At 59.4% G+C, this 57,671-nt stretch carries 47 protein-coding genes and 1 tRNA gene; 33 read left to right on the top strand and 15 right to left on the bottom strand.

The window, feature by feature from the left end; all coding sequences use genetic code 11:
- The first annotated feature begins 68 nt into the window (after window positions 1-68).
- From ADB02_RS05845 to ADB02_RS05835, 3 genes are all read left to right on the top strand, one after another.
- Window positions 69-452, top strand: a complete 384-nt coding sequence (locus ADB02_RS05845) for a hypothetical protein (RefSeq protein ID WP_042388759.1) — start codon at window positions 69-71, stop codon at window positions 450-452.
- Between the two features lie 255 nt (window positions 453-707).
- The gene (gdhA, locus tag ADB02_RS05840; protein WP_016422934.1) at window positions 708-2,051 is read left to right on the top strand and encodes an NADP-specific glutamate dehydrogenase; all 1,344 of its coding nucleotides are present in this window, start codon (window positions 708-710) and stop codon (window positions 2,049-2,051) included.
- Between the two features lie 85 nt (window positions 2,052-2,136).
- Complete coding sequence (locus tag ADB02_RS05835) at window positions 2,137-2,898, top strand: sulfite exporter TauE/SafE family protein (RefSeq protein WP_042388756.1); 762 nt, start codon at window positions 2,137-2,139, stop codon at window positions 2,896-2,898.
- An 8-nt stretch (window positions 2,899-2,906) separates the two neighbouring features.
- Here the strand turns inward: ADB02_RS05835 and ehuA are convergent, their stop codons facing one another.
- The 4 genes from ehuA to ADB02_RS05815 form a co-directional block, all read right to left on the bottom strand.
- Window positions 2,907-3,680: an ectoine/hydroxyectoine ABC transporter ATP-binding protein EhuA gene (ehuA, locus tag ADB02_RS05830; RefSeq protein ID WP_016422932.1), complete on the bottom strand. Its 774-nt coding sequence runs from the start codon at window positions 3,678-3,680 to the stop codon at window positions 2,907-2,909.
- On the bottom strand, window positions 3,681-4,598 hold the full coding sequence (locus ADB02_RS05825) for an amino acid ABC transporter permease (protein WP_370550222.1): 918 nt from the start codon (window positions 4,596-4,598) through the stop codon (window positions 3,681-3,683).
- A gap of 63 nt (window positions 4,599-4,661) precedes the next feature.
- Entirely contained in the window at window positions 4,662-5,555 is an 894-nt protein-coding gene (locus ADB02_RS05820) for an ABC transporter substrate-binding protein (RefSeq protein WP_049190016.1), read from the bottom strand.
- Window positions 5,556-5,681: 126 nt separating this feature from the next.
- Window positions 5,682-7,001, bottom strand: a complete 1,320-nt coding sequence (locus ADB02_RS05815; RefSeq protein WP_049190014.1) for an NAD(P)-dependent malic enzyme — start codon at window positions 6,999-7,001, stop codon at window positions 5,682-5,684.
- Window positions 7,002-7,758: 757 nt separating this feature from the next.
- Here ADB02_RS05815 and ADB02_RS05810 point away from each other — a divergent pair.
- Complete coding sequence (locus ADB02_RS05810; RefSeq protein ID WP_080969583.1) at window positions 7,759-8,517, top strand: Ltp family lipoprotein; 759 nt, start codon at window positions 7,759-7,761, stop codon at window positions 8,515-8,517.
- Window positions 8,518-8,665: 148 nt separating this feature from the next.
- Window positions 8,666-8,875 carry a hypothetical protein gene (locus ADB02_RS05805; RefSeq protein ID WP_049190013.1) on the top strand — a complete coding sequence of 70 codons (210 nt, stop codon included), beginning with the start codon at window positions 8,666-8,668 and terminating at the stop codon, window positions 8,873-8,875.
- Window positions 8,876-9,241: 366 nt separating this feature from the next.
- Here the strand turns inward: ADB02_RS05805 and ADB02_RS05800 are convergent.
- The 3 genes from ADB02_RS05800 to ADB02_RS05790 form a co-directional block, all read right to left on the bottom strand.
- Window positions 9,242-9,315: transfer RNA gene (locus ADB02_RS05800), tRNA-Leu, on the bottom strand.
- A gap of 50 nt (window positions 9,316-9,365) precedes the next feature.
- Complete coding sequence (locus ADB02_RS05795) at window positions 9,366-10,343, bottom strand: DUF368 domain-containing protein (RefSeq protein WP_049190011.1); 978 nt, start codon at window positions 10,341-10,343, stop codon at window positions 9,366-9,368.
- A 208-nt stretch (window positions 10,344-10,551) separates the two neighbouring features.
- Window positions 10,552-11,142 (bottom strand): TetR/AcrR family transcriptional regulator, encoded by a 591-nt coding sequence (locus ADB02_RS05790; protein WP_049190009.1) that lies wholly within the window; start codon window positions 11,140-11,142, stop codon window positions 10,552-10,554.
- Window positions 11,143-11,601: 459 nt separating this feature from the next.
- Here ADB02_RS05790 and polA point away from each other — a divergent pair, with 459 nt between their 5' ends.
- From polA to coaE, 4 genes are all read left to right on the top strand, one after another.
- Complete coding sequence (gene polA / locus ADB02_RS05785) at window positions 11,602-14,232, top strand: DNA polymerase I (RefSeq protein WP_049190008.1); 2,631 nt, start codon at window positions 11,602-11,604, stop codon at window positions 14,230-14,232.
- Window positions 14,233-14,514: 282 nt separating this feature from the next.
- Window positions 14,515-15,978, top strand: coding sequence for a 30S ribosomal protein S1 (rpsA, locus tag ADB02_RS05780; protein WP_005510285.1), 1,464 nt, complete (start codon window positions 14,515-14,517; stop codon window positions 15,976-15,978).
- 378 nt (window positions 15,979-16,356) lie between these two features.
- Window positions 16,357-17,466: a glutathione S-transferase family protein gene (locus ADB02_RS05775; RefSeq protein ID WP_371259423.1), complete on the top strand. Its 1,110-nt coding sequence runs from the start codon at window positions 16,357-16,359 to the stop codon at window positions 17,464-17,466.
- Between the two features lie 33 nt (window positions 17,467-17,499).
- Entirely contained in the window at window positions 17,500-18,141 is a 642-nt protein-coding gene (gene coaE / locus ADB02_RS05770; protein ID WP_049190004.1) for a dephospho-CoA kinase, read from the top strand.
- Here coaE and ADB02_RS05765 read toward each other — a convergent pair.
- From ADB02_RS05765 to ADB02_RS05755, 3 genes are all read right to left on the bottom strand, one after another.
- Window positions 18,074-19,288, bottom strand: a complete 1,215-nt coding sequence (locus ADB02_RS05765) for an aminotransferase class I/II-fold pyridoxal phosphate-dependent enzyme (protein WP_049190002.1) — start codon at window positions 19,286-19,288, stop codon at window positions 18,074-18,076. The genes coaE and ADB02_RS05765 overlap by 68 nt on opposite strands.
- A 104-nt stretch (window positions 19,289-19,392) precedes the next feature.
- Window positions 19,393-20,082 carry a hypothetical protein gene (locus ADB02_RS05760; protein ID WP_241482415.1) on the bottom strand — a complete coding sequence of 230 codons (690 nt, stop codon included), beginning with the start codon at window positions 20,080-20,082 and terminating at the stop codon, window positions 19,393-19,395.
- Between the two features lie 94 nt (window positions 20,083-20,176).
- The gene (locus ADB02_RS05755; RefSeq protein ID WP_049189999.1) at window positions 20,177-21,061 is read right to left on the bottom strand and encodes a type IV toxin-antitoxin system AbiEi family antitoxin domain-containing protein; all 885 of its coding nucleotides are present in this window, start codon (window positions 21,059-21,061) and stop codon (window positions 20,177-20,179) included.
- A gap of 398 nt (window positions 21,062-21,459) precedes the next feature.
- Here ADB02_RS05755 and uvrB point away from each other — a divergent pair, with 398 nt between their 5' ends.
- Both uvrB and ADB02_RS05745 read left to right on the top strand, forming a co-directional pair.
- Window positions 21,460-23,592, top strand: a complete 2,133-nt coding sequence (gene uvrB / locus ADB02_RS05750) for an excinuclease ABC subunit UvrB (protein WP_016422912.1) — start codon at window positions 21,460-21,462, stop codon at window positions 23,590-23,592.
- 132 nt (window positions 23,593-23,724) lie between these two features.
- Window positions 23,725-24,165, top strand: coding sequence for a universal stress protein (locus tag ADB02_RS05745; protein ID WP_005511992.1), 441 nt, complete (start codon window positions 23,725-23,727; stop codon window positions 24,163-24,165).
- 68 nt (window positions 24,166-24,233) lie between these two features.
- On the opposite strand, the gene ADB02_RS05740 is transcribed toward ADB02_RS05745, so the two are convergent.
- The 4 genes from ADB02_RS05740 to ADB02_RS05725 form a co-directional block, all read right to left on the bottom strand.
- Window positions 24,234-25,328: a DNA glycosylase AlkZ-like family protein gene (locus ADB02_RS05740; protein ID WP_065421720.1), complete on the bottom strand. Its 1,095-nt coding sequence runs from the start codon at window positions 25,326-25,328 to the stop codon at window positions 24,234-24,236.
- 34 nt (window positions 25,329-25,362) lie between these two features.
- Complete coding sequence (locus ADB02_RS05735; RefSeq protein ID WP_053087280.1) at window positions 25,363-27,864, bottom strand: HelD family protein; 2,502 nt, start codon at window positions 27,862-27,864, stop codon at window positions 25,363-25,365.
- Window positions 27,865-27,997: 133 nt separating this feature from the next.
- On the bottom strand, window positions 27,998-28,867 hold the full coding sequence (locus tag ADB02_RS05730) for a DoxX family protein (RefSeq protein ID WP_016422909.1): 870 nt from the start codon (window positions 28,865-28,867) through the stop codon (window positions 27,998-28,000).
- Between the two features lie 189 nt (window positions 28,868-29,056).
- Window positions 29,057-29,764 carry an MBL fold metallo-hydrolase gene (locus ADB02_RS05725; protein ID WP_049189995.1) on the bottom strand — a complete coding sequence of 236 codons (708 nt, stop codon included), beginning with the start codon at window positions 29,762-29,764 and terminating at the stop codon, window positions 29,057-29,059.
- A 139-nt stretch (window positions 29,765-29,903) separates the two neighbouring features.
- Between ADB02_RS05725 and uvrA the strand changes: the two genes are divergently transcribed.
- Entirely contained in the window at window positions 29,904-32,756 is a 2,853-nt protein-coding gene (gene uvrA / locus ADB02_RS05720) for an excinuclease ABC subunit UvrA (protein ID WP_016422907.1), read from the top strand.
- A gap of 1 nt (window position 32,757) precedes the next feature.
- Here uvrA and ADB02_RS05715 read toward each other — a convergent pair whose 3' ends face one another.
- Window positions 32,758-35,211, bottom strand: a complete 2,454-nt coding sequence (locus tag ADB02_RS05715) for a DUF2339 domain-containing protein (protein ID WP_049189993.1) — start codon at window positions 35,209-35,211, stop codon at window positions 32,758-32,760.
- Between the two features lie 412 nt (window positions 35,212-35,623).
- Between ADB02_RS05715 and infC the strand changes: the two genes are divergently transcribed.
- From infC to tyrS, 21 genes are all read left to right on the top strand, one after another.
- The gene (infC, locus tag ADB02_RS05710) at window positions 35,624-36,175 is read left to right on the top strand and encodes a translation initiation factor IF-3 (protein ID WP_172954614.1); all 552 of its coding nucleotides are present in this window, start codon (window positions 35,624-35,626) and stop codon (window positions 36,173-36,175) included.
- 76 nt (window positions 36,176-36,251) lie between these two features.
- Window positions 36,252-36,446: a 50S ribosomal protein L35 gene (gene rpmI / locus ADB02_RS05705; RefSeq protein ID WP_005511726.1), complete on the top strand. Its 195-nt coding sequence runs from the start codon at window positions 36,252-36,254 to the stop codon at window positions 36,444-36,446.
- Window positions 36,447-36,523: 77 nt separating this feature from the next.
- On the top strand, window positions 36,524-36,907 hold the full coding sequence (rplT, locus tag ADB02_RS05700; protein WP_016422904.1) for a 50S ribosomal protein L20: 384 nt from the start codon (window positions 36,524-36,526) through the stop codon (window positions 36,905-36,907).
- A gap of 184 nt (window positions 36,908-37,091) precedes the next feature.
- Window positions 37,092-37,922 (top strand): TrmH family RNA methyltransferase, encoded by an 831-nt coding sequence (locus tag ADB02_RS05695; protein WP_049189992.1) that lies wholly within the window; start codon window positions 37,092-37,094, stop codon window positions 37,920-37,922.
- Between the two features lie 98 nt (window positions 37,923-38,020).
- Window positions 38,021-39,070 carry a phenylalanine--tRNA ligase subunit alpha gene (gene pheS / locus ADB02_RS05690; protein ID WP_016422902.1) on the top strand — a complete coding sequence of 350 codons (1,050 nt, stop codon included), beginning with the start codon at window positions 38,021-38,023 and terminating at the stop codon, window positions 39,068-39,070.
- A 33-nt stretch (window positions 39,071-39,103) separates the two neighbouring features.
- Complete coding sequence (gene pheT, locus ADB02_RS05685; protein WP_049189990.1) at window positions 39,104-41,596, top strand: phenylalanine--tRNA ligase subunit beta; 2,493 nt, start codon at window positions 39,104-39,106, stop codon at window positions 41,594-41,596.
- A gap of 27 nt (window positions 41,597-41,623) precedes the next feature.
- Window positions 41,624-42,460, top strand: a complete 837-nt coding sequence (locus ADB02_RS05680; protein WP_049189989.1) for a trypsin-like serine protease — start codon at window positions 41,624-41,626, stop codon at window positions 42,458-42,460.
- 180 nt (window positions 42,461-42,640) lie between these two features.
- Window positions 42,641-43,681: an N-acetyl-gamma-glutamyl-phosphate reductase gene (argC, locus tag ADB02_RS05675; RefSeq protein WP_172620236.1), complete on the top strand. Its 1,041-nt coding sequence runs from the start codon at window positions 42,641-42,643 to the stop codon at window positions 43,679-43,681.
- The gene (argJ, locus tag ADB02_RS05670) at window positions 43,678-44,886 is read left to right on the top strand and encodes a bifunctional glutamate N-acetyltransferase/amino-acid acetyltransferase ArgJ (protein WP_016422898.1); all 1,209 of its coding nucleotides are present in this window, start codon (window positions 43,678-43,680) and stop codon (window positions 44,884-44,886) included. The genes argC and argJ overlap by 4 nt, the downstream gene beginning before the upstream one ends.
- 21 nt (window positions 44,887-44,907) lie before the next feature.
- On the top strand, window positions 44,908-45,801 hold the full coding sequence (gene argB / locus ADB02_RS05665) for an acetylglutamate kinase (RefSeq protein ID WP_016422897.1): 894 nt from the start codon (window positions 44,908-44,910) through the stop codon (window positions 45,799-45,801).
- Window positions 45,802-45,859: 58 nt separating this feature from the next.
- Window positions 45,860-47,065 carry an acetylornithine transaminase gene (locus ADB02_RS11505; protein ID WP_049170375.1) on the top strand — a complete coding sequence of 402 codons (1,206 nt, stop codon included), beginning with the start codon at window positions 45,860-45,862 and terminating at the stop codon, window positions 47,063-47,065.
- Window positions 47,066-47,071: 6 nt separating this feature from the next.
- Entirely contained in the window at window positions 47,072-48,013 is a 942-nt protein-coding gene (gene argF, locus ADB02_RS11500) for an ornithine carbamoyltransferase (protein ID WP_049189988.1), read from the top strand.
- A gap of 4 nt (window positions 48,014-48,017) precedes the next feature.
- Window positions 48,018-48,500, top strand: coding sequence for an arginine repressor (locus ADB02_RS05650; protein WP_005511719.1), 483 nt, complete (start codon window positions 48,018-48,020; stop codon window positions 48,498-48,500).
- Between the two features lie 49 nt (window positions 48,501-48,549).
- Window positions 48,550-49,749, top strand: a complete 1,200-nt coding sequence (locus ADB02_RS05645; RefSeq protein WP_016422894.1) for an argininosuccinate synthase — start codon at window positions 48,550-48,552, stop codon at window positions 49,747-49,749.
- A gap of 45 nt (window positions 49,750-49,794) precedes the next feature.
- Window positions 49,795-51,234, top strand: coding sequence for an argininosuccinate lyase (argH, locus tag ADB02_RS05640; protein WP_049170381.1), 1,440 nt, complete (start codon window positions 49,795-49,797; stop codon window positions 51,232-51,234).
- 524 nt (window positions 51,235-51,758) lie between these two features.
- Window positions 51,759-52,910, top strand: coding sequence for a hypothetical protein (locus tag ADB02_RS05635; RefSeq protein ID WP_049189986.1), 1,152 nt, complete (start codon window positions 51,759-51,761; stop codon window positions 52,908-52,910).
- 6 nt (window positions 52,911-52,916) lie between these two features.
- Window positions 52,917-54,548: a VWA domain-containing protein gene (locus ADB02_RS05630; RefSeq protein ID WP_049189985.1), complete on the top strand. Its 1,632-nt coding sequence runs from the start codon at window positions 52,917-52,919 to the stop codon at window positions 54,546-54,548.
- On the top strand, window positions 54,535-55,182 hold the full coding sequence (locus ADB02_RS05625; protein ID WP_049189983.1) for a hypothetical protein: 648 nt from the start codon (window positions 54,535-54,537) through the stop codon (window positions 55,180-55,182). The genes ADB02_RS05630 and ADB02_RS05625 overlap by 14 nt, the downstream gene beginning before the upstream one ends.
- Entirely contained in the window at window positions 55,172-55,345 is a 174-nt protein-coding gene (locus ADB02_RS05620; protein ID WP_016422889.1) for a Trm112 family protein, read from the top strand. Before ADB02_RS05625 ends, ADB02_RS05620 begins: the two co-directional genes overlap by 11 nt.
- The gene (locus tag ADB02_RS05615; protein WP_049189982.1) at window positions 55,346-55,996 is read left to right on the top strand and encodes a DNA-3-methyladenine glycosylase; all 651 of its coding nucleotides are present in this window, start codon (window positions 55,346-55,348) and stop codon (window positions 55,994-55,996) included.
- Window positions 55,997-56,044: 48 nt separating this feature from the next.
- The gene (gene tyrS, locus ADB02_RS05610; protein ID WP_150961322.1) at window positions 56,045-57,313 is read left to right on the top strand and encodes a tyrosine--tRNA ligase; all 1,269 of its coding nucleotides are present in this window, start codon (window positions 56,045-56,047) and stop codon (window positions 57,311-57,313) included.
- Window positions 57,314-57,671: the final 358 nt, after the last annotated feature.

The following is a 57,671-nucleotide window of genomic DNA, read 5'->3' as shown; positions in this document are numbered from 1 at the left end:
TAGGGGGACAGGGCTTGACGACGGTTAGCTATTGTCTGGCCGTCTCGCGTGGCTTAGCCTGTGAAGTTATGTCGAAGATTGTTTTTCACTGCCTGGTGAAGCCGACCGAATCGGAGGCGCTGGCCGAGGCATTTCGTACCAAGTTGAGTGAGTTTGACCGCGCCGGGCGAATTAGTGACGTGGATGTTTCGGTGGCGTCGGCGGACACTGACGCGCAGTTGGTGGAGCAGTGGGAGCGTGAGAACCCGAAGGAGCCGTTGGGGGATAGGAAGGTATTCCGTTATCTCTTGAGCTTCGATCAGCACGGCGGTTCTCTCAATGAACTCGCTATGGACCTCTCTGAGCTACTGACTCCGCGTGCAGAATTGCCCCCGGACCCAGTGCTGCGTGAGTTCGACGAAATGCTCGAATCTGTTGCGACGTATCCCTGGAATGTTGCCGTATTTAGGTAATATCCTACCTAATTCGTGAAAAGTGTAAGCCTCCACAGAGTCAGTGATTGGCTTGGCCAACGGGTGTAGCGCAAATCGCTACGAGTTTTCCCAGCAATATGCCGTTGTATAATTATGTCCGCTTCAATATCTACAGTTGCCCAGTCCTTGTGCACACAACCTGTGCCACCGAGTTACGGCAACCGGAAAGTGGTTTACAACCGCTGACGGTTTGTTCTTCGTGGGCGCCATAATGGTTTCGCAGAGAGGTTTATTTTGAATATCGAGCAGAAGGTTTCGGGACTCTATGACCAGATTCTCACCCGAAACGCCGGTGAGCCGGAGTTCCACCAGGCAGTGGCAGAAGTTCTGGAGTCGCTGAAGGTCGTCCTGGAAAAGGACCCACACTACGGTGACTACGGCTTGGTTCAGCGTCTGTGTGAGCCGGAGCGTCAGATCATTTTCCGCGTGCCGTGGGTCGATGACCAGGGGAAGGTCCAGGTCAACCGTGGCTTCCGTGTTCAATTCAACTCTGTGCTGGGCCCGTACAAGGGTGGTCTGCGCTTCCACCCGAGCGTGAACCTCGGCATCATTAAGTTCCTGGGCTTCGAGCAGATCTTCAAGAACTCCCTGACCGGCCTGCCGATCGGTGGCGGCAAGGGTGGCTCCGACTTTGATCCGAAGGGCAAGTCCGAGCTAGAAATCATGCGCTTCTGCCAGTCGTTCATGACTGAGCTGCACCGCCACATCGGTGAGTACCGTGACGTCCCGGCCGGTGACATCGGCGTCGGCGGCCGCGAGATTGGCTACCTGTTCGGTCAGTACCGCCGTATGGCCAACCAGCACGAGTCCGGCGTTCTCACCGGTAAGGGCCTGACCTGGGGCGGTTCCCTGGTTCGTACCGAGGCCACCGGTTACGGCTGTGTCTACTTCACTGAAGAGATGATGAAGGCCAACGGTGCTGACATCAACGGTGCCAAGGTCATCGTTTCCGGTTCCGGTAACGTCGCCATCTACGCCATTAAGAAGGCTCAGGAGCTCGGCGCTACCGTCGTCGGTTTCTCTGACTCTTCCGGTTACGTCTCCACCCCGAACGGTGTCGACGTCGAGCTGCTGAAGGAAATCAAGGAAGTTCGTCGTGCTCGCGTCTCCGAGTACGTCGCTGAGGCTGAGGGCGCTGAGTTCCACGAGGGTGGCAACATCTGGGAGCTCAAGGCTGATGTCGCACTGCCGTGTGCAACTCAGAATGAGCTCAATGGCGAGTCCGCCAAGCTGCTGGTCGACAACGGCTGCCGCTTCGTTGCTGAGGGCGCAAACATGCCGTCCACCCCGGAGGCTATCGAGGTCTTCAAGGCCAACGGTGTCCACTTTGCGCCGGGCAAGGCTGCCAATGCCGGTGGTGTTGCTACCTCCGCTCTGGAGATGCAGCAGAACGCTACCCGCGATTCCTGGTCCTTCTCCTACACCGATGAGCGCCTGAAGCGCATCATGACCAACATCTTCAAGAACTGCGAAACCACCGCCGCTGAGTACGATCACGAGGGTAACTACGTGCTCGGTGCCAACATCGCAGGCTTCAAGAAGGTCGCTAACGCAATGCTGGCTCAGGGCGTCATCTAGTCTGCTAACGTTTCCGCTTTACGACGGATCCTCGGCGACCCCGCCCGTCGAAAAGCCAAAAAGCCCACGCTGTAAACTCCCTCCTATGGAGTTATCAGTGTGGGCTTTTGTCTTTATCGTGGCAACGATTTTCATCGGGGCTCTGATGCAGCGAATAGCCGGTATGGGACTCGGACTGTTGGGAGGTCCGGTCCTCTCACTGGTTGCAGGTCCCGTAGCAGGAATTTTGATTATTAACGTGCTCGCATCGGTCAATGCGATCATGCAGACCATCTCGGTGCGAGAGAACGTCGATTGGAAGAAGTTCTGGCTGATTGGCCCGGTGATGGCCTTAGGTGCGCTGCCAGGCGCCTGGGTGGTTCACAACACGCCCAGCGGGCCACTCCAGGTTCTGGTCGGCGGGCTCGTGCTACTCGCGCTGCTAGTGACATCCTTTATGCCTCAGCGCATGCGTGTCGACGGCCCACAATACGCCGTTGCCTCAGGCGTGGCCGGCGGTTTTATGAATACCCTGGCCGGCATTGCGGGCCCAGCCATTACCGTTTACGCACAGGCTTCCCGTTGGCCAGCGCAGACATTTGCAGCCACCCTGCAACCGCTCTTCTTTGTTTCCGGCGCGTTGTCCTTGCTGTTCAAGGAAATCAGCGGTGACGTATCTGTCTTCGCCACCACACCGGTTATCCTCTGGCCGCTGTGTTTGGTTGCCATGATTGTGGGTATATTTTTGGGCACTCGCGTTTCCCGACGAGTGCCCATTGTGCAAGCCCGAAAGCTCGCGGTCATTCTGGCGACTACCGGCGCGGCAGTCACTATGTTTCGCGGAATCTCCGCAACTTTTGGCGCTTAGGCTTGCTGTTACTTCAACAGCGAAGACAGGAAGTTGCGGGTGCGCTCGTGCTGCGGATTACCCAGCACCTCATCCGGGGTGCCCTTTTCCACGACCACGCCGTCAGCCATAAACACGACCTGGTCGGCGACTTCACGGGCAAAGCCCATCTCGTGCGTCACGACGACCATGGTCATGCCCTTATCGGCCAGACCACGCATGACGTTGAGAACCTCACCGACGAGCTCGGGGTCAAGAGCGGAAGTCGGCTCATCGAAGAGCATTAGCTTCGGCTCCATGGCCAGGGCTCGAGCAATGGCAACACGCTGTTGCTGACCGCCCGAGAGCTGAACAGGGTAGGCATCGGCCTTGTGCGCCAGACCAACAGTCTCCAGCAGCTCCATGGCACGCTTTTCAGCCTGCTCCTGAGAGACACCCTTTACCAGCACCGGTGCCTCGGTGATATTTCCCAGCACCGTGCGGTGCGGGAACAGATTGAAGTTCTGGAAAACCATACCGATATCGCGACGCTGACGGGCAGCTTCTGCGGCGGAAATCTCGTAGAGGCTGCCGTTCTTTTCGCGGTAGCCAATCAGGGAACCATCGACGTAGAGACGGCCGGCATTGACCTTCTCCAGGTGGTTGATACAGCGCAGCAGCGTGGACTTACCGGAGCCCGAAGGACCAATGAGGCAGGTAACCGTACCGCGTGGAACTTCCAGGTCGATGCCCTTGAGGACCTCGAGACGGCCGAAGTTCTTCCGAACCTTTTGCGCCTCAACCATCAAATCTTTGGTAGTCATTTACTGCGGATCCTCTCGGTAGAAGTGCTCTTCGTCCTTATCGACAACGCGAGCATTTGCAAGCGGCACACCTTCGGCGTCGGCAAGCGCGGCCAGCTGGCGGGCGGTGAGCTGACGGGTAGCGCCGCGGGCGAAGTAGCGCTCAAGGTAGAACTGTCCGACCATCAGAATTGATGTGATGACCAAGTACCAGGTGGCGGCGACAAGCAGCATCGGCACCGGCAGGAACAGCGCATTGGCGATGTCCGTGGAGCGGCCGTAGAGTTCCAGCGAGAACGGCACTGCGATGACCAGCGAAGTGGTCTTCAGCAGGGAGATGAACTCGTTGCCCGTCGGCGGGATGATGATGCGCATAGCCTGTGGCAAGATGGCGCGGCGGACAGTCTGCCACCAGCTCATACCCAGTGCCTTCGATGCTTCGGTCTGGCCCTCCGGGACAGCCTGGATGCCGGCACGGACAATTTCAGCCATGTATGCGGACTCATTCAAGCCGAGACCGACGAACGCCAACACAAAGGTATTGGACAGGACGGTGCTGAGATCAACCTCGGCAACGCCCAGGTCAATCGTCGAGTAGATAGTGCCGAGGAGGCCCCAAAAGACCAGCTGCACGTAGACCGGAGTTCCTCGGAAAACCCACAGGTAGAACCAAGCAACAGTGGACAGCACGGGGTTGTCCGACATGCGGAGTACGGCGACGATAGCACCGCCGACGATACCGATGAGCATGGCCAAGACCGTCAGTGCAATGGTCCAGCCAGCGGCAGCGGCGATTCGTGTGTCGAACAGGTACTGGAAGTAAACATCCCAGTGGTAGGCCTCGTTGCGGGCGGCACCGATGATGAACCACAGGAAGAGCACAAGCAGCACTGCTGCGGTGATCCAGCGACCCGGGTGCGGCAGCGGTTTGGCCTTAATTTCTTCGTTGAGTTCCGCCTGTGTGGCCTCGTAGCGGGCGCCAGACGCAGATGAGTCGCTCACTTAAAGTTCCTCTCCGTTAATAGTGGCGCGTTCCAAAGCACCGTCTTCCAAACCCCATGTGGTCAGGATTTGCTTGTACTGGCCGTTGTCGATGAGGTACTGCAGCGCCTGCTGGAGTACTGGGCCGAGTTCTGAATCCTTCGGAATAGCGAAGCCGAACGGGGCACCATCGTAGATATCTCCGGCAAGTTCGAGTTTGCCCTCAGAACGATTGACCGCGTAGGCACTGACTGGTGAGTCAGCTGCCAGCGCGTCAGCACGCCCCAGCACCACGGTGGTAGCTGCGGTACCAGCATCCTGGTAGGCCAACTTGTTAATTGGTGGCAAACCGCGATTCAGACAATCCTGATTCTTTACCGGCAGGTCCTCCATGTCAGCGACGGTATTGCGCTGAACGGCAACAGTTTTGCCACAGTAGTTGTCGGAGCTGGCGTCGCTGCCCGGGCGACGTGCCCACTGCAGGCCGGTATCCAGGTAGTCGACGAAGTCGTAGGTCTTGCGGCGCTCCTCATTTGAGGTGAAGCCGGAAGCGCCAACATCAACTGCGCCGGCCGACAGGGCCGGAAGAATCAGTGCGAAATCCTGTTCTTGGATTTCAATCTTCATGTCCAAGACACTGGCCATGGCTCGGATGAGATCGATGTCGAAGCCGATGATGGAACCGGCGGAATCCTTAAACTCTGCCGGGGCGAATGTTGGGTTGGTGCCGATGCGCAATACTCCGCGCTTACGAAGATCTGCTGGGACCTGTTTCGCCAGTTCGGGGACCGCTGCCGGTTTGATCTCTGACCAGCCCTCGGGGTTACCGCTTTCGTCATTGGTGACGCAGCCTGTAAGCCCTAAGAACAAGGTCGCAGTCAGCGTGGCAGCCGCCAATGCGATGGGTCTTTTCATATCTGAATATGTTACCTAGGCACAGGAATACCTTAAATTCGGTACCCCTATTCAGCTGCGTCTTAGGCTGCTGCAGGAAAACCGCACACTTTTCAGACTTCCCGGGGAATAGTCAGCGCCGGTTTTCTAGTTCGCTTCAGCTGCAGCAAAGCCATTGCCAGTGACGTCGAGCGGGCCGACCGCGCCGGAGGCCGGGTCGCTCAGCGCAGCATCGCGGACAGCCTTCGCCACGGCCGGCATGACGCGCGAATCCAGCGCCGACGGGATAATGCGGTCGGCACTCAGGTCTTCTACGCCAACATTTGCAATGGCCTGAGTAGCAGCCAGCTTCATGGCCTCGGTGATCCGTTTGGCACCCGCCTCCAGTGCGCCACGGAACAGACCCGGGAAGGCCAGCACATTATTAATCTGGTTCGGATGATCCGAGCGGCCAGTGGCCACGACGGCTCCGTACTTGCGGGCGACTTCCATCGGAATCTCCGGAATCGGGTTGGCCAGCGAGAACAGAATCGGGTCAGCGGCCATCTGGCTAATCGCATCCTCGCCGATACGGCCGGCAGAGACGCCGATGAACACGTTAGCGTCGACAAGCGCATCGTTGATCGAGCCGGTGATACCGCGCGGGTTAGTCATGCCGGCGACCCACTGCTTGATGTCGCTCAGTGGCTCGCGGTCTGGGTGGATGATGCCGCGCGAATCGACGACGACGATGTCGGACATGCCAGCGGACAGCAGCATCTTCGTCGCAGCGACACCAGCGGCACCAGCGCCGGAGATGACCACGCGGAGATCCTGGAAGCTGCGACCTGTCAGCTTGCAGGCGTTGATCAGGCCGGCGGCGATGACGATGGCGGTGCCGTGCTGGTCGTCGTGGAAGATGGGGATGTCGAGCTCTTGGTCGAGACGCTGCTCGATCTCGAAGCAGCGAGGCGCGGAGATGTCTTCGAGGTTCACTCCGCCAAACGACGGCGCCAGCGCCTTGACCGTCTGGATGATTTCCTCTGTATTGAGGGTATCCAGGACGATTGGCACAGCGGAGATGCCGGCGAACTGCTCGAAGAGCTGGGCTTTTCCTTCCATCACCGGTAGCGCGGCCTTGGGCCCGATGTCGCCAAGGCCAAGCACGGCGGTGCCGTCGGAAACCACTGCGACGTTCTGGCCGGTCCAGGTGTAGGTGCGGGCCAGAGCCGGATCTTCGTGGATGGCCTCACAGACGCGAGCGACACCTGGGGTGTAGCCGATGGAGAGGTCGCGAATTGTCTCGAGCTTCATGGTGGAGTGGGAGCGGAGCTTGCCGCCTCGGTGTGCCTCAAAGATTTCCGCATCGGTGATGGTCGACGGATCTGTGGGGGCGGTGTCCTCCGGTACTGCGTGAAGTGGCGTCTTAGCGGAGTTCGCGTTCGCAGTGTGGGCGGAGGAGCTAGAGGGGGAATTCGCAGCAGGCATGATGACAGTCCAAAACGTGTTGAGTACTGAGTACTTTGTACTTTGAGAAAACTCGACCGCGGCGTGAGCTGCTGGTGGGCAGTGCGTAAAGCCGGGAGCAAAGCTTGGCAGGTGATACGTAGTGGTGTGCGTAAAAACTAAACCAGTCTTGCTATACGGGATTGGTATCTCATTATATGGACAGTGGGGTGGAAAATAAAATCTTTGCGGTTGGGGGAGCGGGGATTTGGGAAGTGTCGTGGGGCTGGCGGCCGCGGGCGTGATGCCGGAACCCCGGCTTTTGCCGAGTTCGACGAGTCCTGCCATGGCATCGTTTGTGTTAAGGGCTACTCAGCTGCGTCGTTTGTGATGAAGGTGTGCATCGAGCTTGCTCGGAAGCATCTTTGTTAGGAAGTGCCTTCGGTGGGGTGTCTATGTGCTGTCGGGTTCCATATGGGCGGCTGTCGTTGGAGGGGCTCCATGCCTTGGCCGCTTTTGGCCTTCTATTGGTTTGGAAAATGTTGGCGATATTATTTGCCGATATTGAGTAAGCGCTGGCCGGGGTTGAAGGTTAGTTTTTAAAGAGATTAACCAGTTCCAAGCCCTGTTCTATGGGGTAGAGGCCTGGTTTTTTCTTACCTTCAGTGGTGCCTTATGGTTCGCGAATCGAAAATATTTGTGTAGTGCGGAAAGTTGAATCCGGAGTTCCTGGGATAGTTCCAACTGACGACAGAGAGCTGTTCGTTTATTGCAACTTCTACGCAGGAGGCTTCTTACGATGTCCGATTCCACTTTCCCCCAGAACCCGCAGAGTCCACAGAACCCGTATGGCTCCCAGAATCCGTATGGCTCCCAGAATCCGCAGGATTCGCTGGGGCAGCAGTCCTACCAGCACAGCCCGCAGGATCCGCTCGGCCAGCAGCCCTACCCGCAGGGTCCGTCGGCAGCGGGGCAGATGCCTCCGGCTCCGAAAGAAAAGAAGAAGGGTGGCTGCTTCAAATGGGGTGGTATTGCCGCGGGCGCTGTCGTGGTCCTCGCTGTGGCGGCCAGCTTGACTGGTGGCGGTGACACTGAGTCGGGTTCCGATTCTGAAGCTGCATCTCTCTTTGGTTCGGAGACTGCCGTTGCGGCTGATTCTGGGACTGTTGAGAATGCCGATTTCGCTGAGTCTTCCGAGGCAGGTGTAGATGAGCAGCAAGGTCAGACGGGGGAGCAGCAAAAGCAGGATGAGAAGGTCCCGACCGAATACAAGAATGCTCTCCGCAAGGCAGAGATTTACGCGAATCGCATGCACATGTCGAAGGCCGGTATTTATGATCAGCTGACCTCGGAGTACGGCGAGAAGTTCTCACCGGAGGCAGCCCAGTATGCAATGGACAATCTCGATGCGGACTGGAATAAGAACGCACTGGAAAAGGCGAGAATCTACCAGGATTCGATGGCGATGTCCCCGGATGCGGTTTACGAGCAGCTGACGTCGGAATACGGCGAGCAGTTTACTCCGGAGGAAGCTCAGTACGCGGTGGATAACCTGTAGCAGCGGGCTTCGTTTGTTGATGACGCCAATTGGCCAGAGTCCAGTTGGATGCCTGCTGCAAAAGAACGGCTTCCGCTTCACCAGAATGCATTTGCTGCACACTGAACGGCTGCTGGTGAAGCGGAAACCGTCTCGGCAGTTTTAATGCGTGACCGGGCAGTTGAGCGAGTGTCTGCAGCACAACTTCGGCGCGGTACAATTCGTGCCGTTTATCAACCGCGCCCGCATCGGCGACCGCGGCGGCAAATCAGAAGTAACCGCGACACTGCGCCGCTACGCAGTCGCAGCACCTATCTTGCAGAAGACATCGCTGAGTTTCGAGTCTCCATCACAGAAGAGCAGCGGCAAGCTTTGTTGAGCGGGATTTCCGAGTACTCCGATGGCGATGAAGAAGTTTTCAGAGCGTATGCTCGCCTGTTGAAATCATCGGACTCAAAAGCCATGGAGTAGCCACATTCGCGGGGTGCGAGTCCCCGCCATGGCACTGCCCCGTTCACTCAATCGATAGTGGCGGGGTTTTCTTATGCCCAAAAACAGATTCACCCAGGAGTTAACGCAGGATTCAACGTGCAATAAGTGGCTCTTTTTTGGCTCATTTTTGGCGCAAAATACCCGTGAAAGTACGTGAAAGTGCGTGAAAAAGAGTGAAAGATAGTGAATACTCAGACAAGTAAAACCCGCTCCCACCAGGCTAAAAGCCAGGTGAAAGCGGGTTTTAAAATCGTGCCCCCGGTGAGACTCGAACTCACACTGGACGGGTTTTGAATCCGTTGCCTCTGCCAATTGGGCTACAGGGGCGCAAAGCCGTCGATAAGCGAAAATGCTCTATCGAAGCGACTTTGACTAGTTTAGTCCATCGACCCCGAATTAGAAAAACGGCGCTGCGCATAAGCGACGACGCTGACGATTGCGGCGCCGAGAATGAACAGTCCGAGGGCGAGTCCCCAGTCGGAGCCGATGCCCTGGAGCTCGTTGTTTTCGGTCTGCCACGGCCAGAGAGCGCGCAGTGAACCGAGCATGAGGCCGGACATGGCGACCAACGTGAGCGCCTGGTGCGTACTCAGCAGCCATTCGAGGAGGCGGATGAACAGGACGATGCCAATCAGCGCGCCGACGAAGAACGTGCCGATGTAGGCGAAGTCACGGTCGTGAATTGCGCCCATGGTCGGTGCGTAGAGTCCGATGACCAGCAGGAAGAAAGAGCCCGAAACGCCCGGCAGAACCAGTGCGCACACGGCAATCGAGGCGGCGATGAGTACGAGCCAGAGAGGCGGCTGCGTCGGTGCGGCCTGGGGGAGGGAGGTCAGCGCGAACAGGGCGATGCTGAAGAACAGGAAGACTGCGATGGCCTTGCCGCGCATGCCCGGCTGACGCAGAGCGCCTGGCTGTAGCTCGTTCAGCGGCATGGTGATCGAGGCGGCGATCATGCCCATGAACAGTGCTCGGGAAGCGACTGGTTGGTTGGTGACGAAGTTCTCCATGATGCCTGCCATGGAGAAGACCACGGCAACCATGCCGATAGCCACCGGGATGAGCAGCCACCAGTCGATTCTGCGAAGGTCCTCCTTGAAGGTGCCCTTCGAAGTTGCCCGCGGCAGGTCGGTGATGCGCTTTGCCGATTCAATCAGGCGTCCGTAGATGCCCGTGATCAGCGCAAGGGTGCCGCCGGAGACCCCCGGAATCGTCTCGGCGAGACCAATGAGGCCACCGCGAACTGCGTTGGCGATGACACCCAGCGGGGTCGGCTTCGGGATTTCAGAGTAGGGGCTCGTGGTCGGCAGCGTGGTCGACTCTGCGCCAGGAGCGCTCGTATTTTCAGTAGACATCGCAGGCCATTGTATGTCTTCCACCTGAGAAGAAGCGTATTTCCGTGTGTGTATTAGTAGCTTCGGGGTGCGATTAAAGACACAAAACAAAAAAGCAGCGCCTGGGGTGGCGCTGCTGATTCAGTGAGTTACGCAGGAGTAGTCGGTGGCAGTGGGGGGGGCAGTAGGCGGTGGGCAGTGGAGCTGCTTTCTTAGCCGTGCTCGGTTCTTAGCCGTGTTCGATGATTTGCTGCAGGCAGCTGCCCAGGGCCTCAACCGAAATCCTCGGCGCGTTGGCCTCATCGATTAGGCCGGTGTCGGAAAGAACTAGGTATCCGACGCAGAGGGAAATAGCCATCTGGCTGCGGTGCACAGCAGTGTCGTAGCTAACGTCTTCCGGTCCGTCCGCTTCGACGCGGCGAATTAGGTCATCTGCAACAGCTTCATTGAACCGCTCGGCAATGACTTTTGCGGTTTCCTCGGAGTCGAGGGATCCGACAATCAGTGGAATCATGGACTGTCCGGCCATTCCTTGACCAGTCAAAATAGCGCTGGCCATCCGCTGGCCAAGTTCATTGAAGGGAGCTCGGCTGAGTGTGCCTTTGAACTGGCTGAAGTCAATCAGTTCGGCCATGAGACCTTCTTTGGAGCCGAAGTACTTGATGATGAGCGGCGCGCTAACGCCCGCATCGCTGGCAATTTCCTTCAGCGGCACGCTTCGCAAAGGCTTGCGCGCGAAGTGCCGAGCTGCAGCCGCGATGATGCGCTCGCGGGTGGACTGGGCGCTCCGTTGGAAATCGGTCGAATCGAACTCACTCATGCTGAAGAGTCTAAAGCCATGAAAGCGTAACTACGCCAATTGATTTCAGAGGCATGCGCAGGACGTGGCGATATGTTTTCGCGGCCACCTCAAAGAGGGGGTAATTTCGAGGTGCCTCATTTGGGGCAGGTTCCGTGCATGTTGTTGACCAATCGCTGGAAAATATGGAAAAACTCCAGGAAAATAAGGCGAATATTAAAGTTGGATTACAGCATTTCGGAAACTGAAACCAGGTGCCAAGCGACGCTCGAGAGGCTCACTCTTGCGAATCACTGTTCAGGTGGACTAAGGGGCTGCTGAACTCGTTTCAAAATACAGCCTGATTACCGTAATTATTGTTCACTGAAGCTGACTGGCCAACAGCTCATCCTCCGCAGCTCGCGATTCCTCAGCGCGTATCTCAGTTTTCCTACGCTGTTCAATATTTTCCTACACTGGGATGTCATGAAGAAGACCCTCATGCTTATCGACGGTCATTCCATGGCCTTCCGCGCGTTCTTTGCCCTTCCGGTGGATAATTTCTCAACTACCGGTGGTCAGACAACGAACGCGGTGTACGGCTTCCTTTCTATGCTGTCCAATATCCTCAGCGAGGAAACGCCCACGCACGTGGCGGTCGCCTTCGATGTCGCCCGCGAGACCTTCCGCAACGAGATCTTCCCGGAGTATAAGGCTCAGCGTGAGAAGACTCCTGAGGAATTCCGTGGTCAGGTGCCGCTTATTCAGCAGGTGCTGAAAGAGATGGGCATCGTCACGCTGGAAAAGGACAACTATGAGGCCGACGACATTATCGCGACTTTGGCTACCCAAGCCAAGCCTGAGGGCTTCGAAACGCTCATCGTCACCGGTGACCGTGACTCGTTCCAGTTGGTCAACGACACCACCACGGTGCTTTATCCAATGCGCGGCGTCACCACGCTGCATCGCTTCACGCCTGCTGCTATCGAGAAGAAGTACGGTCTGACGCCGACTCAGTACCCGGACTTCGCTGCTCTCCGCGGCGACCCCTCCGACAACCTCCCGGGCATTCCGGGGGTCGGCGAGAAGACCGCGACGAAGTGGATCGTTCAGTACGGCACGCTGGCAAACCTCATCGACCACGCTGACGAAATCCGCGGCAAAGTCGGCGATAACTTCCGCGAGCGCGTCGCAAACGTCCAGCTGAACCGCGACATCACCGAAATGGTCAAGGACCTGCCCTTGCCATACGGTCCGAACGAGCTCGAGCTCCGTCCCGCCGACGCCCAGGGAATCATCGACTTCTTCGACCGCCTCGAATTCGGCGACAACCTTCGCGAGCGCGTATTCCGCACCCTTTCCATCGAAGGCGCGGGCGTCACCGCCTCCACCAGCGACAGTGCGACAAAGCTCGAGGCTGTTTCGCTTGACGACGGCGCCCTGGCTGCCTGGCTCGATAATCTGCACGAGCCGGCCGCGTTGCAGGTCGGGGAGCACACCCTGATGATTGGCTCCGCAGATGAGAAGGGCAAGACCTCCGGCCAGGCTGTTTCTCTCGACTTGGGCGGGCTTTCCACTGAAGATGCCGACACACTGCGCGAGTGGCTCGCGGGCGACCATCCGAAGTTGGTGCATGACTGTAAGTCGGCCATGCATGCGCTGTGGGATTACGACTTCGAACTGGCAGGGGTCGTTCACGACACTTTCTTGGCCGCGTACCTGCTGCGCCCAAGTCAGCGCAGTTACAGCTTGGACAACGTTGTCCAGCGACACCTGGGGCAGACTCTTTCGCAGGCCGACGGTCAGATGACCCTGCTCGATGGCCCGGCCGAAGACGCTTCCCATGTCGCCGCCGTTATCGACCTGGCTGAGCGACTGGCTGTCGAACTCGATGAGGCCGGGCTCTACAGTGTGTACGCCGACCTGGAAGTTCCGCTTGCTCCAGTGCTTGGCCGGATGGAACGCGCTGGCATCGCTGTGGATGTTGATGCCCTCGAGGAGCTCCGAAAGCAGGCGCAGGCGGCTACCGATGAGGCGGAGAGTGAGGCTCGCAACCTCGTCGATAAGCCTGAGCTGAATCTCGGATCGCCGAAGCAGTTGCAAGAGGTCCTGTTTGACCAGCTGGGAATGCCCAAGACAAAGAAGACGAAGACGGGCTATTCCACGGCGGCGAAGGAAATTGAGGGGCTGGCGAAGGTCAACCCGCATCCGTTCCTGGATTACCTGTTGAAGTTCCGCGAGTCGCAGAAGATGAAGTCGACCGTGGAGGGGCTGATTAAGGCTGTCGCTGATGATGGCCGTATTCATACGACTTTTAATCAGGCGGTCGCGGCGACGGGGCGTCTGTCGTCGACGGAGCCGAATCTGCAGAACATCCCGGTGCGCACGGAGTTCGGGCGACGGATTCGTGAGGCGTTCGTGGTCGGCGATGGCTATGAGCAGCTGATCACCGCGGACTACTCGCAGATTGAGATGCGCGTGATGGCGCACCTATCGCAGGATCCGGGGCTGATTGAGGCCTACCGCCAGGGCGAGGACCTGCATAACTACGTCGGCTCGAAGGTCTTCGGCGTCGGCATCGATGAGGTTACGCCTGAGCTGCGTCGTCGTGTAAAGGCGATGAGCTACGGATTGGCTTATGGTCTGAGCGCTTTTGGTCTGGCTCAGCAGCTCGACATTCCGCAGCGCGAGGCGAAGAAGCTCATGGAGGACTACTTCGAGCGCTTCGGTGGTGTGCGCGATTATCTGCACAAGGTTGTTGAGCGGGCGCGCAAGGACGGCTTTACGGCCACGATGTTCGATCGTCGTCGCTACCTGCCGGAACTCAACGCCGACAACCGCATCGCTCGCGATAACGCGGAACGCGCGGCATTGAACTCGCCGATCCAGGGCTCGGCGGCAGACATTATTAAGATTGCAATGCTCCGGGTCGACGATGCTTTACGACGGGGCGGGTTGCGCTCACGTGTCCTCCTGCAGGTTCATGACGAATTGGTTGTTGAAGTTGCAGATGGGGAAGAGGCGGCCATCAAGGAGCTGCTGCATCGGGAGATGGACTCGGCGGCTGAATTGTTGGTGCCGTTGGATGTTTCTATCGGTGCTGGTGTGAATTGGGATACTGCTGCGCATTAGTGGTGCGAAGGTCGGGCCGTAGTGCTGGTCGGCGGACTTGTTGCGGGCTTGCCGCGGATGTGTTGCGGACTTGAATGTCGCAGCTCAAATCGGTATTGTTCGCTAGGTATGCATTAGCGTGCCGACTTTGCAGCCTCGAGCTCCAGGGACATCGGGTTAACTAATTGCCAATGGCGAGATTCGCCGAAAGCGGATTTGGCCCGGTTGTCCAGGTGTTTCTTTGAGGGGCAAGGCCGAAATTGTCCGTTTTTCGATTTCTATCCGCTTCGGAGCACATCTTATATGTCCACTTCTAACGTCCCTCAGGTTGCCATCAACGACATTGGCACCGCTGAGGATTTCCTGGCCGCTGTCGACTCGACGATGAAGTACTTCAACGATGGTGACATCGTTGAGGGCACCGTCGTTAAGGTTGACCGCGACGAGGTTCTTCTCGACATCGGCTACAAGACTGAAGGTGTCATTCCTTCCCGCGAACTGTCCATCAAGCACGATGTCGACCCTGACGAAGTGGTCGAAGTTGGCGATGAGATCGACGCGCTGGTCCTGACCAAGGAAGACAAGGAAGGCCGCCTCATCCTGTCCAAGAAGCGCGCTCAGTACGAGCGTGCTTGGGGCACCATCGAGCAGCTCAAGGAGAACGACGAGCCGGTTACCGGTACCGTCATCGAGGTCGTCAAGGGCGGCCTGATCCTCGACATCGGCCTGCGCGGCTTCCTGCCGGCTTCCCTCGTCGAGATGCGTCGTGTCCGCGACCTCCAGCCGTACATCGGCCAGGAGATCGAGGCCAAGATCATCGAGCTCGACAAGAACCGCAACAACGTCGTTCTGTCCCGCCGTGCATGGCTCGAGCAGACCCAGTCTGAGGTCCGCTCTGAGTTCCTGCACCAGCTGCAGAAGGGCCAGGTCCGCAAGGGTGTCGTTTCCTCCATCGTCAACTTCGGCGCATTCGTCGATCTCGGCGGTGTTGACGGCCTGGTTCACGTTTCCGAGCTGTCCTGGAAGCACATCGACCACCCGTCCGAGGTTGTCCAGGTTGGCGACGAGGTCACTGTCGAGGTTCTCGAGGTCGACCTGAACCGCGAGCGCGTTTCCCTGTCCCTGAAGGCTACTCAGGAAGATCCGTGGCGCGTCTTCGCCCGCACTCACGCAATCGGCCAGATTGTTCCGGGCAAGGTCACCAAGCTGGTTCCGTTCGGTGCGTTCGTCCGCGTCGAGGAGGGCATCGAGGGCCTGGTTCACATCTCCGAGCTGGCTTCCCGCCACATCGATGTTCCGGACCAGATCGTCTCCGTCGACGAGCAGGTCATGGTCAAGGTCATCGACATCGACCTCGAGCGTCGTCGTATCTCCCTGTCCCTCAAGCAGGCTGACGAGGACTTCACCGAAGAGTTCGACCCGACCAAGTACGGCATGGGCGACTCCTACGACGAGCAGGGCAACTACATCTTCCCGGAGGGCTTCGACCCGGAGACCAACGAGTGGATGGAGGGCTTCGAGACCCAGCGCGCAGAGTGGGAGGCTCGCTACGCAGAGGCAGAGCGTCACCACCAGCTGCACGCTGCCCAGATCGAGCGTCACCGCGCTGCAGCTGCCGAGGCTGCAGAGACCGCTTCGAACTACTCCTCCGAGTCCGGCGAGGCAGCCCCGGCTGCTCCGGCCGCACCGGCTGCAGACAACGCAGGCGGCACCCTGGCTTCCGACGAGCAGCTCGCTGCTCTGCGCGAGAAGCTGGCTGGCAACTAAGCTAGGCCGCTAAGGGCTTACACGTCCCTTTGAGAAATCGCCCCGGCGAGGTTTTCCTCGCTGGGGCTTTTTCGTGCCTTCTTTGCTTTACGACGGGCACCTGCTCGGCCTTGTTCTTATATCGGCGGCTTGAGGGCTTGCTGCATCCTTGGTCCGGGTGATGGGGCTTTGGGCCATGAGGGTGGTGCCGCTGTTGTCTAGGGCGGGCTTACGCTTCACCAGAAGTAGTTTGCTGCACAGTAACCGGCTGCTGGCGAAGCGCAAGCCGTCCTAATGGCCCTAATGACTCTAATGCCCTGGTGGCCCTGTCGATTTTGGTGGCTCTGGCGGTCTTTACTGCCGTTGACAGCCTATCTTTCTGCCCATATGATTGGTGACATGACAACAAAGGACGAAGCCAAGCAGGTAGATAACGCTAACCAGGTAGAGGATTCCTCCCGCTCCACCGGTGGTGTGTACTCGCAGGAGGGTAAGGACTTTAACCGCGACACCCGCTATATCAACGACCGCATTGTTAAGAACGGTCGCGAGGTAGGCGACGGAATTAAGACGTGGCCCGTTGAAGCCGGTCACTACCGCCTCATCGCGGCTCGCGCGTGCCCATGGGCACACCGCACGCTTATTGTTCGCAGGTTGCTCGGCTTGGAAGATGCAATTTCAGTCGGAATTCCAGGGCCAGTGCACGATGCCCGCTCCTGGACATTCGACAAAGGCCCAGGTGGCCGCGATGAAGTACTCGGCTACGAGCGCCTGCAGGAGGCATTCCTCAAGCGTTTCCCGGACTACCAGCGTGGCATTACTGTTCCGGCCATCGTCGAGATCGAGTCGGGCGAGGTCGTGACCAATGACTTTCCCTGGATCACCTTGGACTTCATTACCGAGTGGACCGAGTTCCACCGCGAAGGCGCCCCGGATCTTTACCCGGTGGAGATGCGCGAGGAAATGGATGAGCTTATGCAGTTCATCTACACCGAGATCAACAACGGCGTCTACCGCTGTGGTTTCGCAGGCTCGCAGGACTCCTACGACAAGGCTTACGACCGGCTGTTCGATGCCCTAGACAAGGTTTCTGAGCGCTTAGAGACCCGCCGTTACCTCATGGGCGACCACATCACTGAGGCCGACATTCGCCTTTACACGACCCTGATCCGCTTCGATGCCGTCTACCACGGCCACTTCAAGTGCAACCGGAGCAAGATTTCCGAGATGCCGGTTCTATACAACTACCTGCGTGATCTCTTCCAGACTCCGGGCTTCGGCGACACCACTGACCTCGTCGATATCAAGCGCCATTACTACGAGGTCCACCGCGACCTCAATCCTTTAGGGATTGTCCCGAAGGGGCCGGAGCTCTCTGACCTGCTCCAGCCGCACGGCCGTGAGGCCCTTGGTGGCAGCCCATTCGGTAACGGCACCGCCCCGGCCCCAGTCAACCCAGATCCCGTTGAAGAGGGTCACCGCATCGAGGATCTCGTCGTAAAGCACTAACGTGCGGGGGCGTGTCCACGTACCCTTAGAGACATGCTCAAAGTAGGACTAACCGGCGGCATGGGCAGTGGGAAATCTACGGTCGCCCGTAGGTTTGCCGAGCTCGGTGCCGTCATCATCGACGCTGATCAGATCGCTCGCGACGTCGTCGAACCCGGGGAACCGACGCTTGCCGAACTCGCCGAAGCTTTCGGCGAGGGCATTTTGCTTGACGACGGCTCCCTCAACCGCGGCGAGCTTGCGAAGCGCGCCTTCGTATCCGCGGAGAAGACGGAGCTGCTGAACTCCATCACCCATCCGCGTATTGAGCAGCGCACCGAAGAGCAGTTCAACGCGGCAGGTGACGCCATCATTGTTTTTGACTCTCCGCTGTTGATTGAAATGGGGCAGTCGGAAGCACAGGACCTCGTCGTAGTTGTGCATACCCCGGTGGAGGTCCGTCTCGACCGTCTGGTGGAAAGCCGCGGTGTAGACCGAGAGGATGCGAAGCAGCGCATCGCTAAGCAAATCAGCGATGATAAGCGCCTGCAGTTCGCCGACGTAGTTCTGGAAAACTCAGGCACCGAGGAGGACCTCGTGCGCCAGGTCGACCGGATTTGGGAGCGGATTATTCAGCCGCTGAATCAGATTCGTCAGCTGCAGGCCGGGCAGCAAGATAATCCCGCAGCCGGATGATAGCCTCCTCAATCACCTCGGCGCGCTTGCAGAAAGCGAACCGCACCAGGTAGCGGTACTTTTCTGACTCTGGGTCATCCACAAAAGCGGTGACGGGGATGGCTGCGACGCGGCATTCCTTGACCAGGCGGGTGCAGGTCTCCAGGGCGTCGCCAAGCCCCCAGCTCGAGACATCGGCGACGACAAAATACCCTGCCTGCGGCGTGAAGACGTCGGCGCCAAGGCCCTCCAACCCATCGGCGAGGAGCCGCATGTTGCCCTCGAGCTGACCCGCCAGCTCGTCCACCCATGGGGCACATTCCTGCAGGCCACGGGCGACTGCGGGCTGAAGGGGAGTGGCGCCGACATAGCTCAAGAACTGCTTGGCCTTGACGACGCCATCGAGTAGTTCGGTCGGGGCCAGCGCCCAGCCGATCTTCCATCCGGTGACGTTGAAGGTTTTTGCGGCGCTGGACACGACAATGGTTCGCTCGCGCATGCCGGGCAGAGCGCTGATGGAAGAGTGTGACAATCCGTTGAAGTACAGGCGTTCGTAGACTTCGTCGGCAAGCACGAGTAGATGGTTTGCGATGGCGACATCGGCGATGGCCTGCAAGTCCTCGTCCGCGAGGACGGTGCCGGTGGGGTTGTGCGGCGAATTGATGATGATCATGGCCGTTTTGGCGGTGACGGCATCGGCAAGCGCGCTGCGGTCGAGCGACCAGGAGCGTGCCGTGCCGGAAGCTGCGGGGATGAGCGGCACCGCGGTATATGTGCAGTTAGCCAGTGCGATGGCGGCTTTGTACGAGTCGTAGTATGGCTCGATGACGATGACGTGGCTGCCGGGTTCGAGATGCCCCAAGGCGGTGGCGGCAATCGCCTCCGTGGCGCCGACCGTGACGAGGCATTCGGCGTCGGCGTCGTAGACCTGCCCCGTGCGGCGGGCGCGATCGGCGACGATAGCCTCGCGGAGCACCTTCATGCCGCGGCCGGGGCCGTACTGGTTGTTTCCTCCAGCTATCTGATGTCGCGCCTCCGCGAGCACCTCCGCCGGCCCATCCCAATCGGGGAAGCCCTGTCCAAGATTGATCGCCTCGTGCTCGGTAGCGAGGCGGGACATGGTGGCGAAGATGGTCTCGCCGAAGGGGCGCAAGCGGGAAACTGTCATGGTTTCACTGTAGGCGGGAGTTTGCGGGCTTGTTGCGATTCCCCATCGGCGAATCGCGGCTGGCGGCCAGCAGTTGCACCGACTGCCGACCGCCACCTGGTGCGCTAGTACATGTAAATCTTCGCGTTGTTGCCGCCGGTGCACACGACAACGTCGTCTTGTGTGCTGCAGCTGAGGTCGTAGGTCTTCCCGGTCGCGGGGCTCTTGGCCTTGATGTTTGGCTGCAGGTGGTCGCGGATATTGTCCTCCGAGGCGTTAAGCCCCTCGGTCTGCTGGTTGAAAACGGCCTTCGCAAAGTCGCAGCTCGTGTTTGGCCCCGCCGCGATGAGGTTGAGGCCGTACCCATCGCCGTAGATGCAGGTGGTTGCCTGTTCGCCGGCCGCCATGAAGGTGGATCCCGGCGAGGGGTTGTTGTAGATTTCAGCGGTCATGTCCTGACGAAGCCGGCTCCCGTCGCCGTTGTCGCCGCTTTCGCTTGACGACGTCGACGTGCCACCAGTCTCCGCCGTCGATGTATCGCCTCCCTGGTCCGGTGCAGAACCGGTTGGGTTTGGCGTGTTGCCCGAACTCTTGTCAGACACGCCATCCTCGGTCTGAGTAACGGTAGTGGTTTCAACCGGAGTAGCAGATTCGGGCGCTGCTTCGGTTTCCTGTGTTGAGCAGGCGGTGAAAGCCAATGCGGTGGTGGCGAGGATACCGGCCACAAGGGCTCGGTGTGAGGTTGCTTTTCGAGTGGTGGAACCTGGGCGAGTCGTAGCGTGCGTGTGGACTGGTGTGCGGCGCGAGGTGTTCATAGGCGCCAGGCTAGTTGCTGTTCGGTCAGTTTTCATTACAAAATAAATAACAATTGGGCAAGTGGATGGCTGTTTATCTCGCGATATCGGCTGTTTATCGCTGCTTATTGGCGTAGCCAACCGTTGGATTCCATTCCCAAACTTTCTGACAGGCAGGCCATCCTGGTTTATAGTCCACGCGGGGACGGCGCTTTTGTACCCATCGGATTGCCTGCTCGATCTCGTCGAGGACGCTGTCGAGATTCCAATTGATGCATGAGTCTGTGAACCGCAGGACTATCCAGCCGTGCAGCGTGCCGGAGTTGGTCTTCCAGCGATCTGTGATGAACGAGTCCTCGTTGGCGTGGTACTTCTCTGAGTCAACTTCGATGGCTATTTTCCACTGGTCAAGCAGGATGTCGAAGCAGTAGGGGCCGATGTACTGGTTCATTCGGATGCGGTACCCGCGCTTGATTAGTGGACGGGCCAGCTTGCGCTCGAGTTCGCTGCATGAGCCAATCGGCGTGGTAGCGATGGTTTCACGCAGCCAGGCGGGAACTTTCCGCATCCGGCTGAGGTCGTGGTTGAGTCGCTTCTCGCCGCCCCGGCCGGCGTAGTGTGTTTCCAGGATTCTGCGTGCGAAGTCTTTTGAAGCTCGTGCTGCCCAGAGTGCTTCGACAACTGGGAGGCCATTGATGCTGGTGTAGGACGGTAGGCGGCTGTGCCTAATGGAGAAGGTCTCGGCCTGAACTGATCCCGCGCCTTCTGCCTGGATAGGAAGTGTCAGGGGAAGTCTCAAGTGGATTTGAGCTGCGCTTTTACCGGTTAGCGCAATGCTTTTGTAATGCCCCGTGATTGCTCGGGCGACTGAGGCGGGAGAGTGGTCGTCAATGTAGAGGCCACGTACCAATTTAATTAGCCTGCCTTGTTGTAGGAGGGCTCTGGTCTTTGTCTCTCCGATGCCGAGTGCACGCAACTCGGCCGTGGTGAAACTTCCCATGGTCGGGACTCTAAGCTTTTTCGGCCCAGGGACTTCGCTGCGAGAGAGGCTCCACGTCCAATCTGTGGACAACTTTCAGGGTGTGGATAACCCAGGCCTCCCGCAGCCTTGCAGCCTCGCAGCCTCGCAGCCGCAGCCGCGGACCATCGATAAGACGGCTTGCGCTTCACCAGGAGTCAGTCCATGCGCACTAAGGGCCAGCTGGTGAAGCGGAACCCGCCTTTGCTGGCCTGGCACCGACTTTATGCCAGCCTTGTCCAAACCTGTGCCGATCTTAATGTTGGCTCGGAACTCGACAGCCGACCCTAGGCCCCTGGGCCCCAGCCCTGGATAGCCCAAAGCCCCAGGAAGTAACGTAACCAGCCGCTTTCAAGACAGCCTTCGCTACGCTGGGAACTATGGCATTTGCAGCAGAGCAACCCGTCCTCGCACACTCGGAGTTCCGGCCCGTCGGTGAAGTCGAGCGCGCTGAGGGAAACTTCGAGGTCATCAGTGAATTCGAACCGTCGGGCGACCAGCCGCAGGCAATCGCGGAACTGTCGGAGCGCCTAGATAGAGGCGAGCGCGAGGTCGTTCTGATGGGTGCCACGGGTACCGGTAAGTCAGCCACCGCAGCGTGGTTGATCGAAAAGGTGCAGCGGCCAACCCTCGTCATGGCACCGAACAAGACGCTGGCGGCCCAGCTGGCCAATGAGCTCCGCAGCCTGCTGCCAAACAACGCGGTCGAGTACTTCGTTTCGTACTACGACTACTACCAACCCGAGGCCTATATCGCGCAGACCGATACCTATATTGAAAAGGATTCCTCCATCAACGAGGACGTGGAGCGACTGCGCCACTCGGCTACTTCAGCGCTGCTGTCGCGTCGCGACGTAGTCGTCGTCAGCTCTGTTTCGTGCATCTATGGCCTGGGTACCCCGCAGTCCTACCTCGACCGTTCGGTGTGGCTGAAGGAGGGCGAGGAAGTCGACCGCGACCAGTTCCTGCGCCTTTTGGTGGACATTCAGTATGCCCGCAATGACATTGCCTTTACCCGCGGCACCTTCCGAGTAAAAGGTGACGTGGTCGATATCATCCCGGCCTACGAAGAAAAGGCCGTGCGGGTGGAGTTCTTCGGCGACGAGATTGATTCGCTGTACTACCTCAATCCAGTCACAGGCGACGTCATCGACCAAGTCCCTGAGCTGCGCATCTTCCCAGCTACGCACTACGTCGCAGGCCCGGAGCGGATGGAACGGGCCGTCGCGGACATCAAGGCCGAACTCGCCGAACGCCTGGCGGATCTGGAAAACCGGGGCAAGTTGCTGGAAGCACAGCGTCTGCGCATGCGCACGGAGTACGACCTCGAAATGATTGAACAGGTCGGCTTCTGCTCCGGCATTGAGAACTACTCGCGCCACATCGATGGTCGCGCGCCGGGCTCGGCCCCCGCGACGCTCATTGACTATTTCCCGGAGGACTTCCTCACCATCATCGATGAGTCGCACGTCACCGTGCCGCAGATTGGCGGCATGTTCGAGGGCGATGCCTCCCGTAAGCGCAACCTCGTCGACTTCGGTTTCCGCCTCCCATCGGCGCTGGATAACCGCCCGCTGACGTTCGACGAATTCGATGCCCGCGTGGGCCAGGTCGTGTTCATGTCCGCAACGCCGGGTGACTATGAGCTCGAAAAGACCGGTGGAGAGTATGTGGAGCAGGTCATTCGTCCGACTGGGCTGGTGGACCCCAAGATCGTCGTTAAGCCTACTGAGGGGCAGATTGATGATCTGATCGGCGAGATCCGAAAGCGCACCGAGCGTGACGAGCGCGTTCTCGTCACAACCCTGACGAAGAAGATGGCGGAGGACCTGACCGACTACCTGCTCGAAAATGGCGTGCAGGTGCGGTACATGCATTCGGATGTGGATACGCTCAAACGCGTTGAGCTGCTGCGGCAGTTGCGTCTCGGCGAGTACGACGTGCTGGTCGGTATTAACCTGCTGCGCGAGGGGCTGGACTTGCCCGAGGTTTCGCTGGTGGCAATCCTCGACGCCGACAAGGAGGGGTTCCTGCGTTCGGAGCGCTCGTTGATTCAGACGATTGGTCGTGCCGCGCGAAACGTCTCCGGCGAGGTGCACATGTACGCCGACAAGATCACCGATTCCATGCGGTTCGCCATCGACGAGACGGAGCGCCGCCGCGAAAAGCAGATTGCTTACAACACTGAGCATGGCATCGATCCGCAGCCGCTGCGCAAGAAGATCGCGGACATTCTGGATCAGGTCTACGACAACGCTGACACCGATTACGAAGGCAAGACCGGTGCGGCCGCTGATGCGCTGCTCTCGCGTGCCGACGGCTCGGGCGCGGCCGATGGTGCTAGCGGTAAGCAGATGCCGAGGGCGGAGCTTGAGGCGCTTATCGCGGACCTGTCGGAGCAGATGGCCGCGGCTGCGCGAGAGTTGAAGTTCGAGCTCGCGGGGCGCTTGCGCGATGAGATTTTCGACCTCAAGAAGGAACTTAAGGGGATGATTGAGGCCGGTGTCGAGTAGTTTTTTGCTACTGTTGTGGGAAGTAAAACAGTGTATTCGCGAAAGTGGCTCTGGCCAGTGGGTTCGGGGCAACGACGGCGTTACGCACGATGAACTGTTTTAATGCAACTTCCACAGTGAGGGATAGTTTTCATGAGTGATTACAAGACCATTGTTGTCGGCACGGATGGTTCTAAGTCGTCGCTGCTCGCAGTAGAGCGCGCTGCCTCGATTGCCGCGGCTTTCGATGCCACCCTGGTTATCGGCTGCGCTTACTACGAGACTGCAGAGGATGCGTCCAAGACCCTGCGCCAGGATTCGGTTCAGGTCCTCGGTGATGACCCGGCTCAGAAGAACCTGGCTGCTGCTAAGGAGGCCGCAGAGGCCGTCGGCGCTACCAAGGTTGAGACCGAGGTTCGTTCCGGCTCCCCGGTTGAGGCTCTGATGTCTCTGGTCACTGACCGTCGCGCTGACCTGCTGGTGGTTGGCAACCGCGGTATTAACTCGCTGACTGGTCGTCTGCTGGGCTCCGTGCCGGCTGATGTTGCTCGTCAGTCGGACTGTGACGTCATGATTGTTCACACTGTGAGCTAACAAAACGGTGAGCTAGTAGTTTAGCTTTCGCTTTAAACCGGCATCTCTTAGTTGAGGTGCCGGTTTTTCTATTGCCGGCCGGTGATAATCCCTTCTTCAACTACAAAAGGCCAGCTAATTCCGTTTCTGGTTAAGACCTGGTTGCGAAGGGATTCAGGAAGAATTTCGGTGCGGCTGCCGTAGCCCATGAGGTACTCGTCAAAAGCGGGCAGTCGAAGCGTCAGTGAAAGCGCGGCTTCAAGCTCGGCTTCAGTTACGTTCTGCTGCCATGTCGGCATGAAGTACTCATTTTGCGCGAGATTTTCGCCGATGAATTCTGTGCCAGTTGGCGCGTCCGGAGAGGCAGAGGAATCGAGGGAGAAAGGAACTATTAAGTGGTCGATAAGCTTAAGGGCCTTTTTCGCTTGAGTTTTCGTCATCCCCAGCCACCACGCGAAGTCAGCTACACAGATAGGTCCGCGGGAATTAACATAGCGCCAGGCAATGTCGGCCAGCGTGGAATCAGCTGAGTGTTCTGTGCTGGAGCCCTCTGTGGTATTTGCTGAGAGGCCGCCTTTGAAAGTTACGTCGGCAAGCAGGACGAAGGTATCTTCGGATCCTTTTCGTGGCCCTTGGACGACAGCGCCTTCGCCGCCGAATGTGCGCAGTAGGTGAGGACCTCTTTGTTCCGTGGGGTCTATTCCATGATCTGCGAAAACCTCATAGGCTTCAGTCCGAGTCAGCGGGTCGGACAGGCCACGTGAGCGCAATTCGGAATGAAATGCTGCCCTTGCGGTCTGCACATCATCTTGAGAAAGCCCGAGTGTCGTACGACGTCTTGCTGGTGCCTTTTCGATGCGCGGATTCGTCAACCTCATAATTGCTCGCGCGTCTTGCGCTGAAACAAAGTGCAGGGTGCCTCGTTGCGACCAACAGCGAACGATGTCGTAAGAAGAAATGGCTGCTAAAACATCGTCGGTGGTGCTGCCACTGCGCAAGGCGATGGCATCAACACCGTTCGAATAATTCTGTCCTTGCAGAGCAACCATGCCATGCGTTGCTGATAATGCAGGCGACTTGAGGTTTGTATTCCAATCGCTGCGTGCTTGACTTGCAGCTAACCCCTGGGCAATGAGACGGCGTGCGCGAAGTTCAGCTAGCTGAGGTAGATAGTTTTGGGACATTATGTCTCACTCATTCTGTACGGCACTATCCTCGTCATTCTAACCACTGCAGCTCCGGCAAAACGCCTGACTGCTGAGGCGCCACAACAATTAGCCCCTGGGTCGCACGAGTCAGTGCAACGTACAGGTCCTGTAGCCCCTGTGGGGATTGCGCCACAATCTGGTCGGGCGCAACGACGATGACCTCGTCGAATTCCAGGCCTTTTGAGGTCGTGATGTCGTAGACCGCGCAGTTGGTGAGTTTGCTGGGGCGAGTAGCAGGTGCGTCATCGGCGGCACTAGCCCCGCCAGCACCATCAGGGTCACCATCTCCATCAGCTCCACCACCGAGAAAATCCCGCACCTCCGCGCGCGTGGCTTCGAGCAACTCGGCGGGCGCGATTACAGCGACCAGGCGGTCCGGCTGCGCAACCTGCTCCACATGCGTCAGAGCCTCCGCGACGGTGTGGGCCTGAACAGGCTTGCGGCCGGTCGCGCGGATCGACTGCGGCGCCTCCAGCTCCGGGTCAATCTCAGCCAGGACGCTGGCGGCAACCTCCATCACCTCAGCTGGGGTGCGGTAGTTGACGGTTAGCTCGTGGAGATGCCACCTCGATCCGATGATGGGTTCCAGCACATCGTCCCAGGTCGCGGCGCCTGCGGGGGAGCCCGTCTGGGCCACGTCGCCGACGAGGGTCATCCAGCCGTTGGGGCTGCGGCGGCGCAGCATTCGCCAGGCCATCGCGGAGAGTTCCTGAGCCTCGTCGACGATGACATGGCCGTAGGCCCACAGGCGATCCGCCGCCGCCCGCTCGGCGGTGGATCGCAGGTCGCGCTCACGGTGGCGTTCGGCCAGTGCCTCGGCATCGATGACGTCATACGCTGACAAGATCTCGGCCTCGAAGCCGTCGTCAAGATCCTGGGACGCAGAACTGGACAGGGTATCCAACGCGCCCTGCGCCTCCTCGACGCGGGCCTGCCAATCCTCTTCATCGGCCTCCGCGTCACCAACTGGGCCGAGGAGTTCCGCCAGCTCGTCGAGAAGCGGGGCGTCGGAAGGCATCCAGTCGGTGCCTTCCGGCCGGTAGAGAGCCTCGCGCGTCAGCTCGTCGTAATCGGTGGCGGCGTAGTCGATGGCCTCGCGAGAGCTCAGCAGTTCCGACAGCACCCGCTCGGGCGTAAGCGCAGGCCACAGCTCGTCGAGGATGTCGGCAACTGCTCCGGATTCGTCGATTTCGTCGCGTAAGTCGGCAACGTCGGTCACGGACAGCAGGTTCTCGCCGCCCAGCGGGTCGGCGCCGATGACCTCGGCCATCTGCGCGGCCAGGAGCTCCACCACGTGATCGCGGAAAATCGGCCGGGCCAGATTGTGGGGTTTCCGAGTCCGCCGCGCACGCGTGCGTGCAGCTTTCACCATGTCAGGTGTGATCGTCAGGGTGATGTTGTCGTTCCGGACTTCAAGAGGTTCCGCGGGGAGCTCCTGGTAGGCCCGCACGGCTTCGCGCAGGATAGTGAGCATCTCAATCGAGCCCTTAACTTCCTGCGCAACCAGGGGTTCGGGGTTGTGTCCGTCGATAAGCGCGTTGGAACCGCGCACGCCGGGGTAGAGATCGGCAATGGTGGTCAGTACCACGCCCGTTTCGCCGAGGCTCGGCAGCACGCGCGAGATGTAGTCGAGGAAGGTTGTGTTCGGGCCGATGATGAGGACACCGGTTTTCGCCAGTTGATCGCGGTAGGTGTAGAGAAGCCATGCGACGCGATGCAGCGCCACTGCCGTCTTGCCTGTGCCGGGACCGCCCTGGACAACCAAGGTTCCGCGGGTGGAGTCGCGGATGATGAGGTCCTGCTCGCGCTGGATGGTCTCCACAATGCCGCGCATATGGCCGGTGCGCGCTTGATTCATGACCTCCCGCAGCACCGATTCGCCACCGACGCCCGCTTCAACTTCGGTCTCGTGTGCGCTGTCGGCTTCCTCGCCGGAGAGCCATTCGTCGTCAATGCTGCGGACCTTCCGGCCGTGAGTGCGCAGGTGTCGACGCAGACTGACTCCCTCGGGATGCGCGGTCGTGGCCAGGTAAAACGGGCGCGCGCCGTCGGCACGCCAATCCATGATGACCGTGCGGTAGTCGTCGTCTTCATCGGACAGGCCGATTCGCCCGATGTATCGCTTATCGACGGTCGCCCCCGGCCCTTCCTCTGCCAAAGGATTGTCGGGGTCTGTGTCATCGATATCGATTCGACCAAAGACCAGGCCAATCTCGGCTGAGCGGTAGCGGTCCAGATTAGCCTGTAGTCGGTGGTATTCCACCTCGCGTTCAACGCGGGCTTGCGGGTCTGGGTCGTCGATGAGCATGACCTGGCGCAGGTACTCTTGGTCGCGCTCGCGTGCCCGGTCGAGGAAGCTGAACGCACGGTCGACGTAGGCCTGTTCGGCAGCGAGGATGCTTTCTTCTTCTCGCTGTGGTGCTGAACTTGCCTGGTCCGGCAGACCTGCCTGGCCAGTGTGGCCAATGCGGCCTGTCTGGTCCTGCCCGGGCTCGGATGCGCGCGACGCCAACCTGGTCTCCTCAACGAATCGCAAAATTAGTGCTAACTGATGTGCTGAATGAATATAAAAATATGAAAACGCTCCCGCACGCGTAGTGGCGTGGGGAGCGTTTAAGTATACCGCTTTAACTGCGGCAGCAAACTTACTGCAGGCGCTTCTGCGCCTTCTTTGCGGACTTCTTGGCCTCCTTGGAAGCCTTGGCTGCGCGCTTGCGCAGTTCCTTGCGCTGCTTGCGAGTGTCCTTCTTGAGATCCTTGCCCAGGTCCTCGGCGTAGTCGCGAGCGTCCTCAGCGAGCTCGGTAGCCTTGGCAATCCAGTCGTCCTTGTTGTCCTCGACGTAGCTCTTAGCGGTGTCGAAGGCGTCGGTGAGCTGCTCGCGCCAGCCGTCCTTGTTGTCCTCGACGTATTCACGAGCCCCATCGGTGGCCTCAGAAGCGCGGTCACGGAGCAGGCCAGCCTTTTCGCGGACGTTCTCGCCGGCGGAAGCGAAGGCTGCGCTGATTTCCTCAGTGCGCTGCTCGGTTTCAGACTTGGTCGGCAGGGCAGCCTGAACCTTCTTGTTCAGCTGCTTGCCAGCCTTCTCAGCGCGCCAAGCGACACCCGGCTTTCCGTCGGTGTCAGCGGTAGCCAGGAAGAGGCCACCCAGCAGACCGATGTCGGTCAGGAAACCAGTGCGGCGAGCTGCCTTCTCCTTCGAATCCTGGGTCTCCCAGAATGCGTGGCGAGCCAGCATCGTCGGAACCTGTGCAGCGACCAGAGCGGTGGCGGACAGGCGTGGAGCCTTACCCAGAGCGTAGAGGGAACCCGCAGCAACCTTGGTACCAGCGACGACCTGGACAACCAGCTTCTCACTATTTGGCACGTACTTGTTGTACTGGTTCGGGGTTACGGAGCGGACGCGGGCAATTAGGTCGCGTGCGCCCTCTTCATGATCCTTTTGGTTCATCAGCGTGTCGACACCGTCGGCAACGAAAACCGAGGCCAGCATTGGTCGGGCAAACTTGCGAATCATCTAAATTCCATCTCCTTTGTCGTCCAGGTGAAACCGTGTTTTTGGCCATCTGGTCGCTGTAATTCACTATTAATCCTACGCAGCCCGGCCTATTTATGTCGCGGGAATGACGAGTTTTTCAGAAGCTCCGGCTGCATCCAGCGCTGCCAACCACGCTCATCCAGCGCTACCGACCACGCTCATCCAGCGCTACCAACCACGCTGGCGCCAGTTCTCGACCTCGGGGCTCTCGACACCAACTGTGGTGTCTTTGCCGTGGCCGGGGTGAATCACCGAGTCGGCGGGGTAGACGCGGAAGACACGGCTCTCGACATCGTCGATAAGCTGCGTGAAATCCTCGGGCGAGTACGTTTTGCCGACACCGCCTGGGAAGACGCTGTCACCGACGAAGAGGTGGTGTGACGGGGTGCCCTCGGAAAGCGCGCCGGCTTCTTTGGCGGACAGGTCGAGGCAGAGACCGCCCTTGGTGTGTCCGCGCAGGATGAACGTGGGCAGCGTGATGTCCTCGCCGAACGTGATGGTCTCGCCGCCGTCGAGCTGCTGGTCGGCGGGCTCGGGAATGTCGGCAGCGTCGAGGCTGGACGTGATGTGGCGGGCCGGGAATGACTGCAGGAGCTCGCCGAGCGCCTGAACGTGATCGCCGTGGGAGTGCGTGGTGACAATCGTGCGGACCTGCGCGCCGACGTGCTCAACCAGGCGGATTAGATGGTCGGCGTCGGTGGCGGCGTCGATAAGTAGGGAATTGTCGGGCTCGCGGGAGTCGACCAAAAGGTAGACGTTGTTGTCCATCGATCCGACGGAGGTCTTATAAATAGTGACATTGCCGTAGTCAATGCGCTCAACGCCGCGCGTTCTCGGCGAGTTGGAGTAAGGGCTGATTGTAATGTCGTCGTTCATGCGCCCCAGGGTAATGAGGTGTCTGTCGGCGCGCTAGGAGCGCAACGTAACCACGAGTCTCTGAACACATGTGCGAAAAATTGGTTATGGACTGTAGACTAGTCGGCAGTGAATCGTCGACGAATTGAGGTTTCCCACTGTGGCTGAACGTCTAGTGGTCAGAGGCGCCCGCGAGCATAACCTGCAGGGTGTTGACATCGATTTGCCCAGAGACAAGATGGTGGTTTTCACAGGTCTGTCGGGGTCGGGTAAATCGTCACTGGCATTTGACACAATTTTCGCCGAGGGCCAGCGCCGTTACGTGGAGTCGCTGAGCTCCTATGCGCGCATGTTCCTGGGGCAGATGGAAAAGCCCGATGTAGAGATGATTGAGGGGCTCTCGCCGGCGGTGTCGATCGACCAGAAGTCGACGAACCGCAACCCGCGCTCGACCGTCGGAACCATCACTGAAGTGTATGACTACCTGCGTCTTCTCTACGCGCGCACCGGTACTCCGCACTGTCCGACCTGTGGGGAAGTAATCTCCTCACAGACTCCACAGCAGATCGTCGATCAGGTCATGGAAATGCCGGAGGGCACCAAATTCCAGGTCCTCGCACCCGTCGTGCGCACGCGCAAGGGTGAATTCGTCGACCTGTTTGAACGCCTCGCATCCGAGGGCTACGCGCGTGTCATCGTCGATGGTGAAATGCACCGTCTAACGGATCCGCCGAAGCTGAAGAAGCAGGTCAAGCATGACATTGACGTGGTCATTGACCGTCTCCAGGTGAAGGAGTCGCAGCAGCGCAGGCTCACCGATTCCGTCGAAACGGCGCTTCTGCTTGCCGACGGCGTCGTGGTCATCGACGCCGTCGGGCTAGAGGCGGACGACCCGCGTCGAACCCAGCGGTTCTCGGAGAAGATGGCCTGCCCGAATGGGCACCGTATTGCTATCGATGAGTTGGAGCCACGGTCGTTTTCCTTTAACTCGCCGTATGGTGCGTGCCCGGAGTGTGACGGTATCGGTACCAAGCTGGAGGTGGACACGGACCTGGTGATTCCAGATCCGTCGCTGCCGACGATTGAGGCGATTGCGCCGTGGCGGCAGACGCTGAACAAGAAGTACTTTGAAAAACTGGTCGAGGGGCTCGCCACCGAGATGAGCTTCGACCCGACCACGCCTTTTGAGGAACTTACAGCGCCGCAGCGCAAGGCCCTGCTGCATGGTTCCAGCCACAAGGTCACGGTGCGTTACCGCAATCGGTATGGCCGTACTCGCCAGTACACCGCGCCGTTTGAAGGCGTGATGCCGTACCTGCACCGCAAGCTGTCGCAGGCGGAGAGTGACTCTCAGAAGGAGCGTTTCCAGGGGTACATGCGTGAGGTGCCGTGTCCGGCATGTAGCGGTACTCGTTTGCGTCCGGAAATTCTTTCGGTGACGTTGGATTCGGCGGAGTTCGGGCAGAAGAATATTGCCGAGCTGACAGAGCTATCGGTTCACGATGGCTCGGCATTTCTGAATTCCCTGACTCTGGGCAAGCGCGAGGAAATGATTGCCGGGCGTGTTCTGCGTGAGGTGCAGGCTCGTCTGAAGTTCCTGCTAGATGTGGGGCTGGACTATCTGTCCCTGTCGCGCTCGGCAGGCACGCTGTCCGGTGGTGAAGCGCAGCGAATTCGTCTGGCCACACAGATTGGTTCGGGGCTCGCAGGCGTGCTCTACGTCTTGGATGAGCCCTCGATTGGTCTTCACCAGCGTGATAACAACCGTCTAATCAAGACTCTGAAGAACCTGCGCGACCTGGGCAATACCCTGATTGTGGTCGAGCATGATGAGGACACGATTCGCGAGGCCGATTGGCTGGTCGACATTGGGCCAAAGGCCGGTGAATACGGTGGACAGATTGTCTACCAAGGTGAACCGTCTGGCATCGTTGACTGCGAGGAATCACTGACAGGTGCGTATCTCTCGGGTCGTCGGGTATTGGCAGTGCCGGAGAACCGTCGTGCGATTGATAAGTCGCGCATGGTGACGGTCAAGGGCGCTCGCGAAAACAACCTGAAGAAGATTGACGTGAAGTTCCCCCTCGGCGTGTTGACCTGCGTTACGGGTGTTTCCGGGTCCGGCAAGTCCACCTTGGTCAACGAAATCCTGGCCAAGGTGATGAGCAACGAGCTCAACGGTGCTCGTCAGGTGCCGGGTCGACACAGCCGCGTGGAGGGGTTGGATCAGCTGGACAAGCTGGTGCAAGTTGATCAGTCGCCGATTGGTCGCACCCCGCGTTCCAACCCAGCGACGTACACCGGTGTGTTCGACAAGATCCGCAATCTCTTCGCCGAGACACAAGAGGCCAAGGTTCGTGGCTATAAGCCCGGTCGTTTCAGCTTCAACGTCAAGGGCGGCCGCTGTGAGGCGTGTAAGGGCGACGGCACCATCAAGATTGAGATGAACTTCCTGCCGGACGTCTATGTGCCTTGCGAGGTTTGCCACGGCGCGCGCTACAACCGCGAAACGCTGGAGGTTCGTTACAAGGGCAAGACCATCGCTGAGGTTCTGGACATGCCCATCTCCGAGGCAGCGGAGTTCTTCGAGCCGATTCAGTCGATTGCGCGTTATCTCAATACGCTTGTCGACGTCGGCCTGGGCTATGTCCGTCTCGGGCAGGCGGCAACCACCCTCTCGGGTGGTGAGGCTCAGCGTGTAAAGCTGGCCAGTGAGCTGCAGAAGCGCTCCAATGGCCGGACGGTCTACATCTTGGATGAGCCGACCACGGGGCTGCATTTTGAGGACATCCGCAAGCTCATGCTGGTACTGCAGGGTCTGGTGGACAAGGGCAACACCGTCATTGTCATTGAGCACAATTTGGATGTCATCAAGTCTGCGGATTGGATCATCGACATGGGGCCGGAAGGCGGCTCCGGCGGTGGCACCGTGGTTGTAGAGGGCACGCCGGAGGATGTCGCGAACTGTTCCGGCTCCCACACCGGGCAGTACCTGAAGCCGCTGCTTAAGTAGCTTAGGTAGTCGGGTCGTTTCCGTCGGAAATTCCAGGACCGTCGGTGCGGGTGATGCCTTCCATTCTGTCAGCAGCGGGGTCGGTATCTGCTGCGCCGCTCGCGCCGGCAGCGTCGGCAGCAGCGCCGGCAGCGTCAGTATCGCCGGCGGTGCCGTCACAGTCCGGTGCCGCCGGCTCCTCGGCATTCTTCTGCTTCGCCCCGGAGACCGCCATGGCCAGCAGAATCAAACCACAGCCGAGGAACGCCAAGGCGCGGATAACGCCATCGAGAGTTGCCATGTCGTAGAAGATCAGCTTGACGATAGACAGCGCCGCAATCGTCAAACCCGCTGCCAGTCGCGCCGGAATGTGGTGGAACCTCTTCGATAGCACCAGCATGCCGGCAATCGTGGCCCAGAAAATACTCAGCAACATGTGTGCGGCGTTGAAGCTCACGCCAATAGTCGTGAGCAGCACGATAAATGGCATACCCAGTGCAGCCAGGCCAATCAGTGCAAAAGCTGGCGGTAGCTGCGACCTCGCTGCCGTCACGGCCAGGCCGACGTCGGCGCACAGCAGGAACAACAGCGAAAGCATTTCTGCCCACGTTGCCGAGTAATCAGCTGCAGCACCGGCATTCAACGCTGCGGGCAGGATGTAGAGGTGTACTACCGTTGCGCCGAGCAGCCAGGTCAGTGCCGCAATCTTTGTATATGGTGCGACGGCATCCCGGGTTGGTTCAGGAGCCTGTAGTCGTGTGCCAATCGCGCCGTGCTTCGGTGCTGTGGCCAGCGCCCAGACAAAGAGCGCGGCACCGATGGAGATTGGGATGAGACCCCAAGTGTGGGTTCCAGTATCGGCTCCTGAGCTCCTTTCCGGGCCTGCCACCGCGAGCGCTAGCCAGGGCAGAATTGCCGTGGCCAAGGCCAATGGTGCGAGATAGCGGAAGATGACACGGTTCCAAAGGAATACTGCAGCAATTGCGATGAACAGCACGAATCCGCCGTAGAACAGCAGCCAGAGGCTGGAGGCGGACTGTGCGGCGTTGACCATTGGGACTGCAGCTACAACCGGAGTCGAGAAGGCAACTACTGACGTGATGGTGACCAGATCGTCTTCCCAAGTGCTGGTTTCCGAAGGCTCGTCGTCAAGCTCGGGAGTGAGTTGGCGAGCCAACGCCAGCGGGCCGAACTGGGCAAACACGAAAAGTGCAATGGTGAGTGCGGCGATTGCGGGCATCACCAGTGCATTGTTGGTCGTGATTACGCCGATGAGAACGTTTGCGCCGAGCAGGAATGCGACTACGTACTTCCGGAAGGGGACGTTCAGGAGGCAGACGATAGCGGCGATGACCATCAGTTGAAGGGTGATTTGCGCGAGCGAGGAGCTCAGCGGGCGGGCGTGGAAGTCGAGGCCGATCGTCGCCCACAGCATTAATCCGGTGTTGATTGTGATTGTCCACGCCGCGGTTGCACTCGACTTCGTCCGCCGCGCGCCGTATAGACCGACTGCGGCGAAAGGCAGCATGATGACCAGCGTCGCGGCCACCGGAATCCAGTCGAGGAGGTAGGACATCGACATCGTTGTCAGGTGCGCAGCGGCTAGTGGTGTCGCAATCAACGCCGTCACACCAGCAGGCGGTGCTTGACGACGGTGCGCTCGCACAGCCGCGACCGCGAGCACGGCGGCCAACAAGTAAGCCAGGATCACACGACCGGCTGGTCCAATCAGGCCGGATTGGATTGCGACCGCGACGAAAAACGCGATACCGGCAGCGGTGATGAGACCACCGAAGATGGCGATGATTCTGATGATTGCCTTCTCGTTGCGCCACCAGGGCTCGCGAGGTTCGCGCGGTGCCTCTGGCAGCTTCGGTGGCGAGGTGGGGTCTGTGGGAGAAGACTGTGGCATCTTCGAATCCCGCCGCCATTGGTGGGCAGAGGGGAAGTCAAACATCGGCTGCGCAGCTGCCTCGCTCTGTGGCAAGGGAGCTGATTGATTCCGCCAGTCCGCTTGTACTGGCGGTGGTGGCACCTGCATCTGCTGAGGCTGCTGGGGATACTGCGGTGTGGCCAGCATCTGCTCAGCCTGCGATTCCCAACGGGGAGGAGGCGCCTGGTCTAGTGGTGGAGTAGACGCTGGCGGTGGTTGCGGGCTGTGTTGATGTGCCCCTTGGGGTGCAGCATGGGGCGGCGCTTGAGGTGCTGGCGCAGATTCGGCTCCCGTAGTGTGAGGCGCGTGCGGTCCAGTCGGCGCTTGCCCGCTTTCCTGAGAAAGGCGCACCTGCCAAGTATGAGTCAGCTGAGCCAGCCGAAGCGAGCTAGCTTCGAGATCTGCCAGAGCATGGGAAAGCTCTGAGACGGAGTCGCCGGTCAGGACAAAATCGCCGGTCGGAGGCTTGCCGTATCGGGCGGAGTGCTGATTAGGATTGGTGTTCTCGGCTTTAGGGCCAAAGCCGTTGGAGCCAGTATTCATGGTGACGACTTTAATCGTGTTTGGCCTAAAAACTATGGAGAGAATCTACCAATCTGATTACAATTCGGATTGCACTTTTTTTGACGCTTGGTATCGCGTCGGGTACCGATGGTGAATAACCCGGAATGAGAGCCGGTTTTGGTATGCGAGAACAGCTGTGTTAACATCTCGTCTACGACCGCCAGAATGCGATGCTTGCTGCCTTCGGGGAGCATTTAGTTGCATTCGGCAGCGAAGAGGATTTAAGTCCCACCCTAGGTGCGCCAAAGAATTACGGTAGCGCCGGGGTCCACCCTAATCGGTGATGTCACATCGCACGATTGGAAGGCGTCCTTATACAGTGTGTAGTAATCCGCTGTAGACGCGTGGCTTTTCTTCCTTTCCCGCTTGCTATCGCGGTTTGAAACGAAGATTGTTCAGGTTCAACCTAGGAGGCCACATCAGCGCTGAAGCTCGTATTAACGAGGATATTCGAGTACCGGAAGTCCGCCTTGTAGGACCGAATGGTGAGCAGGTGGGCGTTGTCCGCACCGGTGACGCACTCAAGCTCGCTTACGAAGCAGACCTTGACCTGGTTGAGGTTGCTCCGCGAGCAAAGCCGCCGGTCGCCAAGATTATGGACTACGGCAAGTTCAAGTACGAACAAGCCCAGAAGGCACGCGAGGCTCGAAAGAACCAGCAGCAGACTGTGGTCAAGGAGCAGAAGTTCCGTCCGAAGATTGATGACCACGACTACGAAACCAAGAAGAACAATGTTGTTCGTTTCTTGGAGAAGGGTTCGAAGGTCAAGGTCACGATTATGTTCCGTGGCCGTGAACAGTCTCGTCCAGAACTGGGATTCCGCCTGTTGGAGCGTCTGGCCGCCGATGTCGAAGAGTACGGCATTGTCGAGTCTCGCCCGAAGCAGGACGGTCGCAACATGACTATGGTCCTGGGGCCGGTTCGGAATAAGGGTAAGAAGTAACCGACCTGACCAGAAATGGTTGTAAACGAGATTTTTGCGCCACGAGCGTCAAAGATCGGTAGGGGAGAGTTTTAACATGAAGCAGAAGACCCACAAGGGCACCGCAAAGCGCATCAAGGTTACCGGTTCCGGCAAGCTGCGCCGCGAGCAGGCTAACCGCCGCCACCTCCTGGAGGGCAAGCCGTCCACTCGTACCCGTCGCCTGAAGGGCACCACGGACGTTGCTAAGTCGGACGTCAAGCGCGTCAAGCGTCTGCTGGGCAAGGCTTAATTTTTCAAGCCTCGTCCCAGGGCAATCGCCCTCTTAATTTCACTAGTTCTTAAAGACAACGAAAAGGAAGTATCACCGTGGCACGTGTGAAGCGGTCTGTTAACGCTAAGAAGAAGCGTCGCGAAGTTCTCGATTCCGCAAAGGGCTACCGTGGTCAGCGCTCCCGCCTGTACCGCAAGGCCAAGGAGCAGATGCTCCACTCCAAGACCTACGAGTTCCGCGATCGCCGCCACCGTAAGGGTCAGTTCCGTCGTCTGTGGATTCAGCGCATCAACGCTGCTGCCCGCGCTAACGACATCACCTACAACCGCTTCGTCCAGGGCCTAAACCTGGCTGGCGTTGAGGTTGACCGTAAGAACCTGGCTGAGATGGCTGTCAACGACCCGCAGGCATTCGCTGCTCTGGTCAAGGTCGCTAAGGACGCTCTGCCGGAGGACGTCAACGCTCCTGCTGCTAAGTAAAGCAGCTACGAGGTAACTCGTACGTAGCGTCGGCAAGCGTCTGCTTACTGGCAGTGCGCCTGCCAACATCTTTGAAAAACCACCGTCGATTGGGTTAACGAATAACCTCGGCGGTGGTTTTTCGTATCCGCACTGGCCTGCTGGCGGTTATGAATCCCGAGCCGCATCACTAGGATTAATCACTATGAACTCTGCGCTGTACTTCAACGACGAGCCGTTTACTCCTCGCACTCCGCGAGTCTCGGCGGCTATTCAGCTCCACCGTGCGGCCAAGCGGAAGAAGGCCGGGCGCTTCCTTATCGAGGGCTTCAATTCCGTCGATGCAGCTATCCGAGCAGAGGCTGTCGTGGAAATCTTCGTCACCGCTGCTGCCGCCGAGCAGTTCCGCGAGCTGCTCACGGGGTATCTCGAATCTGGGACGCAGCGTAAGTCTGTTTCGCTTATCGACGACGCCGCCGCCCGCTCTTTGAGCGAAACTGTCACCACCACCGGACTCTTCGCCGTCTGCGACACCAATGCGGTGTCCACTTCGTTGGAAGAGGCCATTGAGGTTGGAAAGCAGTCCGGCTGTTTGGTGATTCCGGTGGAGTGCAATGACCCGGGTAATGTCGGCACGATTGTGCGTATGACTGATGCTCTCGGAGCTGGCGCGGTTATCCTTGCTGGCGATTCGGTTGACCCTTTGAACTCGAAGGCCGTGCGTTCCTCTGCGGGGTCTGTTTTCCATACACCGGTCGCACGCGAGCGCGATATCGATGTCGTTGTGGAGAGAGTCAGGGAAGCGGGCTTTGCCACCCTCGCCACGGCGATGGATGGCGCTCTCACACTCGGCGTTGATGCGCTTCCCGACGGTCCCGTCGCCTGGCTTTTTGGCAACGAAGCACATGGCCTGTCGGAGGAGATTACGGCCTCGGCGGGGGCGAGTGTGGCCATCCCGATTAAGGGCGAGGCGGAGTCGTTGAACCTCGCCACCGCAGCGGCCATGTGCCTGTGGGAGACGGTTCGGGGTAAGTAGGAAACCTCGATGGTGAGGCGCGTGCACGTGTGCAGTTATCCTCGACTATGATTGTTCCATCACAAGAACTGATAGTCCTATATAGAAGTGGTTGACACGTGAGCGATTCGCCAAATCCTATCGATCTTTCCGAGGACGCCCTCCAGGCGGCTGCGCAGAAGGCCACGGATGCCTTTGATGCTGCCGGCAACCTGGATGAGCTTTCTGCCGCCCGCCGTGAGCACTTGGGGGATGAAGGCTACATTCCGCAGGCTCGCCGCGCGCTGGGCTCCATTCCGAAGGCTGAGCGCAAGGATGCTGGTCGTCGCGTAAATGTTGTTCGCGGAGCCGTCGAAAAGCACTATGCTGAGCGTCTTGCAGTGCTGGAGGAAGAGGAAAACGCGCGTCGCCTGGTCGCGGAGCGTATCGACGTGTCGGTGGACACCACGCAGAGTCAGCGTGGCGGTATGCACCCAATTACCATCCTGTCCGAGCAGATTGGTGACATCTTCGTGGGCATGGGCTGGGAAATCGCCGAGGGCCCAGAGGTCGAAGCCGAGTACTTCAACTTTGACGCGCTGAACTTCCTGCCGGATCACCCGGCTCGTACTCTGCAGGATACTTTCCACATTGCGCCGGAAGGATCCAAGCAGGTGCTGCGTACGCACACCTCGCCGGTCCAGGTTCGCACTCTGCAGTCACGTGACCTGCCGATTTACGTTATCTGCCCGGGCCGTACCTTCCGCACCGATGAGCTCGACGCCACCCACACCCCGGTCTTCCACCAGGTGGAGGGACTCGCTGTGGACAAGGGGCTGACCATGGGGCACCTGCGCGGCACGCTGGATCACATGGCAAAGGCGCTGTTCGGTCCGGAGACCAAGACCCGCATGCGCACCAACTACTTCCCGTTCACTGAGCCGTCCGCTGAGGTTGACGTCTGGTTCCCGAATAAGAAGGGCGGCGCAGGCTGGATCGAGTGGGGCGGCTGCGGCATGGTCAACCCGAACGTGCTGCGGGCCTCTGGCATTGACCCGGAGGTGTACTCGGGCTTCGCGTTCGGCATGGGCCTGGAGCGCACCCTGCAGTTCCGCAATGGCCTGACCGACATGCGCGACATGGTCGAAGGCGACGTCCGTTTCACGCAGCCGTTCGGTATCCGCGGCTAATTCACTGACCTACAGATTAGGAGTTTTACTTACATGTTCATTCCACAGTCGTGGGTCACTGAAATCGTTCGCGGCCCAGAGAACACCATCAACCCGGACTGGTCCGTCACCCCGGACGAGCTGGATGAGGGCTTTGTCCGCGTTGGTTTTGAAACCGAGGGGCACGAGCCGCTGGAGAAGGTCGAGGGGCCGCTGGTTTTCGGTCGCGTCGACCACATTGAGGAGCTCGAGGGCTTTAAGAAGCCAATTCGCTTCTGTCAGGTCAATGTCGGTGATGCCAATGGCACCGGCGAGCTGCAGGAGATCATCTGTGGTGCCCGCAACTTCGAAGAGGGCTCCATTGTTATCGTCGCACTGCCGGGCTGCGTGCTGCCGGGTGGGTTCGAGATTTCCGCACGGAAGACTTACGGCAAGGTTTCCAACGGCATGCTGTGCTCCGAAGCTGAGCTGGGCATGACCGATTCCTCCGCCGGTATTCTCACGCTGCCGTCGGCCCCAGCTGAGCTGGGTTCGTGCGCCAAGGAGTTCATCGGTCTCGATGACGAGAAGTTCGAGGTCAACATCACTCCGGACCGCGGTTACGCGCTATCGGCCCGCGGTTTGGGCCGCGAGATCTGCTCCGCCTTCAACCTCGACTTCGCCGATCCGGCCAAAGTCAAGGAGCTGCCGGTCGAAGGTGAGGTCCTGAACGTCACCATCGACGAGGACACCGACACCCGCCGCTTTGGTTTGCGCCGTGTCACCGGCATCGACCCGAACGCCGAGACCCCGTGGTGGATGCGCCGCCGCCTGCTGCTGGCTGGTCAGCGTCCGGTCAACGTGGCCACGGACGTCACCAACTACGTGATGCTGCTGCTCGGTCAACCGATGCACGCTTTCGATGGTTCCAAGATCGCTGGTGGCCTGCACATCCGCAACGCTAAGGCCGGCGAGACTCTGACCACTCTCGACCACGTGGACCGCAAGCTCGACCCGGCGGACGTTGTCATCTGCGATGACAATGGTATTCAGTCGCTGGCCGGCATCATGGGTGGTCTCACCTCCGAGATCGCCGACGACACCACCGATGTGGTCTTCGAGGCCGCCAACTGGTCGCCGCTGCATGTCTTCCGCAGTGGTCGCCGCCACAAGCTGAGCTCCGAGGCTTCACGACGTTTCGAGCGCGGCGTGGACACCGCTCTGGTCGAGCCGGCTCTGGATCTGGCCTGCCAGCTGCTCGCTGACATCGCCGGCGGCACTATCGACACTGGTCGCACCCTGCTCGGTGAGGTTGCCACCATGCCGACTATTGACTTTGCTGTCAACCGCGCCAGCGAAGTTGCGGGCGTTGATTACCCGCGTGAGACCGTCATTGGACGCCTGCGCGAGGTCGGTTGCGAGGTCGTCGACAACGGTGACCGCCTGGCTGTCACTCCGCCAACCTGGCGCTCGGACCTGACCATGTCCGCTGACCTGGTTGAGGAGATCCTACGTCTGGAGGGCCTGGAAGACATTCCGGTTATCCTCCCAATCGCCCCGGCCGGTCGCGGTCTGACCGAGCGTCAGCTGCGTCGCCGCTTCGTCGGCCACGCGCTGGCTCACAATGGCTACCTGGAGATTCTGCCGACACCGTTCATTGCCAACGATGTCTTCGACGTCTGGGGCCTGGACGCTGATGACCCGCGTCGTAACACCGTCAAGGTCATCAACCCGTTGGAGTCTGACCACGCTCAGCTGGGCACGACTCTGCTGCCGTCCATGCTTGAATCGCTGAAGCGCAATGTTGCTCGCGGCCAGGTCGACTTGTCGCTCTACGGTGTGGAGCAGGTATCCATCGAGCGCGGTAACGGTGTCTCGCCGATGCCGTCTACCGCGGGTCTGCCGAGCGAGGCCGAGCGCGCCGAGCTGCTGGAGTCGCTGCCGGAGCAGCCGCTGCACGTCGCCACTGTCGCCTGCGGTCGTATCCGCCTGGATAGCCCGTGGGGTGACGAGGCCGCGTACACCGTCGCCGACGCCATCGAAGCCGCGCGCATTGTTGCCCGCGCTGCCAACGTCGAGCTGGAGATCCGCAACGCTGAGGTGTTGCCGTGGCACCCGGGCCGCTGCGCTGAGCTGCTTGTCGACGGCGAGGTCGTCGGCCACGCCGGTGAGCTGCACCCGAAGGTGTGCAAGGACGCTGGTCTGCCGGAGCGCACCTGCGCGATGGAGATTAATCTCGATGCACTGCCAGTGACGGAGCACCTGCCGGCGCCGGTACTCAGCCCGTTCCCGGCTGTCCACCAGGACGTCGCGCTTGTTGTCAGCGATGAGGTCTCCGCCGCAGAGGTGGAGAAGACTCTGGTGGAGGGTGCTGGTGAGCTCCTCGAATCCATTCGTATCTTCGATGTTTACCGTTCCGAGCAGATGGGCGAAGGCGTTCGTTCACTGGCGTACTCCCTGCGTTTCCGCGCACCGGACCGTACGCTGAAGGAAGAGGAAGCTTCCGCGGCTCGCGAGGCGGCCATTGAGCTGGCCACTACCCGTCACGGCGCTCAGCTGCGTGGCTAAAAGGGGAGACCACAGGGAGAGATACCCATGATTGGCATCTTGCGGCACCGCGGCAACAGGCTGAATAGCGCAGAGGCACGAGAGCAGCGCGTTGGAGTGCGCGCGGTGAGCAGCGCGAAGCCTGCGGCGACTGTGGCTGCAGCTGCTGTCACGGCAGGTCTGTTGCTCACCGGCGCGCCGAGTGCGGCTGCGCTGGTTGGCGGGGAGGCTGCTGCGCCTAGTGTGGCGGCGGACTCCGTGGTGTCAATCATGGTCCAGACCAGTCCCCATACCGGAAACTTTTGCACGGGAACTGCAATCGCCCCGCAGTGGGTAATGACCGCCGCCCACTGCGTGCGTGATGTCCCGCAGCAGGCTGGGGAAGTAGAGGTCGGTTTCGGTCAGGATTCCCACCGTGTTCCTATCGATAGCTGGGAAATTGCGCCCACCGGTGACGTAGCGCTTGTTCACCTTGCGGGCGACGCAGCTCTTCCGGGGTATCCCGCAATGGAACGTCGTCAAGCGTTTTCGGAGCAAGAAACGGCAGGCACGGTCTATGGGCGATCGCTGCTCGGCGATGTTGCGGATGGCTCGCTGCCGTCGGCGACCGTCACCGCTTCGATGTGCCCGGTGAAGTATCAACAATGCGTGCGGGAAGACTCCGTGTTGGCGCGCATGGAGCGCCCCGCGGCGTTGCAGGTTGGCGATTCGGGCGGACCACTCTTTATCGACGGCCAGCTGGCCGCGGTGTTCTCGGGTGCGGTGGCTTTTGATGGCAGCGTCGCACCGGAGGAGTCGGGTTACTATCTCTACACCACGACGTCATCGGTGGCGCAGTGGGCAGATGGTGTGATGAGCCAGGAGTCAAGCGTCGTAGTTGAATAGTCCGGCGTTGAGTAATCCGGCGCGCTGATTGAATGGCCGGCTCGGCGAACCAGATGTATGTACCGACGACGGCGTTATATTCATAATTCACTCACGTCACATCGATAGAATTCCAGCACTTTGGCAACGAATTCTATGAATATCTTGCAACGCAGTGAATAAAAGTGTTGAATGTTTGGCATGAGTATTTCCGTTGCCATTGCTGGTGCGACCGGTTACGCAGGAGGAGAGATCCTCCGCCTCCTGTTGTCGCACCCGGCGTATCTTTCCGGCGAACTGACCATCGGCGCACTAACGGGAGCATCCAACGCGGGTGCCCGTGTGGGCGACATTATGCCTCATGTGGCACCTTTGGCTGATCGTCGTATTGAGCCGACTAATGGTGACACACTTGCCGGGCATGACGTGGTGTTCCTCGGCCTGCCCCACGGTCATTCGGCTGCGATTGCAGAGCAGTTGGGCGATGACACGGTGATTATTGACTGCGGCGCGGATTTCCGCCTGCAGGATGCCGACGAGTGGGAGCACTACTACGGCTCGGAGCACGCCGGTACCTGGACTTACGGTATTCCGGAGCTGCCGGGCAACAGGGAAGTAGTGGCTGCTTCCAAGCGTATTGCTGTGCCGGGTTGTTTCCCCACTGGCGGGACTATTACGGCACTGCCGGCAGTTGCAAAGGGTCTGGTCAAGCCGGATCTGTCCGTTGTTTCCGTCACCGGTACCTCCGGTGCGGGCAAGAAGGCAGCTGTGCCCCTGCTCGGGTCCGAGGTTATGGGCAATCTCCGCGCCTACAACACTGCGGGCAAGCACCGCCACACCGCAGAGTTCCTACAAAACCTCAAGCCGTACGCAGAGGCTCTCACCGTCAGCTTCACGCCGGTGCTCGCTCCGACGTCGCGCGGCATTCTCACCACCATCACCGCTCCGCTTGTCGACGGGGTGACGGAGGCAACCGCACGGGAGGCCTACCTCGAGTTCTACAAGGGTGAGCCGTTTGTGCAGGTGTTGGCCGAAGGGCTGCAGCCGCAGACGCAGTCGGTAATTGGCTCTAACTTGGTTCAGATTCAGGTTGAGGTAGATGAACGCGCCAAGCGTCTGGTGCTGACCTCGGCGATTGACAATCTGACAAAGGGCACCGGTGGTGCCGCAGTTCAGTGCATGAATTTGGTTACTGGACAGAATGAAACTGCAGGACTTCCATTGGTAGGAGTTGCCCCATGATGAAGGAAGAAAAAGAAGGTCTCGTCAACGTCGCTGGTGACGAAGGCGGCGTATGTGCACCTCAGGGGTTCGTGGCCAGTGGTGTCATTGCAGGCATCAAGGTCAGCGGAAACCCGGACATGGCGCTCATCGTAAACCAGGGGCCGGAGAAGACTGCTGCGGCTGTCTTTACTACCAACCGTGTCCAGGCTGCGCCGGTGACGGTATCCAAGAAGCACATCGCTGACGGCAAGCTGTCCGCTGTGGTGCTGAACTCGGGCAATGCCAACGCCTGCAATGGTCAGCCGGGTATTTCCGACGCCCTCGAAGTCTGTCAGAAGGTCGCAGATGAGCTCGGCGTCGATGTTACCGAGATTGGTACCTGCTCCACCGGCTTGATTGGTGACCGGCTGCCGATGGACATTGTTCTGGCAGGTGTGCCGAAGCTTTGTGAGAATCTGGGCAGCGATGCCGCCGCAGGTACGGCTGCAGCAGAAGCCATCTTGACCACTGACTTGGTGGCAAAGCAGGCCGTTGCGCATGGTGACGGATTCACTGTCGGCGCTATGGGCAAGGGTGTTGGCATGATTAGCCCGTCGATGGCCACGATGCTCGGTGTGATTACGACGGATGCGTCGGTAAGCGCAGAAATGGCGCACGAGGCTATTGCCAAGGCGAGCGAGGTTACGTTTAACCGCCTAGATATTGATGGCTCCACATCCACCAATGACACCGTCATCATTTTGGCCAACGGTGCCTCTGGTGTGAAGCCCTCGCAGGAGGAGCTCGACCAGGCAGTGCTCAGTGTGTGTGATTCCATCGCGCGCCAGATGCAGTCGGACGCCGAAGGCGTGACCAAGCGTGTGTCCGTGACCGTGCGTGGCACCGGTGGTGCTGAAGATGCTCTGGTAGCTGCTCGAATCATCGGCCGCGACAACCTCTTCAAGTGTGCGATGTTCGGTTCGGACCCGAACTGGGGTCGTGTGCTGGCGGCTGTCGGCACTGCACCGGTGGATATGGATCCGGAGCACATCACTGTTTCCTTCAACGGTCATGTAGTCTGTCGCGATACCGGTGGCACGCCTGATGCTCGTGAAGTGGATCTCTCCGGCAAGGACATTGCCGTGGAGGTTGACCTCGGTACTGGTAATCCGGAAGAGGCCACGATTCGTACGACTGACCTTTCCCACGACTACGTTCACATCAACTCGGCATATTCGTCGTAAAGGTTTTGAGGAGACTCTGCAATGGTTCACCAGTTGACCGAAGGGCTGTCCTTCGAACAGCGGGCACATGTGCTGGCGGAAGCACTGCCGTGGCTGCAGCACCACCGCGACAAGATTGTGGTGGTCAAGTACGGCGGTAACGCGATGACCGACCTGAAACTGAAGAAGGCCTTCGCGCAGGACATGGTTTTTCTGCGCACCGTGGGGGTGAAGCCGGTGGTTGTCCACGGTGGCGGCCCTCAGATTTCGTCGATGCTCAAGCGCCTGGGGCTGGAGGGAGAGTTCCGAGGCGGTTTCCGTGTCACGACTCCGGAGGTCATGGAAATTGTCCGCATGGTGCTCTTCGGGCAGGTCGGCCGCGAACTGGTGAACCTCATCAACGCCTACGGCCCCTATGCAGTGGGTACCTCTGGTGAGGACGGTGGCCTGTTCACTGGTACTCGACGAACGGTAAACGTCGGCGGCAAGGAAACAGATATCGGGCTGGTCGGCAATATCACCGAGGTGCACTCGGAAACGCTATTGGACCTGATTGATGCCGGACGTATTCCGGTGGTCTCTACGATTGCGCCGTCCGCTGATGGCAAAGAGGTCTACAACATCAACGCCGACACGGCAGCAGGTGCACTGGCATCGGCAATTAACGCGAACCGTTTGGTGATTCTGACTAATGTCGAGGGTCTCTACACGGATTGGCCGAACCGCGATTCGCTGGTGTCAAGGATTTCCACTTCGCATCTGCGAGAAATCCTCCCGACGCTGGATTCCGGAATGATTCCGAAGATGGAGTCCTGCCTGAACGCAGTGGATCAGGGAGTGCCTGCGGCCCACGTTATCGACGGCCGCCAGCCACACTCGGTGCTGCTGGAGCTGATGACTTCCGGCGGTATCGGCACAATGGTAGAGCCCGGATAAGGCAGAAAAGACGGACAAGAATTTACCGACATACATGTTAGGCAGGTCGAAAGACGACATGAGCGACTTCAAGCAGCAGTGGCAACACACGATGATGAACAATTACGGCACGCCGCGCATTGAGCTTGTGCAGGGTAAGGGCGCTATTGTCACGGATTCCGAGGGCAAGGAATACCTGGACCTGCTCGCCGGTATTGCAGTCAACGCGTTGGGTCACGCACATCCGGCCATCGTGGAAGCTGTGTCCAAGCAGATTTCCACGATGGGGCACGTGTCCAACATCTTCGCCTCTGAGCCACCGTTGGCACTGGGCGAGAAGCTCATTGAGCTCACTGGCTGGGACACTGATGACACCCGAGTTATGTTCTGCAACTCCGGCACTGAGGCCAATGAAGCCGCGTTCAAGCTGGCGCGGTTGACGGGGCGCAATCGCATTATCGCTACCCACCACGGGTTCCACGGCCGTACCATGGGCGCACTTGCCATGACCGGTCAGCCCGACAAGCGCACCCCGTTCGAACCGATGCCGGGTGGAGTCGAGTTCGTGCCGTACGGTGACATTGACTTCCTCACCAAGACCATCGAATCCGATCCGTTGGGTGTCGCTGCGGTGATTCTGGAACCAATTCAGGGTGAGACCGGTGTGGTCGCACCGCCAGAGGGATACCTCGCTGCCGTCCGCGAACTGACCAAGCGCTTCGACGTTCTCATGATTGTCGACGAAGTACAGACCGGCATCGGCCGTACCGGCCAGTGGTTTGCCCACCAGCACGATGGCATCGTGCCGGATGTTATGACCCTGGCGAAGGGGCTCGGCGGCGGCCTGCCGCTGGGTGCTGTCATCGCCAACGGCCGCGCAGCGGAACTGTTTACTCCTGGTGCGCACGGCACCACCTTTGGTGGCAATCCGGTCTGTGCCGCTGCCGGCCTGGCCGTCATCGAGACGCTGGAAGAAGAAAAGCTGCTCAATCGAGTCACCGAGAAGGGCAAGGTCCTGGCTCGCAAGCTCGCGTCGTTAAGCCATGTCGATCACGTGCGTGGTCGCGGCTTCATGCTTGGACTGGTGCTGCGCGAGAACCTGGCGAAGGAAGCGGTTAACGCCGGTTATGAACGTGGTGTCATTCTGAACGCTCCGCAGGCGAATGTGCTGCGTATTGTGCCGCCGTTGAACCTCAGCGATGAGGAAGTCAACCGCGCCGTCGAGTTGATTGATGCCTGCCTGAACGACGCCGTTGAGGCTGTCGCCAACAAAGGAAGGAATTAGAAACTGATGCTCCGTCATTTTCTCGCCGATGATGACCTGACTCCACAGGAGCAGGCTGAGGTGCTGCAGTTGGCTGCAGAGCTGAAGGTAGCGCCGTACTCCCGACGTCCGTTTGAGGGGCCACAGTCGGTTGCGGTGCTGTTCGACAAGACGTCGACTCGTACCCGTTTCTCCTTCGACGCTGGTATCGCAGCTCTGGGCGGCAACGCGATTGTGGTCGAAACCGGTAACTCGCAGATGGGCAAGGGCGAAACCTACCAGGACACCGCTGCTGTGCTCAGCCGCTTTGTCTCGGCAATTGTCTGGCGCACCTACGCGCAGTCCGGTTTGGAGGCCATGTCTGAAACCGCGACGGTGCCGATTGTCAACGCGCTTTCCGACGAGTTCCACCCGTGCCAGATTCTCGCTGACCTGCAGACCATCATCGAGCACAAGTGCCCGGAGGAAGGCCAGACGGGACTGCGTGGCAAGAAGGCTGTGTACTTCGGCGATGGTGCCAACAACATGGCCAACTCCTACCTCGTGGGCTTCGCCACCGCAGGTCTGGACGTCACCATCTGTGCACCGGAGGACTTCCAGCCGGAGCAGGTCTACGTCGACCGCGCCAAGAAGGTTGCGGAGCAGACCGGTGCGGCCGTGTCCGTGACCGCGGACGTCGATGAGGCCATTGCCGGTGCCGACGTTGTCATCACCGACACCTGGGTCAGCATGGGGCAGGAGAACGACGGCCTGGATCGGCGTACTCCGTTCCTGCCGTACCAGGTCAACGCTGAGCTGATGGCCAAGGCAAATGAGGATGCCATCTTCCTGCACTGCCTGCCGGCATACCGTGGCAACGAAGTTACTGCCGAGGTCATCGATGGCCCGCAGTCGGTAGTCTTCGACGAGGCGGAAAACCGCATGCACGCTCAGAAGGCGTTGCTGACCTGGCTGGTGGAGAGGCAGTAAGGTCATGACCGCAGCACAACCAGGATCTCGCACAGCTCGGCAGACGCGCATCGCTGACCTGCTGGCGCAGCATCACGTGTCCAGTCAGGTTCAGCTCGTCGAGCTGCTTGCCGACGAAGGCATTGAGATTGCGCAGGCGACGTTGTCCAGAGACCTCGATGAGCTGGGAGCCCGAAAGATTCGCGATGGAGCCAACGGTTCGCGGTATTCCATCGTCGAAGATGCACTCGCTGTCTCCAGCGGGGCAGTGGCCAGGATGCGGCGCGTTTTAGACGAGCTGCTGGTCTCCATTGATCATTCGGGCACCATCGCGGTTGTGCGTACACCACCGGGAGCCGCACAGTATCTAGCCAGTGTGATTGACCGTGCGGGACTCAAAGAAATCGTTGGCACAATTGCGGGAGATGACACCGTAATGTGCCTGGCTAGAGAACCACTTTCCGGCGCTGACCTAGCCCAGCGTCTAGCCGCCGGAACGAACCAGTAAACTATTCCACGAAATGCTTTAAAGCACCGATTAAAGGAGCGCTTACCCTATGACCAACCGGGTTATTCTTGCTTACTCTGGTGGCCTCGACACCACCGTTGCTATTCCGTACCTCAAGGAAATGACGGACGGCGAGGTCGTCGCAGTTTCTATCGATGTCGGACAGGGCGGCGAGGACATGGAGTCCGTGCGTCAGCGCGCTCTGGACGCCGGCGCTGTCGAAGCTGTCGTTGTCGACGCCAAGGACGAGTTCGCCGAGGAGTACTGCCTGCCGACCATTAAGGCCAATGGTCTTTACATGAAGCAGTACCCGCTGGTTTCTGCACTGTCTCGCCCGCTGATTGTTAAGCACATGGCGAAGGCTGCAGAGGAGTTCGGTGGCACCCACGTTGCTCACGGTTGCACCGGTAAGGGCAATGACCAGGTCCGTTTCGAGGTTGGTTTCGCTAACACCGCCCCGGATCTGAAGATTATTGCACCGGCTCGTGACTTCGCTTGGACCCGCGACAAGGCTATTGCCTTCGCTGAGGAGAAGGGTCTGCCAATTGAGCAGTCCAAGTCCTCTCCGTTCTCCATTGACCAGAACCTCTTCGGTCGCGCCATTGAGACCGGCTACCTGGAGGACCTGTGGAACGCACCGACCAAGGATGTCTACGCGTACACCGAGGATCCGACCCTGAACTTCAGCTCCCCGGACGAGGTCATCATCTCCTTCGAGGACGGTAAGCCGACTGCCATCGACGGCAAGAAGGTTTCCGTGCTTGAGGCCATCGAAGAGATGAACCGCCGCGCTGGTGCTCAGGGCATCGGTCGTCTGGACATGGTTGAAGACCGCCTGGTCGGCATTAAGTCCCGCGAGATCTACGAGGCTCCGGGCGCAATTGCCATCATGACCGCACACGCAGCGCTCGAGGACGTCACCGTTGAGCGTGAGCTGGCTCGTTACAAGCGCCAGGTCGAGGGCGAGTGGGCCAACCTGGTCTACGACGGCCTGTGGTTCTCGCCGCTGAAGCGCGCGCTGGATGCCTTCATCGAGGAGTCCCAGAAGGGCGTTTCCGGTGACATCCGCATGGTCATGCACGCAGGTCACTGCAACGTCAACGGTCGTCGTTCGAACACCTCGCTGTACGACTTCAACCTGGCTACCTACGACGAGGGCGACACCTTCGACCAGACCCTGGCTCGCGGTTTTGTCGAGCTGCACGGCCTGTCCTCGAAGATGGCCGCAAAGCGCGACTTCAAACTGTAAAGATTCTCCAGAGCGACTAGAGCGAAAGGCCTATTGGAAAAGACAATGGTCGAAAAGCACGGTACCAACGAAGGCTCCCTGTGGGGCGGCCGCTTTGCCGGTGGCCCGTCCGAGGCGATGGCCGCATTGAGCAAGTCCACCCATTTTGACTGGGTGCTCGCGCCTTACGACGTTCTTGCGTCCAAGGCCCACGCCCGAGTGCTGCATGCCCGTGGGCTGCTCAGCGATGCCGACTTTGACACCATGATCGAAGGCCTTGATCAGCTCGGTCGCGACGTTGCCTCCGGCGAATTTGGTCCAGAGCCGACAGATGAGGACGTCCACGGTGCTATGGAGCGCGGTCTGATTGATCGCGTCGGCCCGGAGGTCGGCGGTCGCCTGCGCGCTGGTCGTTCCCGTAATGACCAGGTGGCAACTCTGTTCCGCATGTGGCTGCGCGATGCCGTGCGCGGCGTTGCACTGGATGTCACTGACCTGGTTGCCGCCCTGGTGGCTCAGTCCAAGGCACATCCGGATGCCATCATGCCGGGCAAGACCCACTCCCAGGCAGCGCAGCCGGTATTGCTGGCCCACCAGTTGCTGGCTCACGCGCATCCGCTGCTGCGCGATCTGGACCGCATCCGCGATCTCGACCGTCGACTGGCTGTGTCCCCGTACGGTTCTGGTGCGCTCGCAGGGTCCTCGCTGCACTTGGATCCGGAAGCCATTGCTGAAGAGCTCGGCTTCGACTCTGCCACGGACAACTCCATTGACGGCACTTCTTCGCGTGACTTCGCCTCTGAGGCGGCATTCGTCTTCGCCCAGATTGCTGTGGACATGTCTCGCCTGGCAGAGGAAATCATCTACTGGGCCACCCCGGAGTACGGCTACGTCACTCTGGCTGATGCCTGGTCGACTGGATCCTCCATCATGCCGCAGAAGAAGAACCCGGACGTGGCAGAGCTGACCCGCGGTAAGACCGGTCGCCTGATCGGTAACCTCGCTGGTCTTATGGCCACGCTGAAAGCGCAGCCGCTGGCCTACAACCGTGACCTCCAGGAGGACAAGGAGCCTTTGGTGGACTCGGTTGAGCAGCTAACCTTGCTGCTGCCGGCCCTGACCGGCCTGGTGGCAACGCTGACCTTCCACGAAGACCGTCTGCGCGAGCTCGCTCCGGCGGGCTACACCCTGGCCACGGACTTGGCTGAGTGGCTGGTCCGCGAGGGCGTACCGTTCCGCGACGCTCACGAGGCATCCGGCCAGTGTGTCCGCATCGCAGAGTCCAAGGGCGGTATCGGTCTGGACGAGCTTTCCGACGAGGACCTCGCCGGTATCCACCCGGCACTGACTCCGAAGGTCCGTGAAGTGCTGACTATTGACGGTGCTGTCGCTTCCCGCGATACTCGCGGCGGCACCGCGGGTGTCCGTGTTGCAGAGCAGCTCGCTCGCGTTGACGAGAAGAATACCGAGCTGAAGCAGTGGGCTGAAAAGCCGGTTCGCGGCTAAAGCTGCTAGAGCTAGCAAACCTGCTAGCCCAGCTAACGCAGCTAATTAATCGGTGTGCGGTCAATCGACCGCACGCCGATTTTTTACAGCCCGGGGGGGGAGTAGAAAAACCAGCAACCCGACAACTGATGACCCGGTAACTATCAACCCGATAACTGGCCACCCGAAAAATTACGGGCTCCACGTGCGAATACGGGCTGCAAATGTGAAACTGTGTAAGTTTATGACACTTTCAGGCCATTTTTCGGGCCATTTTTGTCATAAACGTAGTCAGTAACTCGGCTCGACCCGCCGCCGCTAGTCATAAATGTAGTCAGTAACTCGGATCGACCCGCCGCCGTCAGTAACCCAGTAATGCCAGGGTGCCCCTGAAGTGACGCAGATTACTGATTATTTCTATATCTGTTGCCAGGTTTGGCCGGGTCTCTTACCATAATTTCATGGCGGAAAGTACGCGGTCGAGCGGTGGAAATCGCAGCTCACGAGATAAAAATAAAAATCAGAGTGGTAGCAAGAAAGGGTGCATGGGCCCGGGGGCAATTCTTGCAGTCATTTTGATTGTCATTGCGGCTGTTGCAGTCTATGTCGGTCGCGGCGGTAGTATCCCAGGTTTTTCTGGTGGCAGCTCCGGAGGAAACCGTGATTTCTTCGGTGGTGAAAAGACCGTCGTCAAGGCGATTGTTGGCTCTGAGAAGAAGCCCTTCTTCGAAGACAAAGAGGTCCAGAAGGCTCTTGCCTCTCACGGCTATGTGGTGGAAGTAAAGACGGCGGGTTCGCGTCGGATGGCCACGGATGTGGATCTGGATTCCTTCGACTTGGCATTCCCGTCGTCGGCACCGGCAGCGGAGAAAATTGCCGAGAAGATGAGTGGCGCTGAGCGGTATGACGTCTTCTACACACCGATGGCGATTGCTACTTTCGACAACATCTTGCAGGCGTTGGAGCGGGAAAATGTTGCTCGCCAACAGGGCAATACGTGGCAGGTAGATATGGCGGCGCTGGCCACGATGCAGCACGACAATGTCCGCTGGCGTGACTTCGCGGAGAACGATTATCCGTCGCCACGCACGGTGCAGATGTCCACGACTGACATTCGTTCGTCGAACTCGGCCGCAATGTACTTATCGCTCATGTCTTGGATTACGAATGAAGGCCGGATTGTGTCCGACAATGGGCAGGTCAATGCGGTCTTGCCGGAGCTCACCCCTCTGTTCACCGGCCAGGGGTACACGGAATCCTCGTCGGCTGGTCCATTTTCGGACTACCTCTCGCAGGGTGTCGGTTCGAAGCCAATGGTGATGGTTTACGAGTCGCAGTTCCTGGGGGAGAACAGTGCCCCGAACAGCCGGTTGAAGCCGGAAATGCGCCTGGCGTATCCATCGCCGACGATTCTGAGTACTCACGTGGCGCTGGGTTTTAACGACAATGGAGCTGCGGTCGCACGGCTCCTCGCCGAAGACCCTGAGCTTCAGAAGCTGGCGGCCAAGCACGGTTACCGCTCCAGCCAGCCTGAGGCGATGGAGGAATTCCAGACGCAGTTGAAGACGGGCCAGGAGGTTTCCACCGATTTTGTGGACTCCATTGATCCGCCGAGTTTCGACATCCTCGAGCAGCTTATTGAGGGTGTTTCCCGTGGATACCAGAGCCCTCCGAGGCCGGAAACGGAAGAGGGGTAAAGCCGAATGAACATGGATAAGGCACTAACTGCCCTCCGCAAAATGCTTCTTGGCCTCGTCGGTGTGCTCGGCATCTTCGCTGTCGCGGCCTGCTCCGACGGTGGCCTGAACCTGCCGCTGGGCTCAGACGATGACAAGACGAACAAGATCAACGTCGATTCTGATCTCAAGGGCTCGACTATGCGCATCGCCGGGGCCACGGAGCTTGCAGAGCTCCAGCCACTGATGCAAAAGGCCTCCGACGACCTCGGTTTTACTATTAACCTTGACCTTCTCGACGGCACCGTGAAGAACAGCCACGCGCTTGTCGCAGGTGATTTCGACAACGACTTTGATGCCACTTGGTTTGCTACCAACCGGTACGTTGATCTGCTCGGTGGGGCTGACAAGCTGGGCGAAGCCAAGAAAGTCGCCACCTCACCCGTAGCGTTCGGTATCCATTCGGCGAAGGCTCGGGAGCTCGGTTGGGATACCAAGCAGCCGACGTGGGCTGAGATCGCGGAGGCTGCGTCGTCAGGCAAATTGACCTACGGCATGACCAACCCCGCGGAATCGAACTCGGGCTTTTCCGGTGTGGTGTCGGTTGCGACCGCGTTCGCCGACACCGGATCGGCGCTAACTACGGGAGATATCAACCGCACCACGCCTGAACTGCAGAAGTTCTTCGAGGGGCAGAAGATGACCTCGGGGTCGTCGGGGTGGCTGCGTGACAAGTTCCTGGATGAGCCGGACTCCGTCGACGCGCTCATCAACTATGAAGCTGTGTTGCAGCAGATGAATAAAGAGGGCGCTGACCTGGAAGTTGTTGTTCCGAGCGACGGTGTCATCAGTGCGGATTACCCGCTGACGCCACTAGCACAGCCCGCTAATGATCTCGCCGCGCGGCAGACGGAGGCACTCGGACAGTGGCTGGAAGCAAACTCGCAGGTTCTCGCCGATCACTTCCTGCGCCCGATCTCCGATGACGCCAACCTGCCGGAAAGCATGACCAACAGCGTGATCATCGAGCTGCCGTTCCCGGGTGATCGCGCCGTCACGGACCGCCTCATTGAGGCCTACGACAATGACCTGCGCGTGCCCGGAGAGTCGGTCTTTGTTCTCGACACCTCCGGTTCAATGTTCGGTGAGCGCATCGCTGATCTACAGGCGACAATGCGCGCAATCGTCGACGGCAGTGCACGCACCGAAACGGGAAGCGTGGGGTTGCGAAACCGCGAAATCGCGACGATTCTGCCGTTCAGTACGAGCGTCGGCGAGCCCACGACCACGACAATTGACGGCCCGGAATCGCGCGCGCAGCTCACCGCCGCCGTCGATGGTCTGTACGCAGAGGGCGAGACGGCGCTTTACGACGCACTGATTCAGGCCTTCGACCTTCTCGGCAGCTCGGATAAGAACTCCATCCCGTCTATCGTGGTGTTGACCGATGGTCAGGTGACGTCGGGCAAGAGCTTTGCGGAATTCCGTGATTTCTACCAGTCCAAGGGCGGGAATCTGCCGCCGGTATTCGTCATCCGCTATGGAGAGGCGGATCCGGGAGAAATGCAGGAACTTGCGAACCTGACTGGTGGTAAGGTCTTTGAATCCCGTGAGACCGAGCTTGCTGATGTGTTCAAGGAGATTCGTGGCTACCAGTAAATCCTCCGGCACTTCTTCTGGCGGTGGCTTTCTCAACAGTCCCGCCAACATTGTCGGGCTCATCCTTGCCATCGCCGTCGTGCTGCTGCACCTGACCGTGGGGCTTGGTTTCCTGTGGCCGGTTGTTGCGATTGCCGCCTGGGGCGCGTCGGTTGCTTTGTTGCCGAGGCAGAGCAAAGGGGCTCAGAAGTCCGTTAGCTCGGCGCCGAAGCCTGAGGTCCCACAGCGTCGCCCGCTCAATCCATCTGAGCTGCGTAGGAATCTTCACCGGACATTGGGCAGGCTTTTCGATGCCCAGCCTGGCGAAGCTCTTGGCAACGCCGCAAATGACCTGGGTGCGACGCTGGAATCCGTCCTGAGCGAGTGGAAGTACCTCAAAGATTATCCCGAGCAGAAGGTGGTCATCGGCGGCATTATCCAGGAGTACTTGCCGCAGACAGTCAACTCCTACCTCGCGGTCCCGGAGCGTCTGCGTCACAAGGCCGAGAATCCGGCGCGGGAGTCCATCGACCTGTTGCATTCCGCGGTTCAGAAGATCCAGGATGCAATCGGTCAGGACAACCTGATTGCTTTGGAAGGTCAGCGTGACACCCTGGCAATTCAGTTCGGTAAGGTAGTGGACTATGAGCCTTGATCCGAAACTCCTTGAAATCCTCGCTTGCCCGCGTGACAAGGGGCCGCTTGAATACCTCGAAGACGAGCAGGTGCTGGTCAATCCTCGCCTAAAGATCGCCTACCGCATCGACGAAGGCATTCCGGTCATGCTTTCCGACGAAGCTATCGCCTGGGACAAGTAATTGCCTTTCCCGCTTCCCGACGGCTACAGCGTCCTCGACCGCACTGTGCTGTCGGGAGCTCCGATTGAGGCTGCGAAGACGCTGCTCGGCTGCGTAATTGTCATCCCCGCCGAGCATGTTATCGCCACCATCACGGAGGTCGAGGCCTATGGTGGCCCAGTTGACCAGCGCTATCCTGACCCGGCCGCGCACTGCTTCATGGGGCCAACCGCACGCAATCGCGCCATGTTTGGCCCGGCGGGGCATTGGTATATCTACCGCTCCTATGGCATCCACTTTTGCGCCAACATCACCAGCGCTACGGACGGCACGGGCGGGGGAGTATTAGTCCGCTCCGTACGCATTGAGCAGGGCCTGGATGCGGTGCGCCGTCGCCGCGGTGAAAAACCTGCGGTTGCGGGTCTCGGACGTGGTCCGGGCAATGTTGGTCAGGCGCTTGGCCTTGACTTAAATGACTATGGGGCAGATGCGCTGGATCCGTCGTCACGCGTGTTCGTGGCGCAGCCAGAGAGCATCAACCCGGATAAAGACATCCACGCGGGCCCGCGTGTGGGCGTTCGGCGAGCGGCGAATCGGCCTTGGCGGCTGTGGCTTCCGGACGATTCCGTCTCAGCCTATCGGCGCCACAAGAAGGCCGTTGAGGAGTTCTAGGTCACCCTCGCGGTGAACGTCGGCAAGCGAGACGTTACGATAGGGGACGTGACTGAACAGAACATTATCGACGAACTACAGTGGCGTGGCCTGATTAATCAGTCCACCGATGTTGACGCGCTGCGTGAGGCGTGCGAAAACCCCATTACTCTGTATTGCGGTTTTGACCCAACGGGCGATTCGCTGCACGCGGGCCACCTGGTTCCGATGATTATGTTGCGTCGTTTCCAGCTGGCCGGTCACCACCCAATTGCGCTGGCCGGTGGCGCCACGGGCTTCATTGGCGATCCGCGTGATGTCGGTGAGCGTTCGATGCTCAGCCAGGACACTATTGAGCACAACCTGGAGGCCATCAAGGGCCAGCTGCGTCGTTTCATTGACTTTGAGGGCGAGGCCCCGGCGACAATGGTCAATAATGCGGACTGGACTATGAACATGTCCGTCATTGACTTCCTTCGCGATGTCGGCAAGAACTTCTCCCTCAACACCATGCTCGATCGCGACACTGTGAAGCGTCGCCTCGAGTCTGACGGTATCTCCTACACCGAGTTTTCCTACATGCTGCTGCAGTCCAACGACTACGTGCAGCTGCGCCGCAACTACGATTGCGTGCTGCAGATTGGCGGCGGCGATCAGTGGGGCAACATCGTCTCTGGCGTCGATTTGAACAGGCGTATCGACGGTGCCAAGGTGCACGGCCTGACGGTGCCGCTGGTGACCGATGCGCAGGGTCAAAAGTTCGGTAAGTCCACCGGTGGCGGCAAGTTGTGGCTGGATGCTGAAAAGACCTCGCCGTACTCCTGGTACCAGTACTTCCTCAACGCTGGTGACTCGGTTGTTATTGACTACCTGCGTTGGTTCACCTTCCTGTCTCAGGAAGAGATTGCTGAGTACGAGGTCGCTGTTGCGGAGCGTCCGTTCAAGCGTGAGGCGCAGCGTCGTCTGGCTCAGGAGATGACCAACCTGGTTCACGGCGAAGAGGCCACCAAGGCAGTTGAGCTGGCAGCGCAGGCCCTGTTTGGTCGGGCGGAGCTGACCGAGCTGGACGAGGCCACCCTGGCGGGCGCCGTCTCCGAGACTGAGGTTGCGGAGATTGCTGAGGGCGAGCCGCGAACTGTTGTCGACCTTCTCGTTGCTGCGGGTCTTGCCAAGTCGAAGGGCGAGGCACGCCGCACCATTAAGGAAGGTGGCGCGTACGCCAATAACCAGCGCATCGAGGACGAAGCGTGGGAGCCGGCTGCCGAGGACCTGCTGCACGGCAAGTGGATTGTGCTGCGCCGCGGTAAGAAGAACTTCGCTGGTGTGAAGTTCGTGTAGGTGCTGGTTGGTCTTTGTGCAGGCGCGCTGTTGATCTCTCAATCAATTGGTGTTTATGCAGCTTGATTCCTTTTAGGTAGCTGGGCTAAGGCTCCGGGCAGGCTAGGGGATTGATGATTTCAGAATCATTGACTCCTGGTCAGCTTGGAGCCTTGGTTGTTTTAAGAGGAGCGGTTGTTTGTAAGGGAAGCGTAGAAACCGCCGCAAAGGCGGTAGTGATGAGTGCAAGTTCCCGGCTTTCGTCACTGGAGTGGGCCTGCGAACCCCTGGCGAATCGCGCTACTGCACAGTTAAAACGCTAGTTCACATCTATCTACCTGGGGTTTTGTGTCTTTGGGTGGGGTGTGTGTAATGTATC

The sequence above is a fragment of the Corynebacterium sp. 212_CJEI genome, from assembly GCF_001055915.1.
In the GTDB taxonomy this organism is placed as follows: Bacteria; Actinomycetota; Actinomycetes; order Mycobacteriales; family Mycobacteriaceae; genus Corynebacterium; species Corynebacterium jeikeium_D.
The sequence above is the reverse complement of the archived record's forward strand: the minus strand, read 5'-3'. Positions and strand labels throughout refer to the sequence as shown.

Bases quoted from the DNA above. Each gene is read 5' to 3' on its own strand.
- ehuA (WP_016422932.1), bottom strand. From the start codon at position 3,680: ATGACTACCAAAGATTTGATGGTTGAGGCGCAAAAGGTTCGGAAGAAC.
- ADB02_RS05630 (WP_049189985.1), top strand. From the start codon at position 52,917: ATGAACATGGATAAGGCACTAACTGCCCTCCGCAAAATGCTTCTTGGC.
- argH (WP_049170381.1), top strand. From the start codon at position 49,795: ATGGTCGAAAAGCACGGTACCAACGAAGGCTCCCTGTGGGGCGGCCGC.
- ADB02_RS05645 (WP_016422894.1), top strand. From the start codon at position 48,550: ATGACCAACCGGGTTATTCTTGCTTACTCTGGTGGCCTCGACACCACC.
- ADB02_RS05760 (WP_241482415.1), bottom strand. From the start codon at position 20,082: ATGAACACCTCGCGCCGCACACCAGTCCACACGCACGCTACGACTCGC.
- ADB02_RS05740 (WP_065421720.1), bottom strand. From the start codon at position 25,328: ATGTCCCAAAACTATCTACCTCAGCTAGCTGAACTTCGCGCACGCCGT.
- polA (WP_049190008.1), top strand. From the start codon at position 11,602: ATGCTTATCGACGGTCATTCCATGGCCTTCCGCGCGTTCTTTGCCCTT.
- ADB02_RS05715 (WP_049189993.1), bottom strand. From the start codon at position 35,211: ATGAATACTGGCTCCAACGGCTTTGGCCCTAAAGCCGAGAACACCAAT.
- argC (WP_172620236.1), top strand. From the start codon at position 42,641: ATGAGTATTTCCGTTGCCATTGCTGGTGCGACCGGTTACGCAGGAGGA.
- ADB02_RS05820 (WP_049190016.1), bottom strand. From the start codon at position 5,555: ATGAAAAGACCCATCGCATTGGCGGCTGCCACGCTGACTGCGACCTTG.
- argF (WP_049189988.1), top strand. From the start codon at position 47,072: ATGCTCCGTCATTTTCTCGCCGATGATGACCTGACTCCACAGGAGCAG.
- ADB02_RS05620 (WP_016422889.1), top strand. From the start codon at position 55,172: ATGAGCCTTGATCCGAAACTCCTTGAAATCCTCGCTTGCCCGCGTGAC.
- uvrB (WP_016422912.1), top strand. From the start codon at position 21,460: ATGGCATTTGCAGCAGAGCAACCCGTCCTCGCACACTCGGAGTTCCGG.
- pheT (WP_049189990.1), top strand. From the start codon at position 39,104: ATGTTCATTCCACAGTCGTGGGTCACTGAAATCGTTCGCGGCCCAGAG.
- coaE (WP_049190004.1), top strand. From the start codon at position 17,500: ATGCTCAAAGTAGGACTAACCGGCGGCATGGGCAGTGGGAAATCTACG.
- ADB02_RS05815 (WP_049190014.1), bottom strand. From the start codon at position 7,001: ATGCCTGCTGCGAATTCCCCCTCTAGCTCCTCCGCCCACACTGCGAAC.
- ADB02_RS05775 (WP_371259423.1), top strand. From the start codon at position 16,357: ATGACAACAAAGGACGAAGCCAAGCAGGTAGATAACGCTAACCAGGTA.
- ADB02_RS05725 (WP_049189995.1), bottom strand. From the start codon at position 29,764: ATGAACGACGACATTACAATCAGCCCTTACTCCAACTCGCCGAGAACG.
- ADB02_RS11505 (WP_049170375.1), top strand. From the start codon at position 45,860: ATGAGCGACTTCAAGCAGCAGTGGCAACACACGATGATGAACAATTAC.
- ADB02_RS05790 (WP_049190009.1), bottom strand. From the start codon at position 11,142: ATGAGTGAGTTCGATTCGACCGATTTCCAACGGAGCGCCCAGTCCACC.
- ADB02_RS05810 (WP_080969583.1), top strand. From the start codon at position 7,759: ATGTCCGATTCCACTTTCCCCCAGAACCCGCAGAGTCCACAGAACCCG.
- rpmI (WP_005511726.1), top strand. From the start codon at position 36,252: ATGAAGCAGAAGACCCACAAGGGCACCGCAAAGCGCATCAAGGTTACC.
- argJ (WP_016422898.1), top strand. From the start codon at position 43,678: ATGATGAAGGAAGAAAAAGAAGGTCTCGTCAACGTCGCTGGTGACGAA.
- ADB02_RS05795 (WP_049190011.1), bottom strand. From the start codon at position 10,343: ATGTCTACTGAAAATACGAGCGCTCCTGGCGCAGAGTCGACCACGCTG.
- ADB02_RS05765 (WP_049190002.1), bottom strand. From the start codon at position 19,288: ATGACAGTTTCCCGCTTGCGCCCCTTCGGCGAGACCATCTTCGCCACC.
- ADB02_RS05635 (WP_049189986.1), top strand. From the start codon at position 51,759: ATGGGCCCGGGGGCAATTCTTGCAGTCATTTTGATTGTCATTGCGGCT.
- ADB02_RS05650 (WP_005511719.1), top strand. From the start codon at position 48,018: ATGACCGCAGCACAACCAGGATCTCGCACAGCTCGGCAGACGCGCATC.
- rpsA (WP_005510285.1), top strand. From the start codon at position 14,515: ATGTCCACTTCTAACGTCCCTCAGGTTGCCATCAACGACATTGGCACC.
- ADB02_RS05730 (WP_016422909.1), bottom strand. From the start codon at position 28,867: ATGATTCGCAAGTTTGCCCGACCAATGCTGGCCTCGGTTTTCGTTGCC.
- ADB02_RS05845 (WP_042388759.1), top strand. From the start codon at position 69: ATGTCGAAGATTGTTTTTCACTGCCTGGTGAAGCCGACCGAATCGGAG.
- argB (WP_016422897.1), top strand. From the start codon at position 44,908: ATGGTTCACCAGTTGACCGAAGGGCTGTCCTTCGAACAGCGGGCACAT.
- ADB02_RS05745 (WP_005511992.1), top strand. From the start codon at position 23,725: ATGAGTGATTACAAGACCATTGTTGTCGGCACGGATGGTTCTAAGTCG.
- ADB02_RS05695 (WP_049189992.1), top strand. From the start codon at position 37,092: ATGAACTCTGCGCTGTACTTCAACGACGAGCCGTTTACTCCTCGCACT.
- ADB02_RS05835 (WP_042388756.1), top strand. From the start codon at position 2,137: ATGGAGTTATCAGTGTGGGCTTTTGTCTTTATCGTGGCAACGATTTTC.
- ADB02_RS05755 (WP_049189999.1), bottom strand. From the start codon at position 21,061: ATGGGAAGTTTCACCACGGCCGAGTTGCGTGCACTCGGCATCGGAGAG.
- ADB02_RS05680 (WP_049189989.1), top strand. From the start codon at position 41,624: ATGATTGGCATCTTGCGGCACCGCGGCAACAGGCTGAATAGCGCAGAG.